The sequence below is a fragment of the Pantoea sp. YU22 genome, from assembly GCF_003970755.1.
Taxonomy (GTDB): domain Bacteria; phylum Pseudomonadota; class Gammaproteobacteria; order Enterobacterales; family Enterobacteriaceae; genus Pantoea; species Pantoea piersonii.
On the sequence record NZ_RYDU01000008.1, the window covers coordinates 113,818 to 171,488 of the forward strand.

General features: G+C 55.4%; 54 protein-coding genes and 1 other annotated feature (2 of these 55 only partly in view). Of the genes, 22 read left to right on the forward strand and 32 right to left on the reverse strand.

Translation table 11 applies throughout. The annotated features are described in order from the left end of the window. Together EKL29_RS13330 and EKL29_RS13335 are read left to right on the forward strand one after the other, a co-directional pair. Window positions 1-286, forward strand: the 3' portion of a protein-coding gene (locus tag EKL29_RS13330) for a GMC family oxidoreductase (protein WP_126689928.1). It extends 1,478 nt beyond the left edge of the window; only the last 286 of its 1,764 coding nucleotides appear in the window; its start codon lies beyond the left edge, outside the window; its stop codon occupies window positions 284-286. Beyond that, window positions 283-1,500: a cytochrome c gene (locus EKL29_RS13335; protein ID WP_126689929.1), complete on the forward strand. Its 1,218-nt coding sequence runs from the start codon at window positions 283-285 to the stop codon at window positions 1,498-1,500. Before EKL29_RS13330 ends, EKL29_RS13335 begins: the two co-directional genes overlap by 4 nt. 34 nt (window positions 1,501-1,534) lie before the next feature. Here EKL29_RS13335 and dacD read toward each other — a convergent pair whose 3' ends face one another. Then, a complete protein-coding gene (gene dacD, locus EKL29_RS13340; RefSeq protein ID WP_311779026.1) occupies window positions 1,535-2,698 on the reverse strand; it encodes a serine-type D-Ala-D-Ala carboxypeptidase DacD in 1,164 nt (387 codons plus the stop codon). Between the two features lie 261 nt (window positions 2,699-2,959). Between dacD and EKL29_RS13345 the strand changes: the two genes are divergently transcribed. From EKL29_RS13345 to sbcB, 3 genes are all read left to right on the forward strand, one after another. Beyond that, on the forward strand, window positions 2,960-3,142 hold the full coding sequence (locus EKL29_RS13345; RefSeq protein ID WP_376749675.1) for a type II toxin-antitoxin system HicA family toxin: 183 nt from the start codon (window positions 2,960-2,962) through the stop codon (window positions 3,140-3,142). A gap of 63 nt (window positions 3,143-3,205) precedes the next feature. Beyond that, window positions 3,206-3,610, forward strand: coding sequence for a type II toxin-antitoxin system HicB family antitoxin (locus EKL29_RS13350; protein WP_120453379.1), 405 nt, complete (start codon window positions 3,206-3,208; stop codon window positions 3,608-3,610). A 136-nt stretch (window positions 3,611-3,746) separates the two neighbouring features. Continuing rightward, on the forward strand, window positions 3,747-5,177 hold the full coding sequence (gene sbcB / locus EKL29_RS13355) for an exodeoxyribonuclease I (protein ID WP_179256388.1): 1,431 nt from the start codon (window positions 3,747-3,749) through the stop codon (window positions 5,175-5,177). A 27-nt stretch (window positions 5,178-5,204) separates the two neighbouring features. Here sbcB and EKL29_RS13360 read toward each other — a convergent pair whose 3' ends face one another. The 6 genes from EKL29_RS13360 to ltnD form a co-directional block, all read right to left on the reverse strand. Continuing rightward, the gene (locus EKL29_RS13360) at window positions 5,205-6,230 is read right to left on the reverse strand and encodes a Gfo/Idh/MocA family oxidoreductase (protein ID WP_126689932.1); all 1,026 of its coding nucleotides are present in this window, start codon (window positions 6,228-6,230) and stop codon (window positions 5,205-5,207) included. Between the two features lie 99 nt (window positions 6,231-6,329). Next, window positions 6,330-7,685 carry a GntP family transporter gene (locus tag EKL29_RS13365; RefSeq protein ID WP_126689933.1) on the reverse strand — a complete coding sequence of 452 codons (1,356 nt, stop codon included), beginning with the start codon at window positions 7,683-7,685 and terminating at the stop codon, window positions 6,330-6,332. A 121-nt stretch (window positions 7,686-7,806) separates the two neighbouring features. Next, window positions 7,807-8,592: an HPr family phosphocarrier protein gene (locus EKL29_RS13370; RefSeq protein ID WP_126689934.1), complete on the reverse strand. Its 786-nt coding sequence runs from the start codon at window positions 8,590-8,592 to the stop codon at window positions 7,807-7,809. Continuing rightward, window positions 8,592-9,218 carry an aldolase gene (locus EKL29_RS13375; RefSeq protein WP_126689935.1) on the reverse strand — a complete coding sequence of 209 codons (627 nt, stop codon included), beginning with the start codon at window positions 9,216-9,218 and terminating at the stop codon, window positions 8,592-8,594. Before EKL29_RS13375 ends, EKL29_RS13370 begins: the two co-directional genes overlap by 1 nt. After that, window positions 9,211-10,479: a 3-oxo-tetronate kinase gene (otnK, locus tag EKL29_RS13380; RefSeq protein ID WP_126689936.1), complete on the reverse strand. Its 1,269-nt coding sequence runs from the start codon at window positions 10,477-10,479 to the stop codon at window positions 9,211-9,213. Before otnK ends, EKL29_RS13375 begins: the two co-directional genes overlap by 8 nt. Before the next feature lie 2 nt (window positions 10,480-10,481). Further along, window positions 10,482-11,381, reverse strand: coding sequence for an L-threonate dehydrogenase (gene ltnD, locus EKL29_RS13385; RefSeq protein ID WP_126689937.1), 900 nt, complete (start codon window positions 11,379-11,381; stop codon window positions 10,482-10,484). 262 nt (window positions 11,382-11,643) lie between these two features. Between ltnD and ygbI the strand changes: the two genes are divergently transcribed. Together ygbI and EKL29_RS13395 are read left to right on the forward strand one after the other, a co-directional pair. Then, a complete protein-coding gene (gene ygbI, locus EKL29_RS13390) occupies window positions 11,644-12,405 on the forward strand; it encodes a DNA-binding transcriptional repressor YgbI (RefSeq protein ID WP_120453365.1) in 762 nt (253 codons plus the stop codon). 105 nt (window positions 12,406-12,510) lie between these two features. Beyond that, on the forward strand, window positions 12,511-13,776 hold the full coding sequence (locus EKL29_RS13395; protein WP_126689938.1) for a phosphatase PAP2 family protein: 1,266 nt from the start codon (window positions 12,511-12,513) through the stop codon (window positions 13,774-13,776). A 45-nt stretch (window positions 13,777-13,821) separates the two neighbouring features. On the opposite strand, the gene EKL29_RS13400 is transcribed toward EKL29_RS13395, so the two are convergent. Together EKL29_RS13400 and EKL29_RS13405 are read right to left on the reverse strand one after the other, a co-directional pair. Further along, window positions 13,822-15,177 (reverse strand): APC family permease, encoded by a 1,356-nt coding sequence (locus EKL29_RS13400; protein WP_033791508.1) that lies wholly within the window; start codon window positions 15,175-15,177, stop codon window positions 13,822-13,824. Window positions 15,178-15,526: 349 nt separating this feature from the next. Beyond that, a complete protein-coding gene (locus tag EKL29_RS13405) occupies window positions 15,527-16,942 on the reverse strand; it encodes a glutamine synthetase family protein (protein ID WP_126689939.1) in 1,416 nt (471 codons plus the stop codon). 209 nt (window positions 16,943-17,151) lie between these two features. Between EKL29_RS13405 and puuD the strand changes: the two genes are divergently transcribed. The 3 genes from puuD to EKL29_RS13420 are packed head-to-tail and all read left to right on the forward strand — an operon-like array spanning window position 17,152 to window position 19,772. Next, entirely contained in the window at window positions 17,152-17,916 is a 765-nt protein-coding gene (puuD, locus tag EKL29_RS13410) for a gamma-glutamyl-gamma-aminobutyrate hydrolase (protein ID WP_126689940.1), read from the forward strand. Then, a complete protein-coding gene (gene puuR / locus EKL29_RS13415) occupies window positions 17,913-18,470 on the forward strand; it encodes an HTH-type transcriptional regulator PuuR (RefSeq protein WP_126689941.1) in 558 nt (185 codons plus the stop codon). The genes puuD and puuR overlap by 4 nt, the downstream gene beginning before the upstream one ends. A gap of 24 nt (window positions 18,471-18,494) precedes the next feature. After that, the gene (locus EKL29_RS13420; protein WP_120453355.1) at window positions 18,495-19,772 is read left to right on the forward strand and encodes an FAD-binding oxidoreductase; all 1,278 of its coding nucleotides are present in this window, start codon (window positions 18,495-18,497) and stop codon (window positions 19,770-19,772) included. 10 nt (window positions 19,773-19,782) lie between these two features. Here the strand turns inward: EKL29_RS13420 and EKL29_RS13425 are convergent, their stop codons facing one another. Then, the gene (locus EKL29_RS13425; protein ID WP_126689942.1) at window positions 19,783-20,610 is read right to left on the reverse strand and encodes an SDR family oxidoreductase; all 828 of its coding nucleotides are present in this window, start codon (window positions 20,608-20,610) and stop codon (window positions 19,783-19,785) included. Between the two features lie 147 nt (window positions 20,611-20,757). On the opposite strand from EKL29_RS13425, the gene hisL reads away from it, so the two are divergent. The 12 genes from hisL (at window position 20,758) to EKL29_RS13485 (ending at window position 30,805) form a co-directional block, all read left to right on the forward strand. Beyond that, on the forward strand, window positions 20,758-20,805 hold the full coding sequence (gene hisL / locus EKL29_RS13430) for a his operon leader peptide (protein ID WP_100396937.1): 48 nt from the start codon (window positions 20,758-20,760) through the stop codon (window positions 20,803-20,805). After that, window positions 20,781-20,901: a sequence feature (His leader region), on the forward strand. Its footprint overlaps the gene before it by 25 nt. 50 nt (window positions 20,902-20,951) lie before the next feature. Next, window positions 20,952-21,851, forward strand: a complete 900-nt coding sequence (hisG, locus tag EKL29_RS13435; protein WP_120453352.1) for an ATP phosphoribosyltransferase — start codon at window positions 20,952-20,954, stop codon at window positions 21,849-21,851. Window positions 21,852-21,854: 3 nt separating this feature from the next. Next, window positions 21,855-23,162, forward strand: coding sequence for a histidinol dehydrogenase (hisD, locus tag EKL29_RS13440; RefSeq protein ID WP_126689943.1), 1,308 nt, complete (start codon window positions 21,855-21,857; stop codon window positions 23,160-23,162). Beyond that, window positions 23,159-24,235, forward strand: a complete 1,077-nt coding sequence (gene hisC / locus EKL29_RS13445) for a histidinol-phosphate transaminase (protein WP_126689944.1) — start codon at window positions 23,159-23,161, stop codon at window positions 24,233-24,235. The genes hisD and hisC overlap by 4 nt, the downstream gene beginning before the upstream one ends. Beyond that, a complete protein-coding gene (gene hisB / locus EKL29_RS13450; protein ID WP_126689945.1) occupies window positions 24,232-25,299 on the forward strand; it encodes a bifunctional histidinol-phosphatase/imidazoleglycerol-phosphate dehydratase HisB in 1,068 nt (355 codons plus the stop codon). The genes hisC and hisB overlap by 4 nt, the downstream gene beginning before the upstream one ends. Next, a complete protein-coding gene (gene hisH, locus EKL29_RS13455; RefSeq protein ID WP_126689946.1) occupies window positions 25,299-25,889 on the forward strand; it encodes an imidazole glycerol phosphate synthase subunit HisH in 591 nt (196 codons plus the stop codon). Before hisB ends, hisH begins: the two co-directional genes overlap by 1 nt. Then, on the forward strand, window positions 25,889-26,626 hold the full coding sequence (hisA, locus tag EKL29_RS13460) for a 1-(5-phosphoribosyl)-5-[(5-phosphoribosylamino)methylideneamino]imidazole-4-carboxamide isomerase (protein ID WP_126689947.1): 738 nt from the start codon (window positions 25,889-25,891) through the stop codon (window positions 26,624-26,626). Before hisH ends, hisA begins: the two co-directional genes overlap by 1 nt. Then, the gene (hisF, locus tag EKL29_RS13465) at window positions 26,608-27,384 is read left to right on the forward strand and encodes an imidazole glycerol phosphate synthase subunit HisF (RefSeq protein ID WP_126689948.1); all 777 of its coding nucleotides are present in this window, start codon (window positions 26,608-26,610) and stop codon (window positions 27,382-27,384) included. Before hisA ends, hisF begins: the two co-directional genes overlap by 19 nt. Then, the gene (gene hisIE, locus EKL29_RS13470; RefSeq protein ID WP_126689949.1) at window positions 27,378-27,989 is read left to right on the forward strand and encodes a bifunctional phosphoribosyl-AMP cyclohydrolase/phosphoribosyl-ATP diphosphatase HisIE; all 612 of its coding nucleotides are present in this window, start codon (window positions 27,378-27,380) and stop codon (window positions 27,987-27,989) included. Before hisF ends, hisIE begins: the two co-directional genes overlap by 7 nt. A gap of 77 nt (window positions 27,990-28,066) precedes the next feature. After that, the gene (locus tag EKL29_RS13475) at window positions 28,067-28,543 is read left to right on the forward strand and encodes a YbaK/prolyl-tRNA synthetase associated domain-containing protein (RefSeq protein ID WP_126689950.1); all 477 of its coding nucleotides are present in this window, start codon (window positions 28,067-28,069) and stop codon (window positions 28,541-28,543) included. A gap of 62 nt (window positions 28,544-28,605) precedes the next feature. Continuing rightward, complete coding sequence (locus tag EKL29_RS13480) at window positions 28,606-29,400, forward strand: ABC transporter substrate-binding protein (RefSeq protein ID WP_120453335.1); 795 nt, start codon at window positions 28,606-28,608, stop codon at window positions 29,398-29,400. 106 nt (window positions 29,401-29,506) lie between these two features. Further along, window positions 29,507-30,805 (forward strand): succinylglutamate desuccinylase/aspartoacylase family protein, encoded by a 1,299-nt coding sequence (locus EKL29_RS13485; protein ID WP_126689951.1) that lies wholly within the window; start codon window positions 29,507-29,509, stop codon window positions 30,803-30,805. Between the two features lie 33 nt (window positions 30,806-30,838). Here the strand turns inward: EKL29_RS13485 and gndA are convergent, their stop codons facing one another. From gndA to EKL29_RS13595, 22 genes are all read right to left on the reverse strand, one after another. After that, complete coding sequence (gene gndA, locus EKL29_RS13490; RefSeq protein WP_120453331.1) at window positions 30,839-32,248, reverse strand: NADP-dependent phosphogluconate dehydrogenase; 1,410 nt, start codon at window positions 32,246-32,248, stop codon at window positions 30,839-30,841. A 163-nt stretch (window positions 32,249-32,411) separates the two neighbouring features. After that, window positions 32,412-33,626, reverse strand: coding sequence for a hypothetical protein (locus EKL29_RS13495; RefSeq protein WP_126689952.1), 1,215 nt, complete (start codon window positions 33,624-33,626; stop codon window positions 32,412-32,414). 12 nt (window positions 33,627-33,638) lie between these two features. Continuing rightward, window positions 33,639-34,763 (reverse strand): glycosyltransferase family 4 protein, encoded by a 1,125-nt coding sequence (locus EKL29_RS13500; RefSeq protein WP_126689953.1) that lies wholly within the window; start codon window positions 34,761-34,763, stop codon window positions 33,639-33,641. Beyond that, the gene (locus EKL29_RS13505; RefSeq protein ID WP_126689954.1) at window positions 34,763-35,665 is read right to left on the reverse strand and encodes a glycosyltransferase; all 903 of its coding nucleotides are present in this window, start codon (window positions 35,663-35,665) and stop codon (window positions 34,763-34,765) included. The genes EKL29_RS13500 and EKL29_RS13505 overlap by 1 nt, the downstream gene beginning before the upstream one ends. Further along, a complete protein-coding gene (gene glf, locus EKL29_RS13510) occupies window positions 35,662-36,816 on the reverse strand; it encodes a UDP-galactopyranose mutase (RefSeq protein WP_126689955.1) in 1,155 nt (384 codons plus the stop codon). The genes EKL29_RS13505 and glf overlap by 4 nt, the downstream gene beginning before the upstream one ends. Then, window positions 36,817-38,718, reverse strand: coding sequence for a DUF4422 domain-containing protein (locus EKL29_RS13515; RefSeq protein WP_126689956.1), 1,902 nt, complete (start codon window positions 38,716-38,718; stop codon window positions 36,817-36,819). 11 nt (window positions 38,719-38,729) lie between these two features. Further along, window positions 38,730-39,467: an ABC transporter ATP-binding protein gene (locus EKL29_RS13520; protein WP_126689957.1), complete on the reverse strand. Its 738-nt coding sequence runs from the start codon at window positions 39,465-39,467 to the stop codon at window positions 38,730-38,732. Further along, on the reverse strand, window positions 39,467-40,234 hold the full coding sequence (locus EKL29_RS13525) for an ABC transporter permease (protein ID WP_126689958.1): 768 nt from the start codon (window positions 40,232-40,234) through the stop codon (window positions 39,467-39,469). The genes EKL29_RS13520 and EKL29_RS13525 overlap by 1 nt, the downstream gene beginning before the upstream one ends. A gap of 302 nt (window positions 40,235-40,536) precedes the next feature. After that, window positions 40,537-41,550, reverse strand: a complete 1,014-nt coding sequence (gene galE, locus EKL29_RS13530) for a UDP-glucose 4-epimerase GalE (protein WP_126689959.1) — start codon at window positions 41,548-41,550, stop codon at window positions 40,537-40,539. A 53-nt stretch (window positions 41,551-41,603) separates the two neighbouring features. Beyond that, window positions 41,604-42,500: a UTP--glucose-1-phosphate uridylyltransferase GalF gene (galF, locus tag EKL29_RS13535; RefSeq protein WP_120453310.1), complete on the reverse strand. Its 897-nt coding sequence runs from the start codon at window positions 42,498-42,500 to the stop codon at window positions 41,604-41,606. A gap of 275 nt (window positions 42,501-42,775) precedes the next feature. Then, the gene (locus tag EKL29_RS13540) at window positions 42,776-44,116 is read right to left on the reverse strand and encodes an MOP flippase family protein (protein ID WP_120453308.1); all 1,341 of its coding nucleotides are present in this window, start codon (window positions 44,114-44,116) and stop codon (window positions 42,776-42,778) included. Further along, on the reverse strand, window positions 44,113-45,336 hold the full coding sequence (locus EKL29_RS13545; protein ID WP_120453306.1) for a glycosyltransferase: 1,224 nt from the start codon (window positions 45,334-45,336) through the stop codon (window positions 44,113-44,115). Before EKL29_RS13545 ends, EKL29_RS13540 begins: the two co-directional genes overlap by 4 nt. Before the next feature lie 4 nt (window positions 45,337-45,340). Next, on the reverse strand, window positions 45,341-46,603 hold the full coding sequence (gene wcaK, locus EKL29_RS13550; RefSeq protein WP_126689960.1) for a colanic acid biosynthesis pyruvyl transferase WcaK: 1,263 nt from the start codon (window positions 46,601-46,603) through the stop codon (window positions 45,341-45,343). Window positions 46,604-46,791: 188 nt separating this feature from the next. Continuing rightward, window positions 46,792-49,002 carry a phage tailspike protein gene (locus EKL29_RS13555; protein ID WP_126689961.1) on the reverse strand — a complete coding sequence of 737 codons (2,211 nt, stop codon included), beginning with the start codon at window positions 49,000-49,002 and terminating at the stop codon, window positions 46,792-46,794. Window positions 49,003-49,092: 90 nt separating this feature from the next. Then, window positions 49,093-50,127, reverse strand: coding sequence for a glycosyltransferase (locus EKL29_RS13560; protein WP_120453300.1), 1,035 nt, complete (start codon window positions 50,125-50,127; stop codon window positions 49,093-49,095). Between the two features lie 40 nt (window positions 50,128-50,167). Further along, on the reverse strand, window positions 50,168-50,920 hold the full coding sequence (locus EKL29_RS13565; RefSeq protein WP_120454182.1) for a glycosyltransferase family 2 protein: 753 nt from the start codon (window positions 50,918-50,920) through the stop codon (window positions 50,168-50,170). Between the two features lie 65 nt (window positions 50,921-50,985). After that, the gene (locus EKL29_RS13570) at window positions 50,986-51,903 is read right to left on the reverse strand and encodes a glycosyltransferase family 2 protein (RefSeq protein ID WP_120453298.1); all 918 of its coding nucleotides are present in this window, start codon (window positions 51,901-51,903) and stop codon (window positions 50,986-50,988) included. Window positions 51,904-51,986: 83 nt separating this feature from the next. Further along, window positions 51,987-53,189: an acyltransferase gene (locus EKL29_RS13575; RefSeq protein WP_126689962.1), complete on the reverse strand. Its 1,203-nt coding sequence runs from the start codon at window positions 53,187-53,189 to the stop codon at window positions 51,987-51,989. Between the two features lie 33 nt (window positions 53,190-53,222). Further along, entirely contained in the window at window positions 53,223-53,948 is a 726-nt protein-coding gene (locus EKL29_RS13580) for an SGNH/GDSL hydrolase family protein (RefSeq protein WP_120453294.1), read from the reverse strand. Between the two features lie 13 nt (window positions 53,949-53,961). Beyond that, complete coding sequence (locus EKL29_RS13585) at window positions 53,962-55,098, reverse strand: EpsG family protein (RefSeq protein ID WP_120453292.1); 1,137 nt, start codon at window positions 55,096-55,098, stop codon at window positions 53,962-53,964. A gap of 239 nt (window positions 55,099-55,337) precedes the next feature. Next, window positions 55,338-57,515, reverse strand: coding sequence for a tyrosine-protein kinase Wzc (wzc, locus tag EKL29_RS13590; RefSeq protein WP_120453290.1), 2,178 nt, complete (start codon window positions 57,513-57,515; stop codon window positions 55,338-55,340). 12 nt (window positions 57,516-57,527) lie between these two features. Continuing rightward, window positions 57,528-57,671, reverse strand: partial view of a protein tyrosine phosphatase gene (locus EKL29_RS13595; RefSeq protein WP_126689963.1) — the 3' portion only. The gene runs 291 nt beyond the window's last position; the window shows 144 of its 435 coding nt (coding positions 292-435); its start codon lies beyond the right edge, outside the window; it ends in the stop codon at window positions 57,528-57,530.

The following is a 57,671-nucleotide window of genomic DNA, read 5'->3' on the forward strand; positions in this document are numbered from 1 at the left end:
GCGCGAGATGATCGTCAAACCGATGACCGGCCACTGGAGCAGCGTGCCCTATCAGTCCTCTCACGTTGTCGGCGGCTTTATTATGGGCGCCGATCCCAGCACCAGCTCGGTCAACAAGCATCTGCAGGTCTGGAACGTGCCGAACCTGTTTGTGGTGGGCGCCTCCGCCTTTCCGCAAAATCCCGGCTATAACCCGACTGGCACCGTGGGCGCGCTGGCGTTCAAGGCGGCGCATGCTATCCGCACCTGGTATCTGAAACGTCCGGGGGAGATGATTACCGCATGAAAACGCTGAATGCACTCTCCGCCGCCGCGCTGCTGCTTGCCGCCAGCTTCAGCAGCCAGGCGCAGCCGGAATATGACCAGTATGCGCGCGGCAGCTATATCGCCACGCTTGGCGACTGTACCGCCTGCCATACCACCGATGCGAAACAGCCCTATGCGGGCGGCGTCAAAATCAATACGCCTTTCGGCGTGCTGGCTGGCGCGAATATCACGCCGGATCGCGAGACCGGCATCGGCGCCTGGAGCTATGACGATTTCCGCCGCGCCATGACGGAAGGGATCGGCCACGGCGGCAAGCGGCTCTATGGCGCAATGCCCTTTACCGCCTATACCAAAATGTCCGAGCAGGACCTGCAGGACCTCTGGGCATGGATCCAGACGTTGCAACCGATCCATCACGAAGTAGAGACCAATCAGCTCCCCTTCCCGTTCAATATCCGCACCAGCCTTATTGCCTGGAACTGGCTTAACTTTGATAAAGGGACTTTTGAGCCCGATCCGAAGAAGTCGGCGGAGTGGAATCGCGGCGCCTATCTGGTTCAGGGCCTCGGCCACTGCGGCACCTGTCACACCTCGAAAAACTTTCTTGGCGGCGACAAGAGCGATCGCTTTATCAGCGGCGGCGCGGTGGAGGGCTGGTATGCGCCTAACCTTGGCGCGGATGCGCATACCGGACTGGGCAAATGGACGCAGGAGGATATCGTCAGCTATCTGCGCACCGGCGTGAACCGCTACGCCATCGCCTCTGGACCGATGGCCGACGCAGTACGTCACTCTACCCAGTACTGGCGCGACGAGGATCTGCGCGCGGTAGCGACTTTCCTGAAAGAGGGTAAAACCCACGATGAGAAGGTGCCGCAGCCGCTGGCCGCCAGCGACGATCGTATGAAGCTCGGCGCGCAGATTTATGAGGCGAAGTGCTCAGCCTGTCACAGCCCAGGCGGACGCGGTGAAAGGAATATTTTCCCGCAGCTTGCCGCCAACCCGCTGATCAACCAGCCGGACGCCACCTCGCTGATCCGTGTGGTGAGCGCAGGCAGCCGCGGCGTGGATACCGACGCGCGGCCGACCGCACCTGCCATGCCGGCCTTTGCAGGCGTACTGGATGACGAGCAGATCGCCGCCGTACTGACTTATGTGCGCAACAGCTGGGGCAACGCCGCCGCGCCGGTGTCGGCCAGCGACGTCAAGGATGTGAAGGACGATCTGAAGTAAGCGCAGCAGGCGGCACGGAGGCCGCCTGCTGTTATCAGAACTTCTGCTTCAGGTAATCCTGAACACGCGTGATAAGCCCCGCCTCGTCTACCGCAGAGAGCGTTACCAGGGGATAGCTTGCCAGCTGTTTGTCTTTATCCATCACCTGAATCTCGCCAATGGTTTCGTTAGCCTTCAGCGGCGCGTCCAGATCCTTACGATTAATCACATACTTGGCCTTCACGTTCTGGATCTCGCTGCGCGGAAGCGACAGGAAGACATCATTCGCGGTGCCGACGGCGACGCTGTGCGGATTGCCGTACCAGACGTTTTCCGTCCCGATTTTCTTACCCGCATGGAACAGCTGCACGGTATCAAAGGTATTCTGGCCCCAGACCAGCAGCTTGCGCGCCTGCTCTTCACGCCCTTTCGCGCTTTTCCCGCCCATCACCACCGCGATCAGACGATGCTGACCGACGACGTTTGAGGCGATGATATTAAAGCCCGCCGTTTCGGTATGGCCGGTTTTCAGGCCGTCGACATGCAGATTGTTGTCCCACAGCAGGCCGTTGCGGTTGTTCTGAGTGATGCCGTTCCAGCTGAGGGTTTTCTCGCTGTACATGGCGTAGAAATCGGGTTCGCCGCTGATAATGGCGCGCGACAGCTTCGCCATATCCAGCGCAGAGGAGAACTGGCCCGGCGCATCCAGGCCGTGCACGGTTTCAAAGTGGGTGTTAGTCAGTCCCAGCTTCTGCACGTACTGGTTCATCATATTGACGAAGTTCTGCTGGCTGCCCGCCACGTAATCGGCCAGCGCCACGCAGGCGTCGTTGCCGGAGTCGATAATCACGCCGCGGCTCAAATCGCGCACCGTTATTTTGTCGCCGGGCTTAATAAACATCAGCGAAGAGCCTTTAAACACCGGATTACCTGCTGCCCAGGCGTCTTTGCCGACGGTCACAACGTCGTCGCGGGTGATTTTTTTCGCGTCGATGGCGCGGTCAACAACGTAGCCGGTCATCAGCTTGGTCAGGCTGGCGGGGTTGCGGCGCTCATCAGGGTTGCCTGCAGTCAGCACCTGCCCGGTGGTGGCGTCCATCAGTACCCAGGAGGCAGCATCAATCGACGGGGGCGTCAGGGGAAACGGCATATCGTCGGCGTGCGCCAGCGAAGCCAAAAGGAGAGTTCCAGTTACAGTGATCAACAGACGCCTTTTCAACACTTCATCCTCAAGGTTACAGGGAAAACAGCGGCTCGTTTTACGGCAAAAGGCATAAACAGGTTTGAATAAATTGAAAAAAAGTGTGATCGGCGGCGGGCTGCGCCGCAGAAGCAGCGTTCTGCGCTTTCTTCAGAAGGTCATGCCGTCCATGCTTGCTGCCGTTCTGTTCTGTATTTCAGCGCTGATTTCATCCCAATATGGGCGATGATTGTTTTGTGGTTATAGTGGGTATAAAATTGAGCCACATGGCACAGGGAGGTGCTCTTGAGCAGTAAAGAGGTCATGAAGCTCCTCAGGGAGCATGGCTGGGTGCTTGTCCGCATCAGGGGAAGCCATCATCTATTTGTTAAGCCTGGTAAAAATTATCATATAACGCTTCCTCATCCGGAAAAGGACCTGGCTGCCGGTACGTTAAGAAAAATCATGAAGCTGATTAACTGACCTGGACAGGCTCCCGGCTTTTACAACGTGCGATTTGTTGAAGCGATGAAGAAGGACACGGTAATGAGATTTCCGGTTTACTTGCACCAGACCGACTCTGGTAGCTATTCAGGTTTTGTACCTGATATTGAAGGCTGTTTTTTTGCGGGCGAGACGGTAGATGACGCTATTCTTGATGCAGGCGCAGCGATAGATATTCATCTGGAAGCCCTGGCGGAGAGCGGCATGCCCGTGCCTCACACCAAAGGCATGGCATTTTACTTAGAGAGTGACGAGTGCCAGGGCGGCATATGGGCCGTTATCGATATTGATATCAGCAAGTATGAGGGTAAGGCGGTAAAGCTGAATATTACCCTGCCGCAAAGTCTTTTGACGCGCATCGACCGTTTCGTTGAATCACACCAGGAATTTAGCTCCAGAAGCGGTTTTTTAGCCGAGCTGGCGCGTCGCGAACTGGCAAAAAGATAACTTATCGCTGCGCGATGCTCGGGCATTAATCATGCCCTGAGCTGGCAGACCGCGCAGCTACACGCAACCTGCTCTGGCGTGGTTGTGACTGGCGACGCAAGCGACTATGCTGTGCGTTGTTTTCCCAGTACAGGATATGCTCGTGCCCGCCTCTGAACGCACTTTCTTGTTTCACGATTATGAAACCTTCGGTAAAAGCCCGTCGCTGGACCGTCCGGCGCAGTTCGCCGCGCTGCGCACCGACAGCGACTTTAACCCGGTTGGCGAGCCGCAGATTTTCTATTGCCGTCCCGCCGACGATTATCTGCCGCAGCCGGAAGCGGTGATGATTACCGGCATCACGCCGCAGGTAGCGCGTGCGCGCGGCGTATCGGAGGCGGAATTCGCCGCCCGTATCTATGCCCTTTTTACCGAAGAGCAAACCTGCGTGGTGGGCTACAACAATGTGCGCTTTGATGATGAAGTGACGCGCAATATCTTCTACCGCAATTTCTACGATCCCTACGGCTGGAGCTGGCAGAACGGCAACTCGCGCTGGGATCTGCTGGACGTGATGCGCGCCTGCTATGCGCTGCGTCCAGACGGTATCGTCTGGCCGGAAAACGAGGATGGCTTCCCCAGCTTTAAACTTGAGCACCTCACCAAAGCCAACGGCGTGGCGCATGAGAATGCGCACGACGCCATGTCCGATGTTTATGCCACGCTGGCGATGGCGAAGCTGGTGAAGGAGAAACAGCCTAAGCTGTTCGATTTCCTGTTTACGCATCGCAACAAAAATAAGCTAATGACGCTTATCGACATCCCGCAAATGAAGCCGCTGGTGCACGTTTCGGGCATGTTTGGCGCGGCGCGCGGCAACACCAGCTGGATCGTGCCGCTGGCGTGGCATCCCGACAACCGCAATGCGCTGATTGTCGCCGATCTGGCGGGCGATATGTCGCCGCTGCTGGAGATGGATGCGGATGCGCTGCGCGAGCGGCTCTATACCCGTAAAAGCGAGCTGGACGACAGCGAGTCTCCGGTGCCGATCAAGCTGGTGCATATCAATAAATGCCCGGTGCTGGCCCCGGCCAATACGCTGCGCCCGGAAGATGCGGCGCGGCTCGGCATCGACCGCGACGCGTGCCTCGCTAATCTGGCGCTGCTGCGCCAGCATGCAGAGGTGCGGGAAAAGGTCGTCGCGCTGTTCGCTGAAGCAGAGCCGTTTACCCCGTCAGACGACGTGGACGCTCAGCTATACGACGGCTTCTTCAGCGACGCTGACCGCGCGGGCATGACTATCCTGCGCCAGACTGCGCCCGCTAACCTGCCGGCAATGGACCTTAGCTTCCAGGATGCGCGCGTGGCGAAGCTGCTGTTCCGCTACCGCGCCCGCAACTTCCCCGGCACGCTGGACGACGCCGAGCAGCAGCGCTGGCTGCAGCACCGTCGCGAGGCGCTGAACGCCGATCGAGTGCAGGCGTTCCTGCTGGAGCTGGAGTCGCTGGCGAGCCTGCACGAAGAGGACGCAGAAAAAATGGCGCAGCTTAAGGCGCTTTACCACTATGCGCAGGAGCTGGTTTCCTGACGCCTTCAGGGCAGGCGCGCCCTGCCCTTAGCTCAGCGTGACCAGCTCGCCGCGCTCGGCGCTGAGCATCGCAGCGTCAAGCACTTCCAGTGTGCGTATCGCCTGTTCAGTCGTGACCGGCGGCGGCGAGCCGGTTCGGAAGGCCTCGGCGAACGCCTCGTAGTAGGCGTGATACCGTCCCTGCTCTGACTCCACACGCGTTTCGCCCTCGGCCGTTCGCAGCACGCCCCAGCGATCCGGCTGCTCGTAGCCCCACTCGCTGAGATTGTCCGCCGGACGCTTACCCGCGAAAATAGCCTGCGCCTGCACGTCGGTGCCGAGCGAAACAAAACTCCCTTCCTCGCCATAAAGACGCCACTCACGCGCGTTGAGGTAGCAGGTTTTGGTTGAGGAGAGATGGGAGTGAACGCCGCTCTCATGGATCAGGGTAATAACGAAGCTGGCGACCGTTGGCCCTTCCGGGCGCGCGATCTTGTCCGTCTGGGCGAAGACCGCTTTTACTGGCCCGAGCAGCCACACCGCCTGATCGACCAGATGGCTGCCGATATCACGCAGCAGGCCGCCCTGCTCGCCCGCTTCCAGCGTGTCCGGATCGTTATAATCCATGCGGCTGTGGACGCGCCAGAGCCGCCCCAGACGCTGCTGCTCCAGCAGCTTTTTCACCGTCAGAATATCGGCGTCAAAACGGCGATTATGATAGACCGACAGCAGCACCCCTTTTTTCTCCGCCGCGGCGGCCAGCTCACGCCCGGTTTCGGCATCCGGCGCAAAGGGCTTGTCGGCAATAACCGCAACGCCTGCGGCGATCGCCTCCAGCACCAGTTCCCGTCGGGTATGGGGCGGCGTCGTAATGGTGACGGCATCGACCCCCGCCTCAAGCAGCGATTTGAGATCGTCATAAACGGGGATATCGGGGAAATCGCGCTTTACTTTAGCGACGGTCGCCGGCGCGCGGGCGACGATCCCCGCCAGTTCAACGCCGCGCGCGGCGCAGATAAAGGGCGCGTGAAAATGCTGCCCACCGGTGCCATAACCTACCAGTCCAATTTTCATCAGGTCACTCCTCCCTTTTGTTAAAGGATTAAGAGTAAGCAACGCGTGGCCGGTTCGCCAGCGCGCGGCGTCTGTCAGGCCCGCACGGGGCGCTGAGCGCTACACCAGCGCCCAGACCAGCCAGGTCAGCGCAAAGCCGGTCAGGCCCATCAGCGTCGTCAGCACCGTCCATGTTTTCAGGCCGTCGCCCACCGACAGTCCCAGATAGCGCGTCACGACCCAGAAGCCCGCGTCGTTAACGTGCGACAACCCCAGACCGCCGAAACAGGCCGCCAGCGTCACCAGCACGCGCGCCATATCGCTGGTCCCGCTGACCGCGGAGGTAAGCAGGCCGCTGGTGGTCAGGATCGCCACCGTGGCCGATCCCTGCGAGGCGCGCAGCGCCAGCGACAGAATAAACGCGGCGGGCACCAGCGGCAGATGCAGCGTCTCCAGCGTCGTCGCCAGCGCCTTGCCGACGCCCGACTCCACCAGCACTTTACCGAAGGCGCCGCCCGCACCCGCCACCAGGATCACGCTCGCCGATCCCGGAATAGCGCGGCCGGTCAAATCCTCCAGCTTCTCTCTGCTCCAGCCGCGGCGGACGCCCAGCAGCCAGGCTGCCAGCGCCAGGGCGATCAGCAGCGCGATGGGCGGCGTGCCGATAACCGTCATCACTTTGCCCGGCAGGCTGTCGGCCGCCAGCAGCGAGTGGGAAAGCGTGCCCACGACGATCAGCAGGATCGGCACCACAATCAAACCCGCGATAGTGAGCGCGCCCGGCGGCGCGGGCTCATTCTTTTTCTCCGCGCCTTCCGGCTTCGCCATTTGCAGCTGCTCCAGCACTTCAACCGACAGATGGTAGTGGCGGCGATTCATCAGCTTCGCCACATAGTAACCGACGATGCCGACCGGCACTGAAATCGCCAGGCCGATCATCATCAGCCAGCCCATATCGCTGTGCAAAATGCCCGCAGCGGCCGCTGGCCCCGGATGCGTCGGCAGGGCCACATGTACGGTCAGCATCACCCCCGCCATCGGCAGACCAAACTTCAGCGGCGAGACGCGCGCTACTTTGGTAAAGCCGTAGATCAACGGGATAACGATAATAAAGCCGACCTCAAAAAAGACCGGAATGCCGAGGATAAACGCCGCCATGGTCAGCGCGGCGACGGTGCGCTTAATGCCGAGGCTTTTGCTGAAGCGCTGCGCCAGCGACTCCGCGCCGCCAGAGGCTTCGATCACCGCGCCGAGCATCGCCCCCAGCACAATAATAATGGCGATATGGCCGAGCAGGCCGCCCATGCCACTCATAATGGTATCCATGATCTTCTCAGCGGGAATGCCTGTTGCGACGGCAACCAGCAGGCTGACGATCAGCAACGCAACAAAAGGATGGACTCTGGCTTTAATGACCAGCAGCAGCAGTATGACGATGCTGGCGGTCGCAATGGCTAACAGCAGTGCGGTGGACATGGTAATCCTCAGATATCGTTATTTTTTTATGAATAAGGCGTACAGTGCTGCCTGGAACAGGCGCAGGATGACAAACGGATGAAAGCATCCCGGCGCCGCAGCGCCGGGCTTATCAGAACACTCAGCGTTTTTTCGCCCAGGGCGCAAACCAGCCGAGGCCGTCCAGCGTGTTGCCGCGCGGGATATATTCGCAGCCGATCCAGCCGTCGTAGCCCACCTCATCCAGCAGCGTAAACAGCCAGGGATAGTTGATCTCCCCTTCATCCGGCTCATGGCGGTCCGGCGCGGACGCGATCTGGATATGGCGGTAGCGACCGAGGTTCTCACGGATCAGACGGCTGAGATTGCCGTCCACCAGCTGCGCGTGGAACAGATCGAGCTGGGTAAAGACGTTGGGGCGATCGATGCGCGCCGCCATCTCCAGCGTCTGGTACTGACTGGCATAGAGATAGTTCGGTTTAGTGACCGGATTGAGCGCTTCCAGCAGCAGGTTAATGCCGTGGGGCGCGAAGCGCTCCGCCGCATAGTGCATATTGCGCACAAAGGTGTCGGCGTATGCCGCGCGATCCACGCCCGGCGGTACCGTCGCCGCCATGATATGCACCTGCGGCACCTCAAGCGCCAGCGCATACTCCAGCGCGCGGTCGATATCAGCGCGCGCTTCCGCTTCGCGGCCGGGAATCGCCGATACGCCCCACTCGCCCGCCGCCACGTTGCCCGGCGCGGTGTTGAACAGCACCAGCTTCAGATGGTTTTCATCCAGCAGCTGCTTCAGCTGCGCCGCCGGATAGTCGTAGGGAAAGAGAAACTCCACCGCGTCAAAACCGGCCTGCGCCGCAGCGGCGAAGCGTTCGGTAAAAGGAACTTCATTGAACTGGGTGGATAAGTTTGCGGCAAACTTCGGCATTATCGGCTCCTTAATTCCGCCACTTCGCTCGCGCTAAGGTAGCGAATGGCGCGGTCGCCCAGGGTAAACATCAGTCGGGCGGTCTCTTCCAGCTCTTCAGTATTGTCTGCGGCTTCGCGCAGCGATTTACCCACCACAACCGGCCCATGGTTCGCCAGCAGAAAGGCGCGATACTGGCCCGCCAGCCGCGACAGATCGTCCGCCAGTCGTTGATCGCCGGGTTTGTAGTAAGGCACTACCGGCACGTCGCCAACGCGCATTACCACGTAGGGCGTGAACGGACGGATACAGTTTTGCATATCCAGCCCCTCAAGACAGGAGAGCGCAGTCAGGTAGTGGCTGTGCAGATGCACCACCGCTTTGCATTCGGGGTCCCTGGCGTAGAGCGCGCGGTGAAAGGCGATCTCTTTGGAGGGCTTATCGCCGGAGAGCCATTCCCCTGCCAGCGTCACTTTTGACAGGCGATCGGCCTCCAGCTCGCCGAGGCAGGAGCCGGTCGGCGTCGCCAGCAGGTTGCCATCTTCCAGCAGCAGAGAAAGATTGCCCGCAGAGCCGGTGGCGTAGCCGCGGGCGAAAAAGGAGGCGCCCAGCTTCACCATCTCTTCGCGGGCCTGTTGTTCAGTCATATGCAAACTCCGTTTGTGCGCGGCGGAAAAAGAGTTCGTCGCCGAAATTGCCGGACTTCAGCGCCAGCGACAGCGGCTGATGGATATCGCGGACCCAGGGCACGCCGGGTGAAATCGTTGGTCCGATATGAAACGCCGTGACGCCGAGGCTCTGCGCCACCACGCCGGAGGTTTCGCCGCCCGCCACGATAAAGCGCTGCCAGCCGCGCGCCTTGAGTTCGCGCGTTACGGCGGCAAAGAGCTGTTCCACCACCTCGCTGCTGCGCTGCGCGCCATACTCGTGCTGAATCGCCTGCAGCTGCTGCGCGTCGGCGGTGGCGTAGAGCAGCGGTGCCAGCGGCTGGTCGCTGTGGGCGACCACCCAGTCGCACAGCGTTTGTGCGTAGGCGTCCACGTTATCCAGACAGCGCGCGACCTCAACCTCGCGCGCCGGCGCCTGCTGACGATAGGCACTGACCTGGAGATTGGTCATCTGCGAGCAGGAGCCGGAGATCACCACGGCGCGTTCGCCCTGCGGACGCCCTGCGTTTTCCGCGTCGGCGCGGTCGCTGTCGGCCGTCGCCCACTGGCGCGCCAGACCGATAGCCAGTCCCGAGCCGCCGGTAACCAGACGCATGTCGCGCAGGGCTTCGCCCTGCGTCAGCAAATGCTGCTCATGGAGCGCATCCAGCACCACATAGTTAACGCCTTGCGCTTTCAGCTCGCTCAGCCTGTCGCGCACCGCCTGCGCGCCCTGGTCGAGCAGCGGCGCGGCGATAAGGCCCGCTTTGCCAGCCGCCTGACGTTCCATCAGACGCAGCAGATTGCTGTCGCGCATCGGCGTCACCGGATGGTGGCGCATACCTGAGTCGCTCAGCAACTGCTCACCGACGAACAGATGACCGAGATAGACGGTACGGCCATTGACCGGCAGCGCCGGAGAGATCGCCGTCTGAGTTTCGCCCAATGCTGCCAGCAGCGCGTCGGTTACCGGACCGATATTGCCCTGCTCGGTGCTGTCGAAGGTCGAGCAGTACTTGAAGTAAAAGCGATCGCAGCCCTGCTCCTGTAGCCAGCGCAGCGCGGCCAGCGACTGGGCGATCGCCTGCTCCGCCGGGCAGGAACGCGACTTCAGGCTGATGACGATCGCCTGCGCGGTCAGCGCGTCATGCTGCTGCGGCACGCCGTTAAACTGGATGGTGGGCAGCCCGTTCTGCACCAGAAAACTGGCGATGTCGGTAGCGCCGGTAAAATCGTCGGCGATGATGCCTAAACGCGTCATGCTCACTCCTTCGCCTGCGGCAGCTGAATGCCGCTGAAAATTTTAATCACGGCGCTGTCATCTTCACGGCCGTAACCAGCGTTGCTGGCTTCCGTAAACATATTGAGCGCCGTGGAGGCGAGCGGCAGCGGGAAGTGCAGCGATTTGGCGGTATCCGCCACCAGGCTAAGATCTTTGACGAAAATATCGACGGCGGATTTCGGGCTGTAGTCGCCGTCCACCACGTGTCGCATGCGGTTCTCAAACATCCAGGAGTTACCCGCCGCGTTGGTCACCACGTCATACATAGTCTCCAGCGGGATGCCGGCGCGCGCCGCCAGCGCCATCGCTTCGGCGCCAACGGCGATATGCACTCCCGCCAGCAGCTGATGAATAATTTTAACGGTCGAACCGAGGCCGATTTCGCTGCCGACGCGGTAGACTTTCGCCGCTACCGCATCCAGCACCGGCTGCAGGCGCTCAAACGCCGCGTCGCTGCCGGACGCCATAACCGTCATTTCGCCCGTGGCCGCTTTCGCCGCGCCGCCGGAGACCGGCGCGTCCAGCATCAGCAGCTGGTGCTGCGCCAGCTGCTGCTCGATCTGCTGCGCATCCTGGGCGGAGATAGTGGACGAGACCATAACCACGGTGCCGGGCTTCAGCTTCGCCGCCAGGCCGTTTTCGCCGAACAGAATCGCTTTAACCTGCGCGGCATTCACCACCAGCAGCAGCACCGCGTCCAGCTGTTCGACAAACCCGTCGGCCGAGGTTTGCGCGTCGCGTGCGCCAGCCTGCCGCAGCGTGTCCAGCGCGGCGGGATTAAGATCCACGCCCCAGGTATTCAGCCCGGCGCGAATACAGGAAGTCGCCGCGCCCATTCCCATTGAACCTAAACCGATAACACAGACGTTTGAGAGTGGCACCGTAAGCCTCCGCTGTTAATTTAAGTGATTATTTGTTGAATGTTGTTAATTCTGGCAGGATCACTGGTGGATAAACGTGCTATGCGTCACATATTTTCACTAAGCAGACTAAGATTGAACATTTATTCACAATATACCCATCTATATGATATTCCGGGATTTTAATAGGCTAACCGCGCTTTCAATGCGGCAAAAATTTTCATTCGACTGGCAAAGCAAATGCTTTAAACTGTGAAAAATTGATAAGCAAGGAGTGCAAAAGATGATACCGATTGAACGCCATCAGCAGATTCTGGCGCTGGTCGCCGAACGCGGCGTGGTGAGCATTGCCGAACTGACGGAGCGGCTCGGCGTATCGCATATGACCATTCGCCGGGATGTGCAGAAGCTGGAAGAGCAAGGCGCGGTGCTGTCGGTTTCCGGCGGCGTGCGTTCGGCCGACCGGCTGGCGGCGGAGCCGTCGCATCAGACGAAAACTACGCTTTACAACGCCGAGAAGAACGCTATCGGCCGCTATGCCGCCCAGCATATTCCGCGCAACAGCTGCATCTATCTGGATGCAGGCACCACCACGCTGGCGCTGGCACGCGAGCTGCTGGACCGCGAGGATCTGCTGGTGGTCACCAATGACTTTATGGTGACCAACCTGCTGATGGAGGCGAGCGACTGCCGGGTGATCCATACCGGCGGCACGGTTTGCCGCGACAACCGCTCCTGCGTGGGCGAAAGCGCGGCGCGCAGCCTGCGCCATCTGGCGATCGATATCGCCTTTATCTCCGCCTCCTGCTGGGGCCCGCGCGGGCTGTTTACGCCCGATGAAGATAAGGTCACGGTGAAACAGACGGTAAGCGACGTCAGCAGCAAGCGCGTACTGCTGAGCGACAGCTCAAAGTACAACAAGATCGCCACCTTTCTGGCGCTGCCGCTGCGCTGCTTCGACAGCATCATTACCGATACGCAGCTTAGCGCCGCCGCACGCAGCGCGCTGAGCGAGGGGAGCTGGGAGCTGGTGCTGGCGGAATAGCGACGCGCTAAATCCCCTCGAACCTCAGCGCTGCAATAAAAACGTCATCCTGCGGAGTTACCGTCAAAACCGGCAAGGTAATTCTCTGAATAACAGGATAAAAACATGAAATTACATTTTACGTTTATCGCTGCGGCGCTGCTGCTGGCGCAGCAGGCGCAGGCAACCACGCTGCCGCAGGCGGCGGCACTGGCGCGCACCACTACCCCCGAATCGAATAGCCCGGCTTTTAACGCGCTGGAGCAGCAGATCCTGCAGGCGGAACGTCAGGCATTGCAGAATGGCGCGCCGACGCTGACGCGCGACGCGCTGGAAAAGGCGAAGCAAACTCACGCGCAGGCGGACAGCGCCTGGCTCAAGGCGAGCGGCTACGACTTTCAGGTAAAAGCTAACCAGCAGGCGGGCATCGCCCTGCTCTCCAGCTTTACGGCGCTGCCGAAAACGGCACTGGATGCTAACCGCGCCACGGTTGCGGAAATTAACCTTAACGCCACCCAGGGCGCGCGACACCAGGCGCTGGCCGACGCGGAAGGCATCAGCTATCTCTATTTCACCGCTGACGCGCTCGGCCCGCGCCTCGGCAAAGCCTTTCTGGCCGCCTACGATAAAGGCGAGCTGAGCAAGGCGGCGGCGCTGATTAAAGCGACGGAGATCAGCACCAGCGCGGCGAAAAAACACTTTAACTATCCGCGCCCCTTCCTGGCGGCGGACAATACCATCCATCTGGTGCCAGACGATGTGGTGGTAAAAGATGGCAAACCCTACACCGCCGACGGCGGATCCTTTCCCAGCGGGCATACCAGTACGGGCGTAACTGACTCGCTGCTGCTGGCGCAGATGATCCCGGAGCGTTTTCAGGCGTTGCTGGTGCGCGGCGCGCGCTATGGCTACTCCCGTATCGTGCTTGGCGTGCACTACCCGCTTGACGTGATGGGTTCACGCATGGTGGCCGAGCGCAACGTGGCGCACTTTCTTAACGATCCCGCCTATCGCAGGCTGTTCAGCGAGGCGCGCGACCAGCTGCGCAGCGCGCTGGAGAAAGAGTGCGGCACTTCGCTGGCGGTATGCGCGCAAACCGTAAAAGGCGATGACAACTATCAGGATCCGGCAATGAAGACGTTCTACCGCTTCACTATGACCTATAATCTGCCGCGACAGCACGTTCAGGCGCACGCGCTCAGCGTGCCGCAGGGAGCGGAGGTGCTGCTGGAATCAGCGCTGCCGCAGCTTTCGGCGGCGCAGCGTCGCGCATTGATGGAGAAGACAGCGCTGCCGGCAGGCTATCCGCTGTCGGGCAACACGCCAGAGCAGCAGTTCTGGCAGCGACTGGATCTCAGCGCGGCCTTCGCGCAGGCGGGACATCGCGGATAAAAAAAGGGTGAGGCCTGCGCCTCACCCTTTTTAACCATCAGCGGATTAGACTTCTTCGCTGTACTGCGGCACCGGATTGCGGAAGCTGCGGGTAACAAACGCGAGGTAAACAATCCCCACGGCGGCCCAAATCAGGCCCAGCACCATCGAGCTCTCTTCCAGGTTAATCCAGAGCGCGCCAACCGTCAGCGCGCCGAGCACCGGCAGCACCAGGTAGTTAATGTGGTCGCGCAGCGTGCGGTTACGCTTCTCACGGATCCAGAACTGAGCGATCACCGACAGGTTAACAAAGGTAAACGCCACCAGCGCGCCGAAGTTAACCAGCGCCGTCGCCGTCACCAGATCGAAACGAATCGCCATCAGCGCAACGGCGCCAACCAGCAGCACGTTCAGCGACGGTGTGCGCCACTTCGGATGGATATAGCCGAAGAAACGCTCCGGGAAGACGCCGTCGCGGCCCATCACATACATCAGACGCGAAACGCCCGCGTGCGCCGCCATACCTGACGCCAGCACGGTCACCACTGAGAAGATCAGAATGCCGAACTGCAGCACATGGCCAGCAACGTACAGCATGATCTCAGGCTGTGACGAATCCGGATCTTTAAAGCGCGAGATATCCGGGAAGTAAAGCTGCAGGAAGTATGAAGCCACGATAAAGATCAGACCGCCGATCAGCGCCGTCAGGAAAATCGCGCGCGGAATGGTGCGTTCTGCATCTTTCGTCTCTTCCGACAGCGAGCTGATGCCGTCAAAGCCAAGGAACGAGAAACAGAGAATTGTCGCGCCGGTAATCATCGGCACCACATGGGCGTCAGCGGACCAGAACGGCTGCGAACTGGTGAGCGTCCCCGCGCCTTCGCCGTGCGCCACGCCGTAAATGACCATGCCGGTGATACCGATCATCACCACAACCTGCAACACAACGATAACGCTGTTGAAGTTCGCCACGGTTTTAATGCCGCGCAGGTTGGACATCGTCATAAACGCCACCAGCAGCACCACGAAAATCCACGACGGAATGCCAGGCACCAGCGCTTCGAAATAGTTTTTCGCCAGCAGGATATTGATCATCGGCATGAACAGGTAGTCCAGCAGAGATGACCAGCCGACCATAAAGCCGACGTGCGGACTGATCGCCTTTTGAGCGTAGGTATAAGCGGAGCCCGCAGATGGGAAGCGGCGTACCAGCTTACCGTAGCTTACGGCGGTAAACAGAATCGCAATCAGCGCAAAGGCGTAGGCGGTGGCGACGTGACCGCTGGTCAGACCCGAGACGATACCGAAGGTATCAAACAGGGTCATCGGCTGCATGTAGGCGAGGCCAATCATGACGACCGGAAGCAGGGTCAGAGATTTTTTCAGGTGCGCACGCTGTGGTGCTGAGGTATCAAGCGACATGTTTCAGACCTCCCTGAGCTGCAACCTGACTGGATTGCATCACGGGAGCAAGGAAGGCGGCGTTATGAGCCAGCGCGGCGCCGTAGTCATCACGGAAACGAGAGCCAGCGCGGGCCGGCTGAATGAAAAACATCCCCATCTTTGTATCCTCAGGTCGTACGCTTGCGCGTTTTTTAACGAGTATCTATCCGGGCGCGCCCGGCCTCATGCGAATCGGCTAAGTACATGCAAAAAAAATAACCGAGGCTCTTAAAAGCATCGGTTATATTCGGATTTTTGCAGGCCGCGTATTTTGCCCCAAAACGCAGGAAAAACACAAGACCCGCTAATAAGTATAGCGACTTTTTTCTCAGGCGTTTTTTAACATCCAGTCTATCTCCGTGGCGGTGACCAGTCGCTCGAACTGCATCATCTCGTGGTGCTTACAGCTGTGCCACACCGCGCCGAAACGCTCGCCCAGCAGTTTTTGCAGCGGATAGCTGCTTTCAAATTCACAGAGCGCCTCGCTCTGACGCACCGGCAGCGGAATGCCCTCCGCCTCGTGGCCGTTGCCCTGTACCGGCTGGGGCAGCGGCAGCGCGGTATCCAGCCCGTGCAGAATGCCCGCCAGAATCGCCGACATCACCAGGTAGGGATTGGCGTCCGCGCCCGCGACGCGATACTCCACGCGGTGATTTTCCACGTCGCCGCAGGGAATGCGCAGCGCCACGGTGCGGTTGTTATGTCCCCAGGAGGCCCGTAGCGGCACATAGGCCTCTGGCACGAAGCGGCGATAAGCGTTGACGTTGGGTGCCAGCAGCGCCATCGACGCCGGCATCAGATCGAGCATGCCCGCCAGCGCGCGCTTTAACAGCGGCGAGTCGCTGCCGTCGTCGGTAGCGAAGGCGTTATGATCGGCGGCGTCCAGCATGCTGATATGCACATGCATGCCGCTACCCGCATACTCTTCATAGGGTTTAGCCATAAAGGTCGCGGTCATGCCGTGGTTCTCTGCTACCTGACGGATCAGCCTTTTAAGCTGTACCGCATGGTCGCAGGCGCTCAGCACGTCGCGGGTGTGACGCAGGTTGATTTCAAACTGGCCTGGCGAGGCTTCCGCCAGCGCGCCATCGGCGGGGATATTTTGCTGACGCGCCAGCGCGTCGATATCGCGCAGCACTGCGCCAAAGTGATCCAGGTTATCGACGGAGTAGACCTGGCTCTGCATATTGCGTTCGCTGCTGCCCGGCGCGCACGGCGGCTGAATATAGCCTTCGGCGTCGCGCGCCTTGTCTACCAGATAGAACTCCAGCTCTACCGCTACCACCGGAAACAGCCCTCGATTGCGCAGCTGCTGCCACAGTCGGTTAAGGACATTGCGGGGTTCAACGTCAAAGGGAGTGCCATCTTGGTTGCACATGGTCAACAGCAGTTGGGCGATGTGTTCAGGATCGGAAGCAGAGGGGACTAAGGTGCCAGGAACCGGCATACAGAGGTTGTCAGGTTCGCCGAGAGATTGTCCGAGGCCGGCTTCTTCGACGGTATTACCGAGGATATCCATGGCGAAAACCGAGGCCGGGAAATAACACCCTTTTTCCAGTTTCGCCAGCGCGGCGACCGGGATGCGCTTACCGCGAAAGACGCCATTTAAATCATTTAATAAGATATCGACATACTGCGTTTCAGGATGGCGTTCCAGCCAGGTTTTCACCTCAAGCTGGAACGCGCTGGTTCGTCTCTCTTCACTGTGACGCGTGAAGTCTTCAATTTCCACGAGGTTCGTCATGTCCCACCCGCCTTCTACCGTTAGTTGGTTAGCGCAATGCTCAAAATAACAGCCACTCTTCTAACATAGCGCCAACACAAAAAGTGTGCAAATGTAACAAAACTGTTTGAGAAACAAACAGTGCGTTGCTAGATTGGAAAAATATTGCACACTTTTACCCTTTGCGTGCTCGATCGGTGAATTTTTTGAACAGCGAGTCGAGGAATGAGATGGGCATTATTTTTAACAACCCCTTGATCGGCGTAGCGATGTGCCAGATCGATAATGGCGGCCATCCCACGCAGTCGGTGCATAACAAATACCTGACGGCGATAACCCAGGCGGGCGGCGTGCCCCTTGCCCTGCCTCATCAGCTCTGCGCGACGCCTTCTCTGCTGGAACAGGCGCTGGCGGCGCTCGACGGCGTCCTGCTGACCGGCAGCCCAAGCAATATCGAACCCTGGCAGTATGGCGAAGCGGGTAAAGAGGCGCATGCCGATCCCGGCCGCGACCGGCTCGCCTTCGCCATTATTACTTGGGCCACCAGCCGCGGGATGCCGCTGTTTGGCATCTGTCGCGGCATGCAGGAGCTGGTCGTGGCCAACGGCGGCGCGCTGTGGCGCGATCTCGACCAGCTAAAAACAGGTCTGACGCACCATGAAGAGGCGACGCAGCCGTTAAACGTACAGTACGCGCTGACGCATGACGTTTTTCCCGAAGCGGATGGGCTACTGACGAGGCTGCTGGGGAGCGACGCGCCGCTGGCGGTTAATTCACTGCATCATCAGGGCATCCGCGAGACAGGTCCGCAGCTGCGCATTGAGGCGCGCGCGCCGGATGGCCTGATCGAAGCGGTCAGCCTGCGCCGCCATCCCTTTGCCCTCGCGGTGCAGTGGCATCCTGAATGGCAGCCGGAACATAACGACGCCTCGCGCGCGATTTTCGCGGGGTTTATTCACGCCGCACAGCACTATCACAAGGAAAAAACACCATGAACGATGCCGCTCTGGCACCCGGACGACGTTTATCGCAAATCCGGCAAGAGTTGGGATTGTCTCAGCGCCGCGCCGCTGAACTGTCAGGCTTAACCCACAGCGCAATCAGCACCATCGAGCAGGACAAGGTTAGCCCGGCGGTCAGCACGCTGCAGAAACTATTAAAAGTTTATGGGCTGTCGCTGTCGGAGTTCATTTCCGAGCCTAAGGGGTATGACACGCCGAAGGTGATTGTCCGCCAGGAGGATCTGGTAGAGATCGGCAGTCAGGGCGTGTCGCTGAAGCTGGTAGACAACGGGCAGGCGCAGCGGTCAATCGGCATGCTGCTGGAGACCTATCAGCCCGGCGCCAGCACCGGGGAAAAGCTGCGTCATCCAGGGGAAGAGACCGGCACGCTGCTGGAGGGAGAAATCACCCTGGTGGTTAACGGACAACCTTACCACCTTAACGCGGGCGAAAGTTACGTGATTGATACCGGGCTGCCGCACAGCTTTACCAATCTCTCCGCGCAGCCCTGCCGTATCGTCAGCGCCCATACGCCCGCCAATTTCTGACGCATCCGCACGCAGGAGGTTGTGATGCAACACGTTGAAAGCTACTACGCGGCGTCCGCCAACGATCATGCGCCCTGGCCGATGCTGCAGGAGAGTATCCAGTGTGACGTCTGTATTATCGGCGCAGGTTTTACCGGTCTTTCCGCCGCGCTCTACCTGACTGAGGCGGGCTACGACGTCGTGGTGCTGGAGGCGGCGCGCGTCGGCTTCGGCGCCAGCGGCCGCAACGGCGGGCAGGTGGTGAACTCCTACAGCCGCGATGTAGACGTGATCGAGCAGCGCTACGGCAAAGAGAGCGCGCGTATGCTCGGCAGCATGATGTTTGAGGGCGCCGAAATTATTCGCGACCGCATCGACCGCTACGCCATCGCCTGCGACTACCGGCCCGGCAATATTTTCGCCGCGCTCAACCTGCGCCAGATGAACCATCTGCGCCACCAGCAGCGGCTGTGGGAAAAGTATGGCAATCGCGATCTGGAACTGCTGGACGAGCGCGGTATCCGGCGCGAAATCGCGACCGACCGTTATGTCGGCGGTCTGCTGGATCGGCGCGGCGGCCATCTGCATCCGCTTAACCTGGCGCTGGGCGAAGCCGAAGCGATCCGTCGTCACGGCGGGCGCATCTATGAAGGCTCGGCGGCGACGGCGCTGAAGTATGGCGCGCCGAATCGGATCACCACCGCCCACGGCGAGGTGAGCGCGACCTTCGTGATTTTCGCGGGGAATGCTTATCTGCCTTCGCAGCTGGAGCCGCGTCTGACGCGGAAAAGCATGGCATGCGGCTCGCAAATCATCACCAGCGAGCCGCTGAGTCGCGATCGGGCGCTGGCGCTGCTGCCGAACAATCACTGCGTCGAGGACTGCAACTATCTGCTCGATTATTTCCGGCTGACGGCCGATAACCGGCTGCTTTATGGCGGCGGCGTCGTCTATGGCGCGCGCGATCCGGGTGATATCGACGCGCTGATCCGTCCCAAGCTGCTGCGTACCTTTCCGCAGCTGCGCGATATCGCCTTCAGCTATCGCTGGAGCGGCAACTTCCTGCTCACCCTCTCCAGGCTGCCGCAGTTTGGGCGCCTGGAACACAACGTCTACTTTATGCAGGGAGACAGCGGCCACGGCGTTACCTGTACCCATCTCGCCGGGAAGCTGATTTGCGAAGCGCTGCGCGGCGATGCGGAACGCTTCGACGCTTTTGCGAAGCTGCCGCACTTGCCCTTTCCTGGCGGACGGCGCTTTAAGGTGCCGCTGACCGCAATGGGTGCCGCCTGGTATGCGTTGCGGGATCGGCTCGGCGTGTGAGAGGCAGAGATTACGCCAGCGGCATTTTCGCCGGATCGTCGTAGCTGTACTCAAACCCCAGCTCGTTGCAGATACGCGAGCCGTCAATCAGCTTGCCGGTCTCGCCGGATGGCGAAGGTAAAAAGGTCGGCGGCGTCAGGCCCAGCTGGCGCGATACCGCCGGGTAAAAGGCGTCGCGCGACGGGTGTTTCGGCGCGCAGAGGTTATAGACCCGCCCGCCTTTCGGCGTCTGCAGCAGCAGCGTAATCGCGCTTACAACATCGTCCAGATGCACCAGATTCACGCCGTGGGAGCCGTTACTCAGCCCGGTTTTCCCTGCCAGAAAGCGGCCAGGATGGCGACTCGGCCCTACCAGACCGGCAAGACGCAGAATATCGACCTGGGTACCGGGCAGATCGTGCAGCCAGCTTTCCAGATCCGCCAGCGTCTTGCCCGCCACCGTTTCCGGCTGCAGCGCGCTGTTCTCTTTCATTACGCCGTTGCCGCTGCCGTAGACCGAGGTCGAACTGGTGAAGATAATGCGCGGCACCTGGTTCGCCAGCGCGCTGTTCACTACGTTCTGCACCGCCTGCATATAGCTCTCGCCCCCTTCCGCCGTACGGCTGGCGGGCAAGGTGACCACCAGCGCGTCGACGCTGAACAGCATGGCGAGATCCTCGGCATCGCACTCTGTTTCCGGCGTCAGCCGTAGCTGTACCGCGTCAATGCCGCAGCGTCGCGCCGCCTCGACGCCGTCCGGCGTGGTTTTACTGCCGGTGACCTGCCAGCTGCGCGCCGCCAGCGCGAGCGCGAGCGGCATGCCCAGCCATCCCAGACCGATAATTGCGACCTTCTTCATATTCTCTCCTGCGCTTGCCTCACTGCTGTTCATCTTAGTGCGCGCCGCTGCCGAACCGCAAAGATTAAAAAAGGGTTGCGCATCGCAGCTATCTTCGCTAGGTTAATCAGCACGCAAATGAATACTCATTCAGCAACGGAATTTATTATGACACGCGTTCAGTTCAACCATCATCACCACCATCACCCTGACTAGTCTTTCAGGCGATGTGTGCTGGGAGACATTCAGATCTTCCAGTGGTGCGAACGCAAAGAGAACCCCCGGAAGATCGTCTTCCGGGGGTTTTTTTATGGGCTGACGCAATACCTTTTCAGACAGGAATGAAAAAGAGGACGGGACCGATGTTAGATAACAAGCGCATTCGCATAGCTATGCAAAAATCTGGTCGTTTAAGCGATGACTCACGCGAACTGCTGGCGCGCTGCGGCATTAAAATCAACCTGCAGCAGCAGCGCCTGATCGCCTTCGCAGAGAACATGCCGATCGATATTCTGCGCGTGCGCGATGACGATATTCCTGGCCTGGTGATGGATGGCGTGGTCGATCTCGGCATCATTGGCGAAAACGTGCTGGAGGAGGAGCTGCTGACGCGCCGCGCGCAGGGCGACGACCCGCGCTATTTTACCCTGCGTCGCCTGGACTTCGGCGGCTGCCGCCTGTCGCTGGCGATGCCGGTAGATGAAGAGTACACCGGCCCGCAGTGTCTGAATAATGCCCGCATCGCCACCTCTTATCCTCACCTGCTGAAACAGTATCTCGACAAAAAAGGCCTCAATTTCAAACCCTGCATGCTGAATGGCTCGGTGGAAGTCGCGCCGCGCGCCGGACTGGCGGACGCGATTTGCGACTTAGTGTCAACCGGCGCCACGCTGGAAGCCAACGGCCTGCGTGAAGTTGAAGTGATCTACCGCTCAAAGGCGGTGCTGATCCAGCGCGACGGTGAAATGGCTCCAGAGAAGCAGGAGCTGATCGATAAGCTGATGACCCGTATTCAGGGCGTTATCAAGGCGCGCGAATCCAAATACATCATGATGCACGCGCCGAGCGAGCGTCTGGAAGAGGTGATCCAGCTGCTGCCCGGTGCCGAGCGTCCGACCGTACTGCCGCTGGCGGGCGATCAGAGCCGCGTGGCAATGCACATGGTCAGCAGCGAAACGCTGTTCTGGGAAACCATGGAAAAACTGAAAGCGCTGGGCGCCAGCTCGATTCTGGTGCTGCCCATTGAAAAGATGATGGAGTAAGCCATGTCCTTTATGACCCCCGTCGAATGGCAGCAGTGCAGCGAGGAAGAGCAGCAGGCGCTGCTGCAGCGTCCGGCTATCGCCGCTTCCGACGCCATCAGCGCCACGGTGCGCGATGTGCTGGAGCAGGTAAAAAGCAACGGCGACGCGGCGCTGCGCGAGTTCAGCGCGCGCTTCGACAAGGCGCAGGTGGAGGCGCTGCGCGTCACGCCCGACCAGATAGCGGCCGCCGGTGCGCGCCTGAGCGACGCCCTTAAACAGGCGATGGCCGCCGCCGTCGCCAATATCGAAACCTTCCACAACGCACAGAAGCTGGCGGCCGTGGATGTCGAGACCCAGCCCGGCGTGCGCTGCCAGCAGATCACCCGTCCGGTGCGCTCGGTTGGTCTCTATATTCCCGGCGGCTCCGCCCCGCTCTTCTCTACCGTGCTGATGCTGGCGACCCCGGCGCGCATCGCTGGCTGCAGCCGCGTGGCGCTCTGCTCGCCGCCGCCGATCGCCGATGAGATCCTCTATGCAGCGCAGCTCTGCGGCGTTGAAGAGGTATTTCAGGTCGGCGGCGCGCAGGCGATCGCCGCGCTCGCCTTCGGCACCGAGAGCGTGCCGAAAGTAGACAAAATTTTTGGACCGGGCAACGCCTGGGTCACCGAAGCGAAACGCCAGGTGAGCCAGCGTCTCGACGGCGCGGCGATCGATATGCCCGCCGGCCCGTCGGAAGTGCTGGTTATTGCCGACGAAGGTGCAACGCCCGACTTTGTCGCTTCCGATCTGCTGTCGCAGGCGGAACACGGCCCCGACTCCCAGGTAATTCTGCTGACGCCATCGCTGACGCTGGCCCAGAGCGTCGCCGAAGCGGTCGAGACGCAGCTACAGGCCCTGCCGCGCGCTGTAACCGCGCGTCAGGCGCTGGCGAGCAGCCGTCTCATCGTCACGCGCGATCTGGCGGAGTGCGTGGCGATCTCTAACCAGTACGGCCCGGAGCATCTGATTATTCAGACGCGCCAGCCGCGCGATCTGGTAGACGCCATTACCAGCGCCGGTTCGGTGTTTCTTGGCGACTGGTCGCCAGAGTCAGCGGGCGATTACGCTTCCGGCACCAACCATGTGCTGCCGACCTACGGCTACACCGCCACCAGCTCCAGCCTCGGCCTGGCCGATTTTCAGAAGCGCATGACGGTGCAGGAGCTGACGCCGCAGGGCTTCCTGAATCTCGCTGCTACGATTGAAACCCTGGCCGCCGCTGAGCAGCTTGAGGCCCATAAAAACGCCGTTACCCTGCGCGTTGCCGCGCTGAATAAGGAGCAGGCATGAGCCGGAATATTGAAGAGCTGGCGCGCGATAACGTGCGCGCCCTGACGCCCTACCAGTCCGCGCGCCGCCTGGGCGGCAACGGCGACGTCTGGCTCAACGCCAACGAATTTCCGCTGCCGGTGGAATTTGAGCTGTCGCAGCAGACGCTGAACCGCTACCCGGAATGTCAGCCGAAGCTTGTGATTGAGCGCTACGCCGCCTACGCGGGGCTGACGCCGGAACAGGTGCTGGTGAGCCGCGGCGCGGACGAAGGCATCGAACTGGTGATGCGCGCCTTCTGCGAGCCGGGCAAAGACGCGATTCTCTTCTGCCCGCCGACCTACGGCATGTACAGCGTCAGTGCGGAAACCATCGGCATTGCGTACCGCACCGTGCCCGCGCTGGAGAACTGGCAGCTTAATCTGCCCGCCATCGCGGAGCAGCTCGACGGCGTGAAAGTGGTCTATATGTGCAGCCCCAACAACCCGACCGGCAACCTGATCAACCCGGACGACATCCGCGCGCTGCTGGAGATGACCGCAGGAAAGGCGCTGGTGGTGGCTGATGAAGCCTATATTGAATTCTGTCCGCAGGCGACGCTGAGCGGCTGGCTGAAGGATTACCCGCATCTGGTGATCCTGCGCACGCTGTCAAAGGCCTTTGCGCTGGCCGGTCTGCGCTGCGGCTTTACCCTGGCGAACCCGCCGGTCATCGACCTGCTGATGAAGGTGATCGCGCCCTACCCGCTGGCGACGCCGGTCGCCGACGTCGCTGGTCAGGCGCTGAGCGACCAGGGTATCGCGCTGATGCGCCAGCACGTCGTCGAGCTGAACGCCAGCCGCGCCTGGCTGCTGGAGCAGCTCTCCCGGCTCAGCATCGTGCAGCAGGTCTTCCCAAGCGAAACCAACTATATTCTGGCGCGCTTCGACAATTCGCCTGCGGTGTTTAAATCCCTGTGGGATCAGGGCATTATTCTGCGCGACCAGAACAAAAATCCGGGCCTTGCGGGATGTCTGCGCATCTCAATCGGCACGCGTAAAGAGTGCGAGCGCCTGATCGCCGCGTTACAGGCTTTATCTGTGGAGAGAGCATGAGTCAGAAGACCCTTTTTATCGATCGCGACGGCACCCTTATCGTCGAGCCGCCTGAGGATTTTCAGGTGGATCGCCTGGAGAAGCTGGCGTTTGAAGCCAACGTCATCCCGGCGCTGCTGGCTTTGCAGAGCGCCGGTTACCGGCTGGTGATGATCACCAATCAGGACGGACTGGGCACCAGCAGCTTTCCGCAGGCGGATTTCGACGGCCCGCATAACCTGATGATGCAGGTGCTCAGCTCGCAGGGCATCCGCTTTGACGACGTGCTGATCTGTCCGCACAAGCCGGAAGATAACTGCGACTGCCGTAAGCCGAAGACCAAAATGGTCGAGGCGTGGCTGGCGGAAGGCGCTATCGACGTGGCAAACAGCTATGTTATCGGCGACCGGCTGACCGATATCCAGCTGGCGCAGAATATGGGGATCCAGGGCATCCGCTTCGGCCGCGACGGCGAGGACTGGAACGCTATCCAGGCGCGGCTGACCCGACGCGACCGCCATGCGCTGGTTAACCGCAACACCAAAGAGACGCAGATTCAGGCCGAGGTCTGGCTGGACCGCGAAGGTAGCAGCAAAATCAACACCGGCGTCGGCTTTTTCGACCATATGCTGGACCAGATTGCGGTGCACGGCGGCTTCCGCATGAATATCGAAGTGAAAGGCGATCTCTATATCGACGATCACCACACCATTGAAGATACCGGGCTGGCGCTCGGCGAGGCGCTGCTGAAGGCGCTGGGCGACAAGCGCGGCATCGGCCGTTTCGGCTTCGTGCTGCCGATGGATGAGTGTCTGGCGCGCTGCGCGCTCGATATCTCCGGCCGCCCGCACCTCGAATTCAAGGCGGAGTTCAGCTATCAGCGCGTCGGCGATATGAGCACCGAGATGGTGGAGCACTTCTTCAGCTCGCTCTCCTACGCCATGATGAGCACCCTGCACCTTAAAACCAAGGGCAAGAACGATCACCACCGCGTGGAGAGCCTGTTTAAAGCTTTCGGCCGCACGCTGCGCCAGGCGATCCGCGTTGAGGGCAACACCCTGCCCAGCTCGAAAGGAGTGCTGTAATGAACGTGGTGATCCTCGATACCGGCTGCGCCAACCTCTCGTCGGTCAAGTGGGCGGTGGAGCGTCTTGGCTACACGCCTGACGTCAGCCGCGACCCTGACGTGGTGCTGCGTGCCGACAAGCTGTTTCTGCCGGGCGTCGGCACCGCGCAGGCGGCGATGAATCAGCTGGAAGAGCGCGACCTTGTGGATCTGATCAAAGCCTGCACCCAGCCGGTGCTGGGCATCTGCCTCGGCATGCAGCTGCTGGGCAGCAGCAGCGAGGAGAACGGTGGCATAACCACCCTCGGCATTATCGACGCGGCCTGCGGGCTGATGGACACCCAGGGCCTGCCGCTGCCGCATATGGGCTGGAACCAGATTATCGCTCAGGCGGGCAATCACCTGTTTCGCGGCATCGATGAAGAGAGCTACTTCTACTTCGTGCACAGCTACGCCATGCCGGTGAACGCCAGCACCATCGCCCAGTGCGATTACGGCCAGCCCTTCACCGCAGCGGTGCAGAAAGATAACTTCTTTGGCGTGCAGTTCCACCCCGAGCGCTCCGGCAAAGCGGGCGCGCAGCTGCTGAAAAACTTCCTGGAGATGTAATGATTATCCCCGCGTTAGATTTAATTGACGGCAAAGTGGTGCGTCTGCATCAGGGCGATTATGGCCAGCAGCGCGATTACGGCAGCGATCCGCTGCCGCGCCTGCAGGAGTATGCCAGCCAGGGCGCGACGGTGCTGCATCTGGTAGACCTGACCGGCGCAAAGGATCCGGCACAGCGCCAGATCCCGCTGCTGCAAACGCTGCTTAACGGCGTTGAGGCGATCGTGCAGGTCGGCGGCGGCATTCGCACGCGCGACGACGTCAGGGCGCTGCTGGATGCTGGCGCCAGCCGCGTCGTGGTCGGCTCCACGGCGGTGAAAGAGCCAGAGGAAGTGAAAAAGTGGTTTAGCGAATTTGGCCCCGAGGCGATCGTGCTGGCGCTGGATGTGCGCATCGACGCGGCGAACAGTAAAGAGGTCGCCATCAGCGGCTGGCAGGAAGCGGCGGGCGTCACGCTGGAAGAGGTTATCGCGCAGTTTGCGCCGGTGGGCCTGAAGCATGTGCTCTGCACCGATATTTCGCGCGACGGCACCCTGAGCGGCTCTAACGTCGCGCTCTATCAGGAAGTAACCGCGCGCTATCCCGATATTGCGTTTCAGTCTTCCGGCGGCATCGGCGGCATTGAGGATATCGCAGCGCTGCGCGGCAGCGGCGTCAAGGGCGTGATTGTCGGACGCGCCTTACTGGAAGGTAAATTCACGGTTTCGGAGGCTATCGCATGCTGGCAAAACGCATAATTCCCTGTCTTGACGTGCGCGACGGTCAGGTCGTCAAAGGCGTCCAGTTCCGCAACCATGAGATCATCGGCGATATCGTGCCGCTGGCGCAGCGCTACGCGCAGGAAGGCGCGGACGAGCTGGTCTTCTACGATATTACCGCCTCCAGCGACGGCCGCGTGGTCGACAAAAGCTGGGTGTCGCGCGTAGCGGAAGTGATCGATATTCCTTTCTGCGTGGCGGGCGGCATTAAAAGCGAGCAGGACGCGGCGCGCATTCTGGAATTCGGTGCCGACAAAATCTCTGTTAACTCACCTGCGCTGGCCGATCCTTCGCTCATCACCCGCCTGGCGGATCGCTTCGGCGTGCAGTGCATCGTGGTGGGAATTGATACCTGGTTCGACGAGGCCAGCGGCAAATATCATGTAAATCAGTATACCGGCGACGAAGCGCGCACGCGCGTGACCCAGTGGGAAACTCTGGAGTGGGTGCAGGAGGTGCAAAAGCGGGGCGCAGGCGAAATCGTACTGAACATGATGAACCAGGATGGCGTACGCAACGGCTACGATCTGGTGCAGCTGAAAAAAGTACGCGACGTCTGCAACGTGCCGCTGATCGCCTCCGGCGGCGCAGGCACCATGCAGCACTTCCTTAACGCTTTTGAACAGGCGAACGTCGACGGCGCGCTGGCCGCCTCGGTGTTCCACAAGCAAATTATCAATATTGGCGAGCTGAAGAGCTTTCTGAAAGAGAACGGAGTGGAGATTCGCGCGTGTTAACTGAAGAGCAACTGGCCCGCCTCGACTGGGCCAAAACCGAGGGCATGATGCCCGTCATCGTGCAGCACAACGTTTCCGGCGAAGTGCTGATGCACGGCTATATGAATCAGGACGCGCTGGCGAAAACCCTGAGCGAAGGCAACGTCACCTTTTTCTCACGCACCAAACAGCGTCTCTGGACCAAAGGCGAAAGCTCCGGCCATTTCCTTAAGGTAGTGAGCATCACGCCGGACTGCGACAACGACACATTGCTGGTGCTGGCCGATCCTGTCGGCCCGACCTGCCATCGCGGCACCTCAAGCTGCTTCTCGCCCGCTGCGCCCGACTGGGCCTTTCTCTATCAGCTTGAGCAGCTGCTGGCGTCGCGCAAAAGCGCCGATCCCGCCAGCTCCTACACCGCGCAGCTCTATGCCAGCGGCACCAAGCGTATCGCGCAGAAAGTGGGTGAAGAAGGTGTCGAGACCGCGCTGGCAGCGACGGTTAACGACCGCCACGAGCTGACCAACGAGGCTTCTGACCTGCTCTATCACCTGCTGGTGCTGCTACAGGACCAGGATCTCGACCTCAGCACCGTCATTAATAATCTGCGCGCGCGTCATAAGTAGCCAGGTTACGTTGCTCAAGACCGGGAAAGGCACTGGGCCTTGAGCAACACCGAGCGTATTTTTTCTCAGGAACCGCGATGACAACCCATGAAAAACTGCTCGCCCTGCTGGATCGGCATCAGGCGCGCTATCGGCTGATTACGCATGAAGCGACCGGTAAATGCGAGGCAGTGGCGGCGATCCGCGGCACGGCGGTGGGCCAGGGGGCAAAAGCGCTGGTGTGCCACGTCAAAGGCAACGGCGTCAAACAGCATGTGCTGGCGGTGCTGCCTGCAGATCAGCAGGCGGATTTAACCAGAGTGGCGGAGGCAGTCGGCGGTCGGCGCGCCTCGCTCGCCAGCCCGGCGGAAGTGGATGCGCTGACCGGCTGTGTGTTCGGCGCTATACCGCCCTTCTCTTTTCATCCCGATTTGAAGCTGGTGGTCGATCCGCTGCTGTTTGATCGTTTTGAGGAGATCGCCTTTAACGCTGGTCGACTGGACAGGTCGGTCATAGTCAATACCGACGACTATCGCCGCCTCTGTAATGCTAACGTAGTGAAAATAATCCAGTAATTGTCATCGTGATAGCGGGCAGGTACTCTGCTTAATTCAACATCACGATAAAAGAAGATTAAATGGCTATTTACACTCCCTCACGTCTGCGCGCTGCGCTGATGACCGCTCTGCTGGCAGGCTGCGCCTTTGGCGCGCAGGCGAAAATCGAACAGGTCCGCTTCGCGGTTGATCCGACCTATCCTCCGTTTGAGTCCAAAACCCCGCAGGGCAAGCTGGTCGGCTTCGATATCGATCTGGGCAATGCGCTGTGCCAGCAGATGCAGGCAAAATGCGTCTGGGTGGAAAGTCAGTTCGACGGCATGATCCCGGCGCTCAAAGCGCGTAAGTTCGACGCCATCCTGTCAGATATGGGCATTACCGAAGAGCGTCTGAAGCAGATCGACTTTACCGTGCCGCTCTATGACACCCATACCCAGCTGATTGCGCGTAAAGGTTCCGGCCTGCTGCCGACCGCCGAGTCGCTGAAGGGTAAAACCGTCGGCGTGGAGCAAGGCACAGTGCAGGAGCGTTACGCACGCGCCAAATGGCAGCCGTACGGCGTGAACGTCGTGCCCTATGGCGATCAGGCACAGGTAGAGAGCGACCTTATCTCTGGCCGTCTGGATGTGGTATTTACCGATGCGGCGCAGGCGGCAAACGGCTTCCTGAAACATCCGCAGGGCAAAGATTTCGAGCTGGCCGGCCCGATTGTGCAAGATCCAATTATCGGTCCGGGAACCGCGATTGGCCTGCGTAAAGGCGATACCGAACTGAAAACCGCGATGGATAACGCCTTCGCCGAAATCAAAAAGAACGGCACCTTCGACAAGATTCAAAAGCAGTACTTCGCTACTGACATTTCTGTCCAGCCGTAACCCTGGGGCGACGCAACTGGTCGCCCGCTTTAATTCGGCACTATACTTTTCTTCATTTCCAGGGCGCAGCTGCGCCCCTTCTAAATGACAGGATACTCAGCGCCTCATGCATCAACAACATCATCCTCTTCTTAGCGCCTCGCTGGGCACTCAGCGCGAAATCGTCAGCTTCCACTTCGGCGAAGAAAAACATAAACAGGTTTATATCCAGGCGTCGCTGCACGGCGATGAGATCCCCGGTATGGCGGTCGCCTGGTTTCTCAAGCAGAAGCTGGCGGCGCTGGAGTCCGCTGGCAGGCTGCGTGCGAGCTTTACGCTGGTGCCGGTGGCGAACCCGCTGGCGCTGAGCCAGCACTGGAACGGCACGCATCTGGGACGTTTTCACTGCGAGTCTGGTCAGGACTTCAACCGTCGCTTCCCCGCGCTGGGCGAAAAGCTGGCGGCTGAGCTGGCCGGCTCGCTGTCGCCGAACGAAGGCGACAACAAGCGGCTGATCCGCGATGCGATCGATCGCCACTATCGCGATGTAATTGCCAAAAACGAACTGGAGGCACAGCGGTTTACCCTGATGCGCATGGCGAGCCAGGCGGATCTGATGATTGATTTGCACTGCGACTGGGAAGCGTTGCCCCATCTCTACACCACACCGCACGCCTGGCCCGATATTGAGCCGCTGGCGCGCTGGCTGGGCAGCGAGGTGCAGCTGCTGGCGCAGGTTTCAGGCGGTGAACCCTTCGATGAAGCCTGCTGCGAGCCCTGGCTGACGCTGGCGGAGCGTTTTGGCGACAGCTATCCAATGCCGCGCGGCCTGCTGCCGGTGACGCTTGAGCTGCGTGGGGTACGTGATGTCGATCCTGACCAGGCGGAGCATGACGCGGATGCAATTATCGCTGCGCTGCGCGAAGGTGGTTATATCGCGGCTGAAGAGACCCTGATATCAGCAGAAGTGGCCGCCCCGGTGATTGGCGGCGATGAACTGGCGCTGGTGACGGCAAATGCTGACGACATTGCAGGTATGGCGGAGAGCAGCGCTGCGGCGAGCGCGCTGGAAGCGGTAGATATGCCTGAAGAGGTGAGCGTTATTAAGCAGCGTCACACTGAGGGCGCAGCCGCTGTCTCCCCTGCCCTTAAACATCCCGCAACGCCGCTGGCAGGCTGCGAATATATTTACTCGCCGGTATCGGGCCTGATCCTGCACCGTAAAAAACTGGGCGCGCATATTCGTCCGGGTGAAGTAATCGCTGAGGTAGTCGATCCGATAACCGACAGCGTGACGCCGCTGGTGGCAGAGCATGGCGGCGTGCTCTATGCAAGGCACTGGGCGAAGTTCGCGACGGCGGGCATGCTGGTGGTCAGGCTGGCGGGAGATAAAGAGATTAGGAGCGGGGATTTGCTGGTGGGATAAAAAAAGGCTTCCTTATGGAAGCCTTTTTAATGATTAGTCCAGCCACTCGGTGTGGAACACACCTTCTTTATCGATGCGCTTATAGGTATGCGCGCCGAAGTAGTCGCGCTGCGCCTGAATCAGGTTAGCGGGTAATACTTCTGAACGATAGCTGTCGTAGTAAGCGATAGCGGCAGAGAAAGTCGGCGTCGGGATACCGTTTTGTACGGCGTAAGCAACTACGTCGCGCAGCGCCTGCTGGTATTCGTCAGCGATATTTTTGAAGTAAGGTGCCAGCAACAGGTTCGCGATATTGGCGTTTTCTGCATAGGCATCGGTGATCTTCTGCAGGAACTGTGCGCGGATGATGCAGCCAGCACGGAAGATTTTTGCGATTTCGCCGTAGTGCAGATCCCAGTTGTACTGCTCGGAAGCAGCACGCAGCTGTGAGAAGCCCTGCGCGTAAGAGACGATTTTGCCCAGGTAAAGCGCGCGACGCACTTTCTCGATAAATTCCGCTTTGTCACCGGTGAAAGCCTGTGCCTGCGGGCCGCTTAAAACTTTAGATGCGGCAACGCGCTGTGTCTTCAGAGAAGAGAGGTAGCGGGCAAATACGGATTCAGTAATCAGCGACAGCGGTTCGCCGAGATCCAGTGAGCTCTGGCTGGTCCATTTACCGGTACCTTTGTTAGCGGCTTCATCCAGGATGACGTCAACCAGGTAGTTACCTTCATCATCTTTCTTGGTGAAGATATCTTTGGTGATGTCAATCAGGTAGCTACTCAGCTCGCCGTTATTCCACTCGGTGAAGGTTTTCGCCAGCTCTTCGTTGCTCAGACCCAGCGCGCCTTTCAGCAGCGCATAGGCTTCGGCAATCAGCTGCATGTCGCCATATTCGATGCCGTTATGCACCATCTTCACGTAGTGGCCAGCGCCGTCTGGACCGATATAGGTCACACAGGCTTCGCCGTCTTCAGCGCGGGCAGCAATTTTGTCCAGGATCGGCGCAACCAGCTCGTAAGCCTCTTTCTGGCCGCCAGGCATGATAGAAGGACCTTTCAGCGCGCCCTCTTCACCACCGGAAACACCGGTACCGATGAAGTTGAAGCCCTGCTCAGAGAGCTCTTTGTTACGACGAATGGTGTCTTTGTAGAAGGTGTTGCCGCCGTCGATCAGGATGTCGCCTTTATCGAGATGCGGGGTCAGGGAAGCGATAGTTTTATCAGTTGCTTCGCCCGCCTGTACCATCAGCAGAATACGACGAGGTTTCTCAAGGGACTCTACAAACTCTTCGATCGTATAGTACGGAGCGAGCTTTTTACCTTGGTTCTCAGCGATAACTTCATCTGTTTTTTCGCGTGAACGGTTGAAGATAGAAACAGTGTAACCGCGGCTCTCAATGTTAAGAGCCAAATTGCGGCCCATTACCGCCATACCTACAACGCCAATTTGTTGCTTGGACATTTTTTACTCCTGTCTGAGTTTGAGGCTGATAATCATTCAAAATGAAATGAGCTTTGTTATCATACATCATGTTACATGTAACTTATATCAGTATAGGGAAATCAAGCACTAACAGATAAATTATAGAATGATAAGCGATTAAATTCGCAGCAAAGGCACTTTATTATATTTTGCGCCTAAATTGCTCTAACTCTTCTTCACAGGATCGTACACGCTCTATATATCTTTGAAGTTCGGAAGCTAAAGCCGAGGTTTCTTTTTTAAGATTTTCATAAAGATCTATTGCAGCATAAGCATCTAACGTTGATTGTTTTGATTTACGCTTTTCATATTCAAGACGCCCTTGCAGATCAAGGATTATCGGCATTAAAACATCTGATGGATGTATATGCGAATGGTAATAACCAAAATCAGGATCAAAATTAACTAATGCTTGATCTATAACACTATCGAAATTAGACGGGCAATCGGGATTTATCCAGTATTTTGTTAAGATAAAAGTAAGCATTTTTTTCTGAAAAAGATTCATCTTTTCAGGGTGCTGTGAAAATGCTTTTTTTAGATCGTTTTTGTCTGATAAAGCATTACAACATTGCTGCCATTCACAACTACCCGCACAGAAAACACTTGCTCCATCTATCAATGCTTCAATACCCACGCCTGAATTAATTGTTATTACTGATTTCGCTTTTCTAATCAAATCGTGAATATTACTATTAGTACGCACAACCCAAGGATTATGTTGAGTCAAAAGCGTTATGCTTTCTTCAACAGCAAAAGACTGGCAAAAAGGATGGCGTTTAACAAGCAGATATATCTCTTTCTCTTTGGCTATTTCAGCCGCATCGTGAAGTAATTGTATACCATCATAATTACTATGAACTGAAACTGGATCATTTTGAACTTGCATAGGATAGAAAACAAAATCCTTAGCAACTTCTGGCAAGGCTTCATTTGATTGCGGATATTTAGAATTATTTTCTTCAATGAATCTTTTTTGCCACTGTTCAAGCACGCAATTAACTGTATCTTCGTCTATTTGGGAAATCTCTTTTTCATAACGGTCGAAGTTTAATGCAATATCAGACCATCCTGAATACCCGCAAAAATCCATAGAAAACAAAGGAGTTACCGCAGCCTCCTTCATTCTTATGACATTTTTTTCTGCTCCCCATGAATGATAAGAAAAAATTAACGTTCCTTTCTCAGGTTTCCGTGGGGCTTCGTCTGCCCCAAATGGAACTTCTCTAAAATATAAGGGAATTTTTCTTTCGGTCAAAGCCAAAATAAGATTGGTAATAAAAGATTTATGTTTATATCCATCAACTGGATTTTTTGTCCAGGAGACAGGAACCTCTACTACTATTTTATCAGGCATTCATATCTCCGCTTACTCGAGTTTTCTATAAATCCAAAGCGTTTTTTGAATTACATATTTTGAGCAAAAATGCGATTTAACTCTTTCATGGGCTTTAAGACCAAAATCTGCTCTTAAATTCTTATCTTTGATTAACAATTCTAATTTCAAAGCCAAATCATCTAAATCTTTATTTACAATATAGCCTGTAGAATTATTAATAATTATACTACTGCAACCTCCTGTATCATAAGCTACACAAGGGCGCCCAACAGCAGCAGCTTCAATAAGAATCCGTGGTACACCTTCAGCGTATACAGAAGGTAAAGCAACGATATTTGAATTTTCAATTAATTGCCTTACATCATTTCGCTGACCTAACCAGGTTATATCATTAGATCCGGCCCACTTTTTTATCATATGGTCTGGTATAGCATCGGGATCATTTTTAACCATGATCCCGGCCACCATTAACTCAAAATAAACGCCTTTTTTTTCAAGGGCTCTTTTTGCTTCAATTAAATCAGCCAAACCTTTGCTCCAGATAAGGCGACTTGCAAAAAGCACTACAGGTTTAGCATTAGCTGGATCCGGCAAAAACTTAAATTCTTCAGTATTAACACCGGCCCCATTAATCACCATTGTTTTTTCAGCATTAACACCAGTGATAGAAACTATTCTGGCTCTATCTTGTTCATGCTCGAATATCATGAAAACATCTGGTTTAGAACTTATCCAGCGATAAAAATGAGAAACGCCTCTTTTGAGAATTCTATACTTTTTAGATTCTGAGGAAAAAACACGCCCTAACCCTACAAAACTCATGACCAGTTTCTTTCGAAAAAACTTCGCATACAAACCACCAATGAGACATGGCTTAATAGTAATACAATGTAAAATATCGGGCTCTAATGTGCGAAGTATATTAAATGAGTTAAAAAAATCTCTTAATAAAATTACTGGGTTTAGTGATTGCTCAGACATTTTAGAGTTATGAACGTTGATGCCGGCTGCTTTAAAACTATTCATGATAGTTAAATCTTCGAAGCTACAAACAACGTGAACTTCATAACCCTTGTCTTTAGCTGCCAGGGCTCGCTCTTTCCAGTGTAGATTAAAATACCAGTCAGAATTGATATAAAAACAAAGTTTTTTCATTAAATCCTGCCACTCTTTGGTCCCTTAAAATTATAAGTCATCCCATCCCAAACGCCTCTAGTCAGATATTTAATATAGCTTAGTTTGTTATCAGATTTTATAACCATAAAATAACACTTCACTATTCTGAGCAGTATGGACAATAAACTGAAAGGTTTCTTTTCTTGAAAAAAATTTCTGGATAGTATTAAATTTCTCGATAAATAATAAATCTTCCATGGAGGCATGGCTGACTTAGATTCCAGCACATCATGATAAAAAGTCAAATCCGGATTATAGATAATTTTATAACCCAGTAGATTTAGCTCCCATGAAAAATAAACGTCATCAAAGTAGACAAATAAGTCTTTATTGATTTTATGATACATTTTTTTTAGTAGAGTAAAGTCGATAAAAACTCCAACGAATGAGAAAGTTACTACTTCTGCCTTTCCAGAACGGCTGGCTTCAAACTGACAAGGTTCCTTATAATAACGGATCAATTCCCTAAAGCTATTAGGAATTTTAAGCCAGGGAATATTCATTTTACAGCGCGATCCCTTCATATCAACAACGTTGGTAGCAATAACGTCAGCGTCCTGTTTGTCACTTGAAATAAAATCTGCGAGTAAAGTAGAGTCCGGATAAGCATCATCATCAAAAAATAGCACCCAGTCTGGGTTGCTGTTATGTGCTAGCCATTCAGAGCCTTTAAAAAAGCCACCTGCTCCTCCCTCATTCACGTCATTGAAAACTATTTTTAGACGTGAATCCCGAAGCTCACGAAGCCATCCCGATGTTGCATCTGTTGATGCATTATCGACAATAAGTATTTCGTGAAAAGGGAGCTGCTCTATTGCAGCCCAACATTTTTTTAACTTTTCGAGACGATTATAGGTGACTATTAAAGCAGTGATTTTCATCTGGGATTAACCACAAAAACCGGCATTTCCAGTTCATTCTGAAGGGCATCACGATACTTTTTAACAACATCTAGAGCCTCTTTGATCGTAACATCCATATCCAGATAACGATATGTGCCGAGTCGGCCTATAAAGGTAATATTGCTTTCTTTATCAGCTTCATCCAGATATTGATTCAACAACTGCATTTCTCCCATCTGACGGATAGGATAATAAGGAATATCTTTTTCTGAGCAAGCACGACTAAATTCTTTATAACAAACAGTCTTGTCATGCTTCTCCCAAGGAGCAAAGTATTTGTGCTCAGTGATTCTTGTATAAGGGACATCAACTTCGCCATAGTTCATTACAGCACAGCCCTGATAATCGCCTTCGGCTTCGAAACGTTGAAAATCTAATGTTCTGTAACCCAATCGACCTAAAGAAAAACCAAAGTAACCATCTAAAGGCCCACTATAAAAAACATGATCGTACTTATTTTTATCTTCTTTAACGAAATGCGTATTTAATTGAACATGGATATTTTCATGGTTAAGAATTGACTCAACGATCGGTGTATAACCTTCCTTTGGCATTCCTTGAAACTTGTGATTAAAATAATTGTCGTCGTAATTAAATCTCACAGGTAATCTTTTTAAGATTGATGCAGGTAATTCTTTAGGTTCCATACCCCATTGTTTAATTGTGTAACCTTTAAAAAATGCCTCATATAATTCTTTCCCAACAAAGCGGAGGGCTTGCTCTTCGAAAGTTTTGGGATCAGTAATACTTTTATCGCCTTTAGATTCAATAAGTTCTTTGGCTTGCGAAGGATTACAAGTTTTATTAAAAAATTGGTTTATCGTATGGAGATTTATTGGTAACGAGTAAACACTGCCATTCACTGTAGCTTTTACTCTATTAGTGTAGGGCATCATTTCACAATGGGCATTGATATAATTCCATACTTCTTCATTATCCGTATGAAAAATATGCGGGCCATAAGTATGTACCATTACATTAGTATTAACATCTCTCTCGCTATAACAGTTACCAGCAATATGTGCTCTTGAGTCTATGATATGTACATTATGCCCGTCTTCTGCTAACTCTCGTCCAATAACAGCACCTGAAAAACCTGCACCTACGATGAGAATATTCTTTTTCATAATTCAACCTAAAATTATACGACGTACTCTGTAATAATTACGAGCGATCAATTGACGGCGCTTACTACCAACTGGCGCATATTTATTTAGATATGGCATAAGCTTTCTTTTTATTTTAGTCTGGAACAAGAGTTTATCATTGTTTCCAGGTTGTGCCTGTGCGGAAGTTCCATTTAAACGATCATAAACTTCTTTTTGCCATGGTGTATTATTTATGTAGGATATGAAATTATCAAAAAAGTCAACGTGAGGCGTATCCCATGGTTTATTTTCGCCAGCAAAATGTATCATTTTAGGATGTTTGCGGGACTTCAAAAAACTCATATAAGTTTCAAAATTTAAATTAGGGAAAAAATCATCAGTATTACCATTGCCATGATAGACATTCCATTCATTAGGTAAATAGTGAACACGATTATAAAAGACCTTGTTCATTATGTCTTGATCAAGAAACCAATAGTTACGTGATTTCAATGCTTGCATTAGCTTACCGTAGGTATTCTCTTTCTGCATTTGAGCAATATTAAAAAGAATAATACCGGCTTGAAAATAGCGATGGGAATCCTTCATCTCAAGTATATTTTCGAGATACTCTCTTGCAACAAGATTTTTTGGCTCATCTATATGTGCAATAGCTCCAAATTTGACAAATCCCTCCATTACTATATCTCTAACGGCAGCGATTAAATTATTACCGAGATTAATGTGAACCAGTTCCGCTACGTCGCTTTCAACAATAGTATCAGCATCTATGAATAAAACTTTTTCGAACTCTGAGAAAATAGAAGGAATGAATAATCTTGCATAAGTTGCGGCGCTAAAATGGGCTCTGGTGTAAACACTTTTCATTTCGCTAAAAGCATTCACGTCAAAAAAACGAATTGAGAAATTGTTTTTCCCATTGATTAGCGAGAAAAATCGAGATTTGTTTCTCGTTGAAACACCATTTTCTAAAATAACAATGTCATAGTTATCGTCGGGATGGCTGTTTTTAATAATAGAATTAATTAATGCACCGCCGCTTAATGAGTAGTTGTCATCAAAGCATATTACTACAGGAACATTTTTCTCTGGGAAAGCAGGTTTAAGCTTACCATTAAAAGTTTCCGTTTTAACAAAAGTACGCTGAAGTTCCTTTTTATTTAATGGAGAAGTCTTTTCCTTATAGATAAGAAAAATATTAAAAAGCCTTTCAGATATATGCCCTATAACTCTTTTTTCTTGAGCACTGTAATTACGCAATGCAAAATTTCTTTCAAGATCACTGAAGATATTAAAAAGCCATTCTGAATATTCCGAGAAAAGATCGGATCGCATTACAAACATATTTGTATAATAGCCATCATGCGCGCTATTAAATATTTTTACTGCGGAAGCATACTCTGGATAAAGATATAAAAGGCTATCGATCGCTGCTTGATAATCTTCGATATGTAAATGCTGCGAAACTTTATAATGCTCGTAATTATTTTTACTCCCTGCCTGCTTAACGCTCCATTTTTTTGGCAAAAGAATATCGCAACCATCTATTGCCTCAGCTATAGATTTTTCATTAAGCCCAAATTTTTCTTCATACTCTGGTGAAATAACCTCTTCATTGACCACACCCCATACGTCTTCTGGATAATTCTGATTATCTGAGAAGTTCAGATGACGCCTGTAATGCATGAACCCCACATACTCAGATGAAAGGTCGTTCTTCCAGACCCAATACTGAGCAGTCAATTCGCAATAAAAAGGGTTTTTAATAGAGATATTGTCGCCCGTGTCATCACCATCACAACAAATATCGTTAAAGCTATTAGCCTTACCTACGTGGATGGGTTTAATCACCGATGACGATAAAAATGCGCTAGGTTTATGATGGCTAGTATAAATTTTTATTTTTTCTTTATAAATACTCATTCGATGTTTCCTTACATTGAAGAACGATACTGTTGCAATACGACATCCGCATTGCCACTCGCTTTTAATCGGTGGTTTTCAATCCAGATAACGCGATCGCAAATTTTTTCAATGTCACTAAGGTTATGACTTACAAATAAAATTGTGACGCCTTTTGATTTAAACTTATTTATAGTTTCCATGCATTTTTTTTGAAAAGCATAGTCCCCTACTGCCAAAACCTCATCAATAATGAGTATATCTGGATCAACTTGTGTAATAACTGAAAAACCTAACTTTGCCAGCATCCCACTTGAATAAACACGAATAGGCTCATCAATAAATTCACCTAGCTCTGAAAACTCAATAATTTTTTCTAACCTTTCATTTAACTGTTTGCGGCGCAAGCCAAGAAGAGTTGCATTGAGTCGTATGTTTTCCCTTCCAGTAAGTTCTGGGTGGAATCCACCCCCCAACTCTAGCATGGATGCGACTCTTCCTTTCGTGGTTACTGTACCGGCTGAAGGCTTTATGACACCAGCAACTAAGCCAAGAGAAGTACTTTTACCGGCACCATTTCGCCCAATGAGTGCAACTGACTCACCTTTATTGACGGTAAAGCTTATATCTTCAATAGCCAGATAGCTTCTGCCTGAAAGCAGTGTCAAAGCGCGCCTCGGGTTGAAAATCAACTCTTTTATACCTGAACCAATATGGTGATATAATGGATAACGTTTAGTTACCCCTTTGAATTCTATCGCTACTTCCATTATAAGATCTCAGCAAACCGAAACTTTAATTTATTAAAAACCCAAGAGCCGATGAGAAGCGTAATTATACCCATTCCATATAAAGACAGAATTTTCTCATAATCAACGTGACCATTCATAAATAGCTCCCTCCAGCTCAGAACCATGTCCGCTAAGGGATTATATTTAATTAACCATTGGTATTTTTCGGGTATCATATCTCCGGCGTAGAGTATTGGAGTACAGTAAAAAAGTAGCATGATACCTAAAGTAATGAATCTTTCTAAATCCCTGAAGAAGAGATTCAACGTCGAAAGGAAAAGCGCAATACCATACGAAAAAACCAACTGTGCCAAGCCGATTAATGGAATACCATATAACCAGTTCCAGTGTGGAGTCATATTATAAACCAAAAGGAAAACAATAATTACTGGAATGGTACATAAAAAGTGCAGGCACTCCATCATGACGTTACTAAATGGGATAACCGAACGAGGGAAAACTGTTTTTTTAATGATTTGCGCGTTAGCAATAAATGAAAAGAGGGAGTTTGATGTTGTACTTGCAAACCATTGCCATGGGAATAATCCTGTAATTATAAATATTGTATAATTAGGAATCTGTACCCGCATGATCAACTTAAAAATGAAGTAATAAATCATAGCAAAGAGTAGTGGGTTTGCTATTGACCATAAATATCCTAAAAAGCTACTTTTGTAGCGAACCTTGAGCTCTTTCTCAGTGATAACTGTTACTAAATCAATGAGATAACCTAAACTAAACTTCATACTTTACGCTCTGTATTCTACTTTCAAAAATGATTAATTTATGTTCGGTTAAGTGCATTAAACATGCTACCGCCCCTGGCTTAACAGCTACCAGTAGACTACACACTAAGCCACGTTTTAAGGTTGTTTGATAAGGTTTTATAAATGCTTATAAGTAACTATTCGCCACTTATGGTAACTGCCGCAAATTCTAATAAACGGCTGATATTAACATTTCCTTGTTGGACTTAAAAGCGCGTAAATTTATACGACTAATAATGCAAAAAGCCTGTTCTCAGACAGGCTTTTGTTTAAATTTTCAGTTATTTGAATCCGTTTGGATTCTTCGACTGCCAGTTCCAGGTATCGCGCATCATCTCTTCAATGCCGCGCGACACGCGCCAGTCCAGCTCTTTGTCCGCCAGGCTCGCATCAGCCCAGAAGGATGCCAGGTCGCCGTCGCGACGCGGTTTGATCTCATAAGGGATCTGTTTGCCAGAAGCCGCCTCAAACGCCTTGATCATCTCAAGCACCGAATAGCCTTTGCCCGCGCCGAGATTGTAAGCCTTATAACCCTCTACCTTCGGCAGATGATCCAGCGCCTTGAGGTGGCCTTCCGCCAGGTCGACAACGTGAATGTAGTCGCGCTGACAGGTGCCGTCCGGCGTCGGGTAATCGCCGCCGAACACGCCGAGCTGCGGCAGACGGCCAATCGCTACCTGCGCGATATAGGGCAGCAGGTTGTTAGGAATGCCGGTCGGGTCTTCGCCGATCTCGCCAGACTCATGTGCGCCGACCGGGTTAAAGTAGCGCAGCGCGATGGCTTTGAATTTTGGTTCGGCAAAGGCGAAGTCGCGCATCACGAACTCAATCATCAGCTTGGACGTGCCGTAAGGGCTGGTCGTGCCGCCGATCGGCGTGGTTTCCACATAGGGAACCGGCGCGTCGGCGCCATAGACGGTGGCGGAAGAGCTGAAGATAAAGTTATAGATGCCTGCGGCGCGCATCTCTTCCAGCAGCACGACTGTGCCAGCGACGTTGTTGTCGTAATACTCCAGCGGCATGCGGGTTGACTCCCCTACCGCCTTCAGCGCGGCGAAGTGGATAACCGCTGTGATCTCATTGCTGGCGAAAAGATCGCGCAGGCAGGCGCGGTCGCGGACATCGCCTTCCACAAAGGTCGCCTTTTTCCCGGCCAGCTTCTCGACGCGATTGATCGCCTCGCGCGAGGCGTTGCACAGGTTATCCAGTACTACAACGTCGTCGCCGCGCTGCAATAATGCCAGCACCGTATGGGAGCCGATATATCCCGCCCCGCCCGTTACCAAAATAGCCATGTGTGCTCCTGTCAAAGCTGCCGCGTCGATGCGCGGCAAAAGGTGAGAAAAGGTTATTTTGCCAGAATTTTCTCGATGGCGGCGCGGAATTCCTGCCCCATGGTGTTGCTGCGCAGGCCGTAAGAGACAAATGCCTGCATATAGCCAAGCTTGCGCCCGCAGTCGAAGCTGCGACCCGTCAGCAGTGCGGCGTCAACCGGCTTCTTCTGGCTCAGGCTGGCGATAGCGTCGGTAAGCTGAATACGGCCCCATGCGCCCGGCTCGGTACGTTCAAGCTCTCCCCAGATATCTGCGGAGAGTACATAGCGGCCAACCGCAGCCAGATCGGAGTTAAGCGGCGCCGGCTCTTCCGGCTTCTCAACGAAATTGGTGATAGTGCTGACGTCGCCTGGGTTATCCAGCGGCTGCTCGGTGGTAATTACCGAGTACTCTCTGAGATCGGAAGTCGGCATATGCTGCGCCAGCACCTGGCTATGGCCGGTCTCTTCAAAGCGCGCCACCATAGCGGCCAGGTTGTAGCGCAGGTGGTCAGCGGTGGAGTCGTCCAGCAGCACGTCCGGCAGGACGACAACAAAGGGGTTGTCGCCAATCATCGGACGGGCGCACAGGATAGAGTGACCCAGACCCAGCGGTTGCGCCTGACGCACGTTCATAATGGTCACGCCCGGCGGGCAAATAGACTGCACTTCGCTCAGCAGCTGACGTTTAACGCGCGCTTCGAGCAGCGCTTCCAGCTCGTAAGTGGTATCGAAGTGGTTTTCCACCGCATTTTTGGAAGCATGGGTGACCAGCACAATCTCTTTGATGCCCGCGGCAACGCATTCATCAATGATATATTGAATCATCGGCTTATCAACGACAGGCAGCATCTCTTTTGGAATTGCTTTCGTCGCCGGGAGCATATGCATACCGAGACCCGCAACCGGGATTACTGCTTTAAGCTTGGTCATATTTTTTCCATTTCATGAAGTGAATACGTGTGGTCGATTATGCAGTCTCGGCCAGAACAGCAAGTATAATCTTTATCTGAAAATCTGACACTAAATGCCTGTCAACCCTTAGAAATTCATCTTTTTCCCACTATTCAGACACGCCATAAAGTGAGTAAAGACAAGCGCTAAACCATGCGTTAAAACCCTCTTCAGCAACGGTGGCTGATAAGGTGCAATGCCAGGCTAAAAAAGAATCGGGCGGCACAGCGGCCGCCCGGGATAACACTCATCGATTAGAGCCAGCGTTCGAACCACTCCGGCATAACAAACAGGTCGAAATGATTCACCAGCACAATCACCGCGATAAATAGCGCCGACACCGACACCCACTGTCGCGCATAAGGCATAAAGCGGATACCGATAACTGGCTTAATAAAGAACGGATGCGCGAAGGCGGAGATCAGCACCTGCGAGATCGACAGCGTCAGCGCCACGTAAAGCACGTTCGGCCAGATAAAAGTGGTCGCCAGCACCGCCAGCACCACCAGACTCGCCACGATATTCCAGTAGAACTCGACGTTGGTGCGGCCGTTCGCCTGCGAAATAGCGCCGGTCAGCCCGCCCATCGGGCGCAGCATGCCGAACAGCAGCATCAGCGGGATCAGATGGTAAACCTGCTCGTGCGACGCGCCGTACAACACCCGCACAATCACCGGCGAAAGAATCCCGATAGCCAGGTACATCGCGCTGCTGAAGAGCATGATAACGAAGGTGCCCTTCAGGAACAGCTTTTTGAGCTGCTCGGGATCCTGCTGTTTCTCCGCGAAGCGCGGCAGCGCCAGGCGGTTGATAACCGGCGATACCAGCTTGAGCGGCTGGAGGATCAGCTCTTTCGCCAGCGAATAGATGCCGAGCATCTCTGCGCCCATAACCTTACCGACAATCAGGGCGTCCGCCTGAGTGCGCAGCTGATTGATGGTCTGCGAACCAAGCTGATAGATGCCGTAACGCACCGCGCTGATAAAGGTGGCTTTATCAAACTCCCACGTGGGCCGCCACGACTTCTCGCCGAAGGCGATCATGCAGAGAATGCGGGTAAAAGCGTTGATAAACAGCCCAAGGATCGCCGCCGCCACCGTCAGCGATGTAAAGCAGAGCATCGCTACGGTACAGGCAAACGCGAACAGTTTGGTCGCCATCTCGATTTTGGCGAGCAACACCATACGTTTGGTTTTGATGTAGTGCGCCTGATACTGCGACAGGTGACCCAGCACGAGGAAGTTGAGGCTGGTAAGCATAATCAGCCCTACCAGCTCCGGCAGATGGTAGAACCAGGCGACCGGATACGCGATGCCGAGCAGGATCAAACCGGTCACCAGGCTCAGCGAAACGTTAACCCAGTAAATGGTGCTCTGCTCGCGCCGGGTGATCTCCTGACGATGCACGAGATAGCTGCTCATCCCCATATCCTGCAGCACGGTGGCGACCGCCAGAATGGCGTTGATAATCGCCAGCAGCCCCAGCTCGTGCGCTTCCAGCTTGCGCGCCAGCACGCTGAGCTGCAGTACCTGCAGTAGCGCGGCGAAACAGGTACTGCCGAACAGCCATACCGCCTGTTTTTTCAGTCCGCTCACGCCAGCTGCTCCAGCAGCCGCGCCAGTTCTCCATAGGCGATATGCTGATTGAATTCCGTTTCGACCTTATGCCGCGCCGCCGCGACCACTGGTGCCACATCGATATCGCCCTGCGACAGCCTGAACAGCGTATCGGCCAGCGCCTCGGCGTCATCTTCCGGCACCAGCCAGCCTGAAACGTTGTTTTCAATCAGCTCGGGAATGCCGCTGTGGAAGGTGGAGACCACCGGCAAGCCCACCGCCATCGCTTCCATCAGCGCCACCGGTATCCCCTCCATATCGCCATCGGCGGCGGTTTTGGAGGGCAGCAGGAAGATATCCGCCTCGCTCAGGGCGGCGCGAATCTCCTCCTGCGGCTTGAAGCCCGGCATGCTGACACAATCTTCCAGCCCGGCGTTGGCGATATGCTCGCGCATCATCGCATCCTGGTCGCCGTTGCCGATAATGGTGAACTCAAACTGACCGCCGCGCTGTTTCAGCAGCTCGCTGGCCTTCACCGCGACGTCGAGTCCCTTCTTCTCAGTGAGACGCGCCACGGAGACGATGCGCAGCGGCGAGTGAAACGCCTTGCGCGGCTTGAAGTTAAACTTCTCCGGCTCGATGCCCATGCGCGTGACGTGGATCTTCTCCGGCGGGCAGCCCATTTCGATCAGCTTGCGCTCCCAGAGATGGCTGATCGGCAGCAACAGCTCGCTCTGTTCGAACAGATTGACGTAATCCTGCTTGTGCTCTTCCAGAATATGGCGGCGTGAAATATCCGCGCCGTGAAACACCGTTGCCTGCTTGCCGATCAGCACGCCCAGCTCACGCAGCTTATTCGCCAGCGCGCCCGCGTAGCCGAAGTGAACAAGGAACACGTCGGCGGTATAGGGCTGGCGGGTATTCGCCACGATAGAGGGCAGCAGCAGCTTGCTGGACTGCGCGCCGTAGCGGCGTACGTTAAGCGAGCGGATCAGCGCGGGCTTCGCTACTTTCGGCAGCACCAGCTTCAGCCGCTGGTTAAGCTTGTCGATATTTGAGACTTTCTCTTCCGGCAGCAGATAGTGCGTGCGCGACGCCAGCTGATATTCGTCGAAGGCTGCGTGACGGTTCACCAGATCGCCGGGAAATACCGAGATGATCTCTACGTCGTAGCCAGCGTCGATAAAATGAGTCACCTGGTTCAGCACGAAGGTCTCAGAGGCGACCGGGAAACGCATGGTGAAAAAAGTGAGTTTCATAGCATTACCCCAATACGTTGAGGATCTCTTCTGTGATCCGGTTACCGACTTCGCGCTCGTGCGCAACCGCCGTATCGACCTGCTGTTTAATCGCGTCATAATTCGCCAGCACGTCTTTGACTTTGTCGATCAGCGAGCCGTCCATCAGGCTCTTCACGTCGGTCGCCATCTGCGGCAGGCCGAGCTGATTCATCACACCCATCGACTTGTGTTCGTAGTTGATAGCGACGGCCGGCGTGCCGAAGTTCATCGAGATAATGGCAGAGTGCAGGCGCGTACCGATGGTGAGATGGCAGTGGCTCAGCAGGATGCCCAGCTCAAGGTCGTTAAACTCATCCATGATGACATGGTAATGCTCCGGGCGCTCGATGCTGTCGCGCAGCGTCAGCGCCACCATACGATCATCTTTGGCATAACTGTCAATGCCGGTGCAGGTCGAGAAGGCGACCACCTGATAGCCTTCGGCGATCATCGCATTGATTACGCGGCCAAAAGCGGCTTCATACTCTTTCTGCGTCACGCCAAGGCGTTTGTCGAACGGCGCCAGCTCACGCACGGTAATCGCGATAGTTTTGCGACTGCTGATAATATTTTGCCAGTGCAGCAGGTTGTGGCTCGGCTGTTCGACGCTGCGCGCGCGGACCAGGAAAGCGGTATCGACGCCCGGCGCGACTTTGCGCGTGGTGACGCCATCTTTTTTCATCAGATCGAGGCTGACCGATTCGCGCAGCACCAGGCTGTCAACACGGTCAAAGACGAAGTTCGCCAGTGCATTTACGCGCGGGTTCTGAAAGGGACCGACCGAGTGGCCGATCAAATAGAGAGGCTTCTTCGCCATCAGGGCGCAGAGCGCATGATCGAACTGCGTCACGCCATAGAGATCGACGAAGAACGAGCCGCCGACCTGAATAATGGCGTCGTACTGCTTCAGGCTGTCGGTAAAGGCTTCCAGATGCGCCGGCACGGCGAAAGATTTAAACAGACCGCCTTTTCCCAGATGCGCCATCATAATGTTCGGCATCAGCCGGTTAGCGACCTTGCGCTTTACCGTTCCAATCAATCCCTTAGCTGACTTACTGTTGTGCAAAAACAGCGAATCCTGCTGAATGTCTTGCTGGAGCAAATAACCAGAGCTCGTTGGGTAACGGCTGATCACATCAATATCTATGTCACTGCGGGCGGCATGTATCGAATCGATCAGCCCGCGGAGAATCGCGCCATCCCCGCGATTCCCACACGTATGGTTACCCACCAGTAAAATTTTCATTAAAAACTCCGAAAAATTTCTTATTTAATTTTTACCCGACCTGGACGTCTGCGATGCGCCGGGTAAACAAGCCGCCCTGTCCTGACGGGCAAAAGTAAACTCTGTGTTTAAAAAAATAACCAATATGCAATGTAAAAAATGCTCCAGAGGATGCTGCTCGCGCCCTTCCCTGGGCGCGGTATATCGAACTAGCCTTTCAAGGCGAAATAGGGCACGGCGCACTGTTCGCCGTTAATCACCATAGAGATAAACCCTTTCGGCTTGCTGGTATCGACCTGCCCGGCGTTAAGCGCGCGCGACGCCAGCAGCAGGTCGCCCTGCTCGTTGCCGCCGATGCCCGCCTTGCCGTTATGCAGGCTGAAGCGCTGCGGCGCCGCCACGTTGCCGGACGGCGGCGCGCCTTTTTCCATGATGGCGCTGACGCGCGCGCAGCGGCCGGTGGCGAAACGGTCCTTGCTGGTGGTTTTCATCAGCACCACCGCCGACGGCGTCCAGCCTGCCAGCTTAACGAAGAGGCGCACGTCGTTGTCGTTGGCGGCGACGTAGCGCACCTCGACCACCGGGCTGCTGCCTTCAGCAGACCAGCTCGCTTCCGCCTTGCTCTTCTTGCGCTGGACATGGATCACCGCGCGACCGCCGGTCGAGCGATCGGCGATCGGGTTCATCAGCGGCTGGCTGGTGCTGCCGTTGCTGAACTCCGACTGGCCGAAGATTTCGATCTCCCAGGCGTCGCCAACCGACGGCGAATAGAGCGTGCCCAGCTCAAACCACGTCTGCTGATCGCTGTTGTTCTCCAGCCGCCAGCGCGAAGTGATGTAGTTGTACTTCAGGCTGCCGTCGATGGCGACGCCGTAAGATTCAACGCGCGTCGATCCCATCTCCCAGACGTTAAGCCAGCGCTCGCCCTGCTCGGAGTTATCGATCCAGCTGCCGGACTGCAGATTAGTCTGGCGCATATTGAGGCGCGAGTTGTGCGCGATCAGCGGGTTTTTGCAGTCTTCCAGACTCAGCGCATCGATGATCCACTGTCCGTTAGAGATGTCGCCCGGATGGTCGCAGTGCTCGATCCAGCCGTTGTGAATGAGCGACTGGCTGCAGCGCGGCAGGTTCAGCACCATGCCGCCGCGGCAGTTCTGCGCGTTAAAGTTAGAGAGCTCGATAGCGGTGCTGTGATCCCAGGCGCCCGCTTTCCGGCCTGACCAGCCCGCTTTAATGACGTCGCCGGTGCAGCGCGAGGCGTACCACTGGTCGATTTTACAGTCCAGCGTATCGAGCAGGCTGAGCGCGGTGCCGCCGACCGCGTTAAAACGCAGGCAGGCGCCGCGGAAGAACTGTCCGCCTTCGCAGGTGTTGCGGAACAAGCCCTGCTTGTTGGGATGCTTGTCGCTGTTGCCGTTAAAGATCAGGTTGGAGAGTTCTACCCAGCGCGCATTAACGTCAAAAATAAAGTCTGACTGGCCGTCGGAGACAATGGTCGTGGCTGGGAAGTAGCCGAAATTGACCATTGCGCCGGAGAGGCGGAAGAAGCGGCGGCCTTCGCTGCCTAAATCGCAGGCGGAGACAAAGAAGGTGCCCGCAGGAAACTGCACGCAGATGGGCTGCTGCGCCTGTTCGGACCACTGATACATCGCCTTGATGGCGGGCGCGGCGTCGGTTTTGCCATCGGCGATGGCGCCGAAGTCAAACAGCGAAAGCCGGTTAAAGTCGTCCACGACGCGTCGCCAGGAAAAGCCTTCACCGGCAAAGTTGACGCCGCCGTCGTCGCGGCCCGTCTGGAAACTGCCGATAAACTCGCCGCCGCCTACTTCCAGTCCTTCATGCCAGCTTTTCAGCTTGATCTTCGCCCCTTCAAACAGCGGGCGGGTTTTGCGCAGCTCCTCAACCGAGGCAATTTCGCCAATCAGCTGATAGCCGTCCGGCTGCGCCAGGCGCTGGCTGAACGCGGCCTGGCCCGGTCGGCTGACGTCGGGAATGTTAAACAGCGTATTACCGTCTTTATCCTTCACCGTCATTGAGTGCGTCGGATCGGCGATCAGCGCGGCGTTACCCTGAACGAAACGCGCGAAACTGCCTTTATTGAGTGCGATGGGCTGGGTGATTTGCGCCAGCTTGCCGCTGTCGTCGCGCAGAAAGACCGGGATCTGATTACCGGCCTGACTGGCGTCGCTGCCCGCTTTGCCGATCCAGAGCTGTCCTTCGAAGCTCTGCCAGAACTGCGGCGGCATGGCATAAAGGTTCTCCGGCGTCAGAATCGGCACGTCGCCCTTCGGCACTGCCGACGGGTCTACCGTTTTCAGGGCGACGCCGCTGTTTTTCGCAGCATGGCTGGAAAACGCACTGACGGAGAGTGCGGCAACAATGGAGGAGGCTGCGGTCTGCAAGACTTCTCTTCTTTTCATGCATCTAATCCCGTAGTCGATGGGGCCGCGCAATGGGCCATAACAGTGTTCCCTGAGGCACGTTGCAATCAGGCCCTTCCCTTGCCGCCGTTAAACCAGCGCCAGCCAGCTCTGCTTGATCTGCTTACCGTCAAATTTCAGCGCGGTAATTTTTGTTTTTTGACTCATGGCGTAGAAAAGCGCGTCGTCGCTGGCGAGCTGATCCATACGCGCCAGGAAGGTCGCTTTGTCGTTCATCGGCACCAGGAAACCATCTTCGCCCTGGTTGATAATCTCCTGCGGACCGGTCGGGCAGTCATAGGCCACTACCGGCAGCGACCAGGATTTAGCTTCCAGCAATACCAGCGGCAGCCCTTCGTAGCGCGAGGTCATCAGCGCCATATCGCTGTCGCGGTAGTAGTCGTTGATATTGCTGACGCGGCCGACGAAGTTAACGCTGCCGCTGATGCCGAGCGCCGCCGCCTGATCTTCCAGCTGCTGGCGCAGCTCGCCGTCGCCGGCGATGACCAGCGTCCAGTCCGGATGGGTTTGCGCGAAGTCGCGCCAGATATCCAGCAGCAGATCGAACCCTTTCTGGTGATCGAGGCGGCCGACCGCCAGCGCCTGACGGCTGCGCGTCTTGCGTTCAAAAGATTTAAAGACCACCGGGTTAGGGATTTGCTTGCTTGGAATGCGCCAGCGGGAAAAGACCTGATGGTCTTTATCGGTCAGGACGATGACCTGATCGTAGTAGCGCAGCAGCAGGTACTTGAGGAGTTTGATCGGCTTGCTGAAGGAGTTAATGGCAATATGTTCGCAGGCATAGGCTTTAAAGCGTTTCTTCTTGCCGGAGAGCAGGCTCCAGAAAGCGAACATCACGCTCAGACGCCCCATGCTGATGAGAAATACGCTGTCGACCTCTTCGCTGTGAATACGCTTCACAATGCTTTTGATCGGGTTGCTGTGTCCCTCGAAGCTGACGATATTTTTGACATGCTCAAAGGGATAGAAGGTTTTACCGCTGCCTTCCAGCGAGTAGATGGTGACGTCATGCGTTTCGCCCAGACACTCGGACATAAAGTTACAGATGTTCTCAGTGCCGGCGTACGAATAGGCATCTTTGATCACCAGGACGATTTTTTTCATTTAACGCTACCCACCTCAAAAGAGTAAAAAGACAATCCGGTTATCGATGCTTGAGGGTAAACAGCACGCCGTTCACCATATACCAGCCGTAATAGTAATAGATTTTTAAAGGATTGTTTTTATAGATAATTCTTAATAATTCCAGGTGCCACTTAGCCGCTTTGTTCTTGTTGCGCGACAGGGAATCGCCCAGTTCGTAATAGTTGACGAGAATGCTCTGGATCACGCGCGCCTGTTTGTAACGGGTGAAGAGTTCATAAAGAAACAAGAAGTCTTCGTGCCCTTTGCGCTGGAAGAAAATACCCTGCGGCGGACGGCGGAAGCAGACGGAGGAGAAGCAGACGCGATACTGCTTCTTCACAAAGCTCTCCTGTTGCAGAAAGGGTTTGCTGTAGGTGATGTCGTGATCGGCGTTTTTAGTTTTATAGTGATATTCGGTGATCACGAAATCATCGCCCGCAGCGATAGCGGCGGCCTGCTGCGCCAGTTTGTCGACGTGCCATTCATCGTCGCTGTCGAGGAAGGCGATAATCTCCTCTTTCGCCGCGCGCAGCCCGACGTTGCGGGTCTCCGCCGCGCCGAGGTTCACCTCGTTGTCGAGAATGGTAATGCGCGGATCGTTACAGTGCTCGCGCACCAGCGCCAGCGAATCATCGGTAGATTTGTCGTTGATCAAGTAAAGATGCCAGTCCGGCCAGGTCTGGTTCATCACCGACTGCACGGCGCGTAAAACCGTCTGACGTGCGTTATACATCGGCATCACAATGCCTACGGTGCCAACATGATTCGTCATATTCATACCTGAATAAAAAAGTATCGTTCCGGGAAAACGCTCCCGCGTCGGGGAGCAAGAAGGCGTCAGGAAACCGCTTTTTCACCGCCCAGCCGCGCCCTTAACTTGTCTTTCACGCGGTTAAGGAAATAGGCCCGGTTGTCTTTATTGGTGAGAAAGAAGTAGCGCGCGAAGGTCAGGCTCGCCATCAGCGACTTGCCGTCCATTTTGTAACGCAGCGGCAGCTTGAAAGCCTTGTAGGTATCGATATCGCGCGAGGTCAGGTGCGGTTTCATGGCATCCAGCCAGAAAAGCGAATATTTCACCGATTCGCCTTTATGCTTGGATCCAAATTTCGTGACCAGATGGTAGGTGGCGAGCGGACGCGCAATCATAACAAATTCATAACCGAGACGATCGGCACGAATGCAGAAGTCATAATCCTGATGGCGGATATAGCGCGTATCGAACTGGATGCGCGCGGCGTCTTCGCGCTTCAGCACGATGGTGCTGGTCTGGATAAAGCCGTAACAGCCGAACAGATACTCCGCCACGGTTTCGTTTTTACCCGGCGTCTGCATCGGCATGACCTTCAGGAAAGTGCCGTCCTGATAGATGTTAACCTGGCTGTAGATAACGAATTTGCTTTTGCCCTGCGCTTCCAGCTCCTCGATTTTGCGGCTGGTCTCCAGCAGCTTGTCGGCGTGCCATTCATCGTCGGCGTCGAGAAAGCTGATATAGTCGCCCGTCGCCAGCTCGATCCCCTTGTTGCGCGCGCCTGCGCCGTTCAGTTTCACCTCAGAGAGCACCAGATTGATGCCCAAATCCTGATAGCGCTCGCTGTTGACTACCTCCGCCAGCGCCGCCGCATCGGCGGATTTGTCGTCAACGATAATCACTTCGAAATTGCGGTAGCTCTGCGCCTTGACGCAATCCAGCGTCGCGACAATCGACTGCGACGCGTTATACGCGGGTATTACAATGGAGAAACGAATGTCCTTCATGCCAGTACCTCTTAAAAACAGGGCTGAAATCTATAAAAAACGGACCGCGTACCGCGCGGCGGCGGCGGACGCAGTCCCGTCAATCAGTAAGGGTTACCGGAGCGATTCTGCTTTGTTGGCGACACTTCGGCCGCCACCTTCTTCTTGTTGTTGCTGCCGATAAAGGGCTTTTCGACAAAGAGATAGGTTATCTTCGCCACGTAGAATGAGACGACGAAGAACAGCGTGGAGATCAGGGTGTAAACCACGATATTGTGCGGCACCATGCTGAGCGGAATATCTTTAATGAAGTAGAGCACCACGCCGTGGATCAGGTAGAGGCTGTAGCTCACCTCGCCGATCGACATCAGGGTTTTGTTCTCCAGCATGCCCAGCAGGTTGTTGCCGCTGCTCACCACAAAGAAGATCGCCGTCAGGCAGCAGAGGAACACCAGATACCAGAACGCGTTGCTGGTGAAGGCGAGCGCGAAAACCGCCAGCAGGATGCAGAGCACGCCTGCGCTGCGCGAGTTTTTAAAGCGCGCCAGCCGATCGCGCCAGGTGTAAGCGAAGTAGCCCATGGCGAAGCCCAGCACCGGACGCGGGTCGGTGTAGGTTTTGCCCCACAGACGCAGCCCCACGGCGACACAGAAAATAAGGCCGATTGAGCCAAGTATCAGCAGGGTTTTGTATTTGCCCTTTGTCGCGCGATTCACCACGAAAATCAGCGGAATCGACAGATAGAGCAGCCACTCCAGACGCAGCGTCCACTCCACGCCGGCGTTAACGTCAGCCGTCAGAAAATCGCCCATATGATAACTGCCGACGAACAGCAGCCAGAGCACGGCGTCAGTAATGCTGCGGGCATTAATATGCAACCCGCCCTGCATCAGGCCCACCAGAATGATCACCAGCCCGGAGAACCAGAACATCGGCACAATACGGCGCACGCGCGATTTCAGAAGCTTCCAGGTAAGCTGGCTCGCCGGCATGCCGTCGTTATCCAGCCAGCGATAGAACAGGAACGCCGAAATCATAAAGAACAGCAGCACGCCGAACTTGCCAGAGTTGACGAAAAAGTTGCCTTCGGAGAACCAGGCAAAGTAGTCCTTATCGAAGACCCAGGTGCCGTCGAGAGAATAGAGATAGTGCACCAGATGGGAAAAGGCGACGATGCTGGCCAGCAGCGCGCGCAGCCCGGAGATGCTTTTAATGCCGCTGCCGTTATAAATGCCTTTATGGTACGAGGTCGCGCGCAGAATAAGCAGCGCCAGACAGAACGACACCACCATGATTAATACATACATGACAACTCCTGAAGCCACAGATACGGGTTGGGTTTAGCTGCCGGACTGCGACAGTTCCTTACCGAAGTTGGCACTGATCACATCAAAGGTCTGCTGCGCTTTTTGCTGATAGAGCGATTCGGAAGGATGAATGCAATCCGCCGACATGCCGCTCTGCCAGTCGCGCCGCGCTTTAATCGCCGTCCACTGCTTCACAATGGGCACGCCTTCCGCTTTCGCCACCTCATTGAGCTGATAAACGTAGGGCCAGACGTTCCAGCGCTCGACTTTGCCGCAAATCGGGTTCGGCTCCTGCAGCACCACCAGCTTGTTGTGCGCTTTCGCCTCCCTGACCAGCGTCGTCATGATGCGGCCGTACTCTTCCGGGCTTTCCAGATGCGTGTTTTTGTCTTTAAAGTAGAAGTGACGCGCATCGTTGATGGCGTAGTTGAGCAGGATCAGCTTCGCATCGGAGTGAGCCATACGCTCGCTCCAGCCGCTGGGATCGTCTTTGCCCTTGTTATAGAGCAGCTCCGCCGCCTGGGCGCCAGGCACGCCGTGGTTTTTCACTTCGATGGCGCTGCCATATTTGCTTTGCAGCATTTTTTGCAGATTAGCCATCTCGTTGCCCGGCGTGATGATATTTTTACCGCCCGAAGACATCACGCCTGCGGTGGTGGAGTCGCCGTAGGCGTCGATAATGAATGCGCCTCGATCGTCGGCGGCCTGCGCGAGGCAGGAGGCGGACAGGATCACAGCGGCAATAATTGATTTAGTCATGTTACCTCTCTGGTTAATGGAACAGCCTGAATTCCTTAGCCACTTCATAGCCGACAACGGCTTGCTTAAGGGAAATCGTGTTGTAGTAGAGGTAGTAGACAAGGAAGAAAGCGAACATCGCGAACATCGCCGGCTTGAGCATCGGTCGCACCTGATACACCAGCGAGGCTAAAATAATCGGTTCGACCTGCAACAGGTAGTTGGAGAGGCGCGCACCCGACGAATAGTTATAGAAGAAGATACGGACCCCGCCGCCGATGGCAAAGGTCAGCACCAGCAGATAGTTAAGGCGATACTGCTGGTAGTTATACTTTTTAATCTCGTTGCTCAGCAGGAAGTAGACGAAGATAAACACCAGCATAATGTTCTTCAGGTTCGACACCGAGAAGATACTGCCCTCGCCCGTATTGGAGGTTTCATTGCTGTAGCCTTCAGCCCTCTCCCCCATCGAACCCAGATGGGATGAAATCAGCGCGATAAAGCTGGTGCCGCCGACCTTAGAGGCGGGGATGCTCAGCAGGATAATCGCCACCGGCCACCAGCGCGAGTCGCGGATAAACAGGAACGGCACGATAGTGACGACCATTACCGCCGTGTTATGGCTGAAAAACGACAGCAGCGTAAAGGCCAGTGCCAGCAGATAGCGCTTCTGGTAGATATACCAGATGACGCCGAGAAACAGCGCCGAGCTCAGACCGAAGCGGATCTGGTTCATATCTTTGTTGATAAAGATATGCGCCGAGTAGAGCGCCAGCGCCAGCACCGGATAGGGCGACATCTTCTTAAAGAAGACCGCGTTTATCGTCACCGCCAGCAGGCAGAAGATAAACAGGAAAATATCGGCGTTGTGCGAAAACAGCGTCGTCAGATACGCCAGAACGAAAATCAGCGGTTCATAGCGGAAAAACGCCACCGTATTGGCAAAGCCGTTGACCTGAATACGGTTGATAAAATCGGCGAAAAAGCTGCGGTACTGATAATCATCCATGCCGGTGCCAAGACCGCGGATACCGCCGAACACCACCAGCGTCGCTGCGGCGATGCAGAGCAGATAAGTCAGGACGTGCGTAGTGCGTTCGTCTTTTTTCAGCAGGATTTCCACGATCGAAATCAGCAGTAGAAACCCTGATATATACCAATATGGAGCCATGGTGTGATTCCTTAATTCCACACGTTGCCAGCCCGACAGGCTTTTGCGCCACTGGCGCGAAGCTGCGCCCGAAAGCGTCTGCCTGTTGCTGAACCATTCTGTTATGGGCGCCCGCCCGGTTATGCGTGTTATGCGTGGCGTCTGGCGCGAAACACAGAATCACCTGTGTACATCGTTGCGTGTCGTCTTTAAGCGACGATAAAAAGGGGCGGTTTCACCGCCCCGTTAATCGTCAAAGTTTAGCTTTTGGTCGGCTTGCCATATTCGTAGTCGTAATAGTCGTAGCCATAACCGTACGAGTTGGCGGCCTTACGCACCACGGCGTTGAGGATCACGCCTTTAATCTCGATGCCGTTCTGCGCGAAGCGCTTGAAGCTGACGTCGATCTCTTTCGTGGTGTTGGTTTCGAAGCGCGCCACCATCAGCGAGGTGCCAGCCAGTTTGCCGATAATCGAAGCATCGGTTACGGCCAGAATCGGCGGCGTATCGATCAGCACCAGGTCGTAGTTCTTGCTCGCCCAGTCCAGCAGCTCACCCATGCGGCGGTGCATCAGCAGCTCCGACGGGTTCGGCGGCACCTGGCCGCGCGGCAGGAAGTCAAAGCCATAAGGGCCACGCTGAATCAGCGCCGGGCTGAACTCGGTTTTACCCGACAGCAGGTTAGAGAGACCAGACTTGTTCTCCGCGCCGATCAGCTCGTGGGTATAGCCACGACGCATATCGCCATCGATGAACAGCACGCGCTGACCCGCTTTCGCTACCAGCGTCGCCAGGTTGGCACAGATAAAGGTTTTACCAATGCCGGGGCTCGCGCCGGTGATCATCAGGATATTGTTCTTCGCTTCCATCATCGCGAAGTGCAGGCTGGTACGCAGGCTACGGATCGCTTCGATAGAGAGGTCAGTCGGGTTGCCCAATGCCAGCAGCGTTTCGTGCGGATCGGTTTTCACTTTATGACCGCGACGCGCCAGCGCTTCGGTATCCTTTTTACGCTGCCACTCGGACAGCGGCACGCTGGCATAGACGTTCATGCCCAGCTCTTCCAGCTGTTCCGGGTTCTCGATGCCGTGATGCAGCAGCGCTTTCAGCAGTACCAGACCCACGGAGACGATCAGGCCCAGCATCAGGCTGGCAACGATAATCAACGCTTTCTTCGGCGCGACCGGTGAGTTGGCCGTTTCCGCGTTATCGATGATGCGCACGTCGCCGACGGTGCTGGCTTTACTGATGCCCAGCTCCTGCTGACGGTTCAGCAGCTGCATGTAGATCTCCTGACCCGACTGCACGTCGCGCGTCAGACGCAGGATCTCTTGCTGCGTTTGCGGCATCTGGGAGATTTTCTTGTTCAGCTGCGCCTGCTCGCCTTCCAGCGTTTTGCGTTTTTCCAGCAGCGCGCGGTAGGTCGGGTGATCTTTGGTGAACAGCTGCGATACTTCCGCTTCACGGAAGGTCAGCTCGTTCAGCTGGCTCTGCACGCTAACGGAGGAGTCGAGCGCCGATTTCGCTTCCAGCGACATATCCACCGATTCGTTCTGACGGCGGAACGCGTTCAGCTTGTTCTCAGCGTCGTCCAGCTTGGCGCGCACCTGCGGCAGCTGATTGCGCAGAAATTCGAGGCTCTTCTCAGCCTGCTCAGATTTGCGCTCAACGTTTTGCAGCAGATAGTTGTTGACGATCTGGTTCAGCACCTTGCTGATGTGGTCAGGATCTTCACCCAGGTATTCCAGACCCAGCACGCCGGTGTCTTTGCCTTTGTCAGCCACGGTGAGGTTCGCCAGCACCGAGTTGATCGCCTGCAGCTCGTTCAGTTTGGTGACGGTAAAGCTGGTGCCTTTGTCCGCCTGAATGTCGCTGACCAGCATGGTGATTTCGCCGTGTTGCTCAAGGCGTCCTACCTGACCTTTAAACAGCTCGTCGCCATCTTTGCTCACGGTATAGGTGGTCGGGCTGTTCACTTCCAGCTCGACGCTGCGCTTGTCGACGGTGCGCGGGATTTCCAGACGCGAGATAGCGATCTGCGCCGGTTTGTTGCCCATCAGGCGCGACAGCCCTTTCCCGATAATCGGGAAATATTTCTGCTCGACGACGGTGTCCAGACCGAGATCGCTCACGGTCTTGCCGATCACCATACGCGATTCCAGGATCTGAATCTCCGTATCGGACTCCGGCGTCGCCGGCATGATACTTTGCAGATCGGAGAGCACGGTGCTGGCGTTTTTCTGCTCCACCTGTACCATCGCGTCGGCGCTGTAAATCGGTGTGGCAAACAGTGTGTAGAGCGTTCCCACCAGCATAAAGAAGGCGGTTACGGCGACAATGATCCAGCGATGATCGATCAACTGGCCCAAAAGGTGGCCAAGATCGAATCCCGTCGACTCCTCTCTTGGCGCGGTCATAACCTTATTTTTAATATTCATGGATAATCCCAACTATCGGCTTAGTACGTTGACCCATTTCTGGGTAGCGTTTTCCAGTAACCCGTAAACCTCTTCAAAGGCCTCACGACTCTTTCTGTACGGATCCGCGATTTCCTGTTGGTTGAGCCAGTGCCCAAGCAGCATGGTTTTTCCGCG

Coding starts and splice junctions, on each gene's coding strand:
- EKL29_RS13335 (WP_126689929.1), top strand. CDS start 283: ATGAAAACGCTGAATGCACTCTCCGCCGCCGCGCTGCTGCTTGCCGCC.
- EKL29_RS13350 (WP_120453379.1), top strand. CDS start 3,206: ATGAGATTTCCGGTTTACTTGCACCAGACCGACTCTGGTAGCTATTCA.
- sbcB (WP_179256388.1), top strand. CDS start 3,747: ATGCTCGTGCCCGCCTCTGAACGCACTTTCTTGTTTCACGATTATGAA.
- EKL29_RS13360 (WP_126689932.1), bottom strand. CDS start 6,230: ATGAAAATTGGACTGGTAGGTTATGGCACCGGTGGGCAGCATTTTCAC.
- EKL29_RS13365 (WP_126689933.1), bottom strand. CDS start 7,685: ATGTCCACCGCACTGCTGTTAGCCATTGCGACCGCCAGCATCGTCATA.
- EKL29_RS13370 (WP_126689934.1), bottom strand. CDS start 8,592: ATGCCGAAGTTTGCCGCAAACTTATCCACCCAGTTCAATGAAGTTCCT.
- EKL29_RS13375 (WP_126689935.1), bottom strand. CDS start 9,218: ATGACTGAACAACAGGCCCGCGAAGAGATGGTGAAGCTGGGCGCCTCC.
- otnK (WP_126689936.1), bottom strand. CDS start 10,479: ATGACGCGTTTAGGCATCATCGCCGACGATTTTACCGGCGCTACCGAC.
- ygbI (WP_120453365.1), top strand. CDS start 11,644: ATGATACCGATTGAACGCCATCAGCAGATTCTGGCGCTGGTCGCCGAA.
- EKL29_RS13395 (WP_126689938.1), top strand. CDS start 12,511: ATGAAATTACATTTTACGTTTATCGCTGCGGCGCTGCTGCTGGCGCAG.
- EKL29_RS13400 (WP_033791508.1), bottom strand. CDS start 15,177: ATGTCGCTTGATACCTCAGCACCACAGCGTGCGCACCTGAAAAAATCT.
- EKL29_RS13405 (WP_126689939.1), bottom strand. CDS start 16,942: ATGACGAACCTCGTGGAAATTGAAGACTTCACGCGTCACAGTGAAGAG.
- puuD (WP_126689940.1), top strand. CDS start 17,152: ATGGGCATTATTTTTAACAACCCCTTGATCGGCGTAGCGATGTGCCAG.
- puuR (WP_126689941.1), top strand. CDS start 17,913: ATGAACGATGCCGCTCTGGCACCCGGACGACGTTTATCGCAAATCCGG.
- EKL29_RS13420 (WP_120453355.1), top strand. CDS start 18,495: ATGCAACACGTTGAAAGCTACTACGCGGCGTCCGCCAACGATCATGCG.
- EKL29_RS13425 (WP_126689942.1), bottom strand. CDS start 20,610: ATGAAGAAGGTCGCAATTATCGGTCTGGGATGGCTGGGCATGCCGCTC.
- hisG (WP_120453352.1), top strand. CDS start 20,952: ATGTTAGATAACAAGCGCATTCGCATAGCTATGCAAAAATCTGGTCGT.
- hisD (WP_126689943.1), top strand. CDS start 21,855: ATGTCCTTTATGACCCCCGTCGAATGGCAGCAGTGCAGCGAGGAAGAG.
- hisC (WP_126689944.1), top strand. CDS start 23,159: ATGAGCCGGAATATTGAAGAGCTGGCGCGCGATAACGTGCGCGCCCTG.
- hisB (WP_126689945.1), top strand. CDS start 24,232: ATGAGTCAGAAGACCCTTTTTATCGATCGCGACGGCACCCTTATCGTC.
- hisH (WP_126689946.1), top strand. CDS start 25,299: ATGAACGTGGTGATCCTCGATACCGGCTGCGCCAACCTCTCGTCGGTC.
- hisA (WP_126689947.1), top strand. CDS start 25,889: ATGATTATCCCCGCGTTAGATTTAATTGACGGCAAAGTGGTGCGTCTG.
- hisF (WP_126689948.1), top strand. CDS start 26,608: ATGCTGGCAAAACGCATAATTCCCTGTCTTGACGTGCGCGACGGTCAG.
- EKL29_RS13475 (WP_126689950.1), top strand. CDS start 28,067: ATGACAACCCATGAAAAACTGCTCGCCCTGCTGGATCGGCATCAGGCG.
- EKL29_RS13480 (WP_120453335.1), top strand. CDS start 28,606: ATGGCTATTTACACTCCCTCACGTCTGCGCGCTGCGCTGATGACCGCT.
- EKL29_RS13485 (WP_126689951.1), top strand. CDS start 29,507: ATGCATCAACAACATCATCCTCTTCTTAGCGCCTCGCTGGGCACTCAG.
- gndA (WP_120453331.1), bottom strand. CDS start 32,248: ATGTCCAAGCAACAAATTGGCGTTGTAGGTATGGCGGTAATGGGCCGC.
- EKL29_RS13495 (WP_126689952.1), bottom strand. CDS start 33,626: ATGCCTGATAAAATAGTAGTAGAGGTTCCTGTCTCCTGGACAAAAAAT.
- EKL29_RS13500 (WP_126689953.1), bottom strand. CDS start 34,763: ATGAAAAAACTTTGTTTTTATATCAATTCTGACTGGTATTTTAATCTA.
- EKL29_RS13505 (WP_126689954.1), bottom strand. CDS start 35,665: ATGAAAATCACTGCTTTAATAGTCACCTATAATCGTCTCGAAAAGTTA.
- EKL29_RS13515 (WP_126689956.1), bottom strand. CDS start 38,718: ATGAGTATTTATAAAGAAAAAATAAAAATTTATACTAGCCATCATAAA.
- EKL29_RS13520 (WP_126689957.1), bottom strand. CDS start 39,467: ATGGAAGTAGCGATAGAATTCAAAGGGGTAACTAAACGTTATCCATTA.
- EKL29_RS13525 (WP_126689958.1), bottom strand. CDS start 40,234: ATGAAGTTTAGTTTAGGTTATCTCATTGATTTAGTAACAGTTATCACT.
- galE (WP_126689959.1), bottom strand. CDS start 41,550: ATGGCTATTTTGGTAACGGGCGGGGCGGGATATATCGGCTCCCATACG.
- galF (WP_120453310.1), bottom strand. CDS start 42,500: ATGACCAAGCTTAAAGCAGTAATCCCGGTTGCGGGTCTCGGTATGCAT.
- EKL29_RS13545 (WP_120453306.1), bottom strand. CDS start 45,336: ATGAAACTCACTTTTTTCACCATGCGTTTCCCGGTCGCCTCTGAGACC.
- wcaK (WP_126689960.1), bottom strand. CDS start 46,603: ATGAAAATTTTACTGGTGGGTAACCATACGTGTGGGAATCGCGGGGAT.
- EKL29_RS13555 (WP_126689961.1), bottom strand. CDS start 49,002: ATGAAAAGAAGAGAAGTCTTGCAGACCGCAGCCTCCTCCATTGTTGCC.
- EKL29_RS13560 (WP_120453300.1), bottom strand. CDS start 50,127: ATGAAAAAAATCGTCCTGGTGATCAAAGATGCCTATTCGTACGCCGGC.
- EKL29_RS13565 (WP_120454182.1), bottom strand. CDS start 50,920: ATGACGAATCATGTTGGCACCGTAGGCATTGTGATGCCGATGTATAAC.
- EKL29_RS13570 (WP_120453298.1), bottom strand. CDS start 51,903: ATGAAGGACATTCGTTTCTCCATTGTAATACCCGCGTATAACGCGTCG.
- EKL29_RS13575 (WP_126689962.1), bottom strand. CDS start 53,189: ATGTATGTATTAATCATGGTGGTGTCGTTCTGTCTGGCGCTGCTTATT.
- EKL29_RS13580 (WP_120453294.1), bottom strand. CDS start 53,948: ATGACTAAATCAATTATTGCCGCTGTGATCCTGTCCGCCTCCTGCCTC.
- EKL29_RS13585 (WP_120453292.1), bottom strand. CDS start 55,098: ATGGCTCCATATTGGTATATATCAGGGTTTCTACTGCTGATTTCGATC.
- wzc (WP_120453290.1), bottom strand. CDS start 57,515: ATGAATATTAAAAATAAGGTTATGACCGCGCCAAGAGAGGAGTCGACG.